Origin of the sequence: Pseudomonas gingeri (assembly GCF_013385635.1) — a bacterium.
Taxonomy (GTDB): Bacteria; Pseudomonadota; Gammaproteobacteria; order Pseudomonadales; family Pseudomonadaceae; genus Aquipseudomonas; species Aquipseudomonas gingeri_A.
Map to the genome: position 1 here is coordinate 1 of NZ_JACAPR010000029.1, position 56966 is coordinate 56966.

Sequence of the window (56966 nt, forward strand, 5' to 3'; positions counted from 1 at the left end):
CTTTCATGGGGCTCGTTCAGTTAGCGTCAAACGGCAACAGCCCCTAGGATTGAGTCGCCCTAGTTGCGTAGACGCTTCCGGGCCTCATAGTGAGGCTATATGAGCGAGCTCCCTTGTCTGAGCAGGGCTTCCGCCAGCGGCTGCTTCTGGCCGATCACTGCCACTCACAAAGAGTAGCAACCGACCGGTAGCTTAGCTGTACCTCTTGCGCCTAGAGCGTGAAACATCACGATACGGTTTGAGTACCAAAATGTCGGCGACTGAAGACGCCTGAGCCAAGAGAGTGGACCTGGGCAGGCCCACCCTTCCCGGCAAATAGATCAATGCCAGTTCGCAGCAATCACCGTATTCAGTTGCTCACGCTGGCTTTGCGTGAGGTTGATTTCACCTCCTGCCGGCGCGCCGAACGTGGCCATTGCGTTGACCAGGTTGTCCACGGCGTTCGCGTACAGCGATGCCCCTCCCGCCTGGATGACGTCGATCTTCTGAGCTGAACCCAGGTACCAGTCCTTGACCGTTACCCGATCATCGGAGCCCGTCACATCGATGACCAGGTTATTGCCGTCGCGAGAGAGCCAGAGGTTGGTGGCCGAGATACCTTCAATGCTCAGGACGTCGGTGTCATCCGGTGTCGCTGAGAAGTTGTTGATGGTGTCCTGCCCGTCGCCCGCGGCGAAAACGTAAATATCAGCACCGTCCCCACCCTGGAGCAGGTCATTGCCTTTGCCCCCTTGCAGCCGGTCGTTGGTACTGGAGCCTGTAAGGGTGTCATTGCCCGCCGTACTGGCCCTGGCCGTCATCTGGTCGCTGGTGAGCAGCGAGCCGTCAGCGAACTCGAATCGCTCGATCCGGTAGCGACCGCCGGTGGTGTAGAACCAGTTGTTGAGGGTCACCTGATCCTGGCCGTTGCGATGGTTCAAGACCAGGCTGTTGCCGACCCGGGAGACGGAGAAGTCGGAGGTCAGAATCCCCTCGCCGAATTTCAGGATGTCGGTTTCCGAGCCATAGACGTTGTCGTCGTTGATGGTGTCTCGGCCATCGCCCAGCTTGAAGAGGTAAGTGTCGCCACCGGCACCACCGTTCAGCACGTCGTTACCCGTCCCTCCTTCCAGGACGTCCGCGCCGGCGCCACCGGTCAGGGTGTCGTTCCCCGCGCCGCCCACCAGTGACTGGTTGAAGGCCGCACTGACACCGGTCAGCACATCGTCCCCGTCGCCTCCGACCAATTTCAAGAGCGGAGCGGCGACCGTTGCGCTGGTCCAGACAGTACCGTCCGCAAACTCGAACCGGTCGACCTGGTAACGACCGCTGTTGGCATAGAACCAGTTGTTGAGGGTCACCTGATCCTGGCCGTTGCGATGGCTCAGCACCAGGTTGACGCCAACACGCGTTACCGTGATATCAGAGGCCAGAATGCCTTCACCAAATTTCAGGATATCGGTTTCAGAGCCGTAGACGTTGTCTTCGTTGATGGTGTCCCGGCCGTCGCCCAGCTTGAAGAGGTAGGTGTCACCACCGGCACCGCCGTTGAGGACATCGTTGCCGGCGCCCCCCTCCAGCACGTCGAATCCAGTGCCGCCGTTCAGGGTGTCGTTTCCGGCACCTCCGGACAAGGACTGGTTAAACGCGGCACTGACGCCCGTCAGGACGTCATCGCCCTCGCCTCCCACTTGCGTGAGCAGCGAGGTGGCCAACGCGGCACTGGTCCAGACAGTACCGTCCGCGAATTCGAACCGGTCGACCTGGTAGCGGCCGCTGTTGACCGAAAACCAGCTGTTGAGGGTCACCTGATCCTGGCCGTTGCGATGGCTCAGTACCAGGTTGACGCCGACGCGCGTGGCCGTGATATCGGAGGCTAGAATGCCTTCCCCGAACCTGAGGATATCGGTTTCAGAACCGTAGACGTTGTCTTCGTTGATGGTGTCGCGACCGTCGCCCAGCTTGAAGAGGTAGATATCGCCGCCAGCACCGCCGTTGAGCACATCGTTACCGGTACCGCCTTCCAACACATCGGTACCGGAACCACCATTGAGGGTGTCGTTCCCGGCGCCGCCGGACAGTGACTGGTTGAACGCTGCACTGACGCCCGTCAGGACGTCATCGCCGTCACCACCCACCTGCTTGAGCAGCGAGGCGGCCAACGCGGCACTGGTCCAGACAGTACCGTCCGCGAATTCGAACCGGTCGACCTGGTAGCGGCCGCTGTTGACGGAGAACCAGCTGTTGAGGGTCACCTGGTCCTGGCCATTGCGATGGCTCAGCACCAGGTTGACGCCGACGCGCGTGGCCGTGATATCAGAGGCCAGGATACCTTCCCCGAACTTCAGCACATCGGTTTCCGAGCCGTAGACGTTGTCTTCGTTGATGGTGTCGCGACCATCGCCCAACTTGAAGAGGTAGATATCGCCGCCAGCACCGCCATTAAGCACATCGTTGTCCGTACCGCCGTCCAACACATCGGTACCGGAACCGCCATTGAGGGTATCGTTCCCGGCGCCGCCGGACAGGGACTGGTTGAACGCGGCGCTGACACCTGTCAAAACGTCGTCACCGTCACCGCCCACCTGCTTGAGTAACGTGGTGGCCAAGGCCGCACTGGTCCAGACTGTGCCGTCGGCGAATTCGAACCGGTCAACCTGATAGCGACCGCTGTTCACAGAAAACCAACTGTTGAGGGTGACTTGATCCAGGCCGTTGCGATGGCTGAGCACCAGGTTGACGCCCACGCGCGTGGCGATGATGTCGGACGCCAGAATGCCTTCCCCGAACTTCAGCACATCGGTTTCCGAGCCGTAGACGTTGTCTTCGTTGATGGTGTCGCGGCCATCGCCCAGATTGAACAGGTAGGTGTCGCCGCCCGCGCCGCCGTTGAGTACGTCATTGCCGGTGCCACCCTCCAGTAGATCGGCACCCGCGCCCGCGGTGATGATGTCATTGCCCGCACCGCCACGAATGACTTGCGACTGCGCACTGCTGACGCCCGTCAGCACGTCATCGCCGTCTCCGCCCACCAGCTCCAGCAGTTGCTTGGACACCTCGGCGCTGGTCCAAACAGTGCCGTTACTGAACTCAAACCGCTCGATCTGGTAGCGCCCGCTGTTGGTTGCAAACCAGTTGCTGAGGGTGATCTGGTCCTGGCCATTGCGGTGGCTCAGCACCAGGCTGGTGCCCACCCGAGTGGCCGTGATGTCGGAGGCCAGAATGCCCGCGCCGAACCTCAGGATGTCGGTTTCAGAACCGTAGACATTGTCTTCGTTGATGGTGTCGCGGCCATCGCCCAATTTGAAGAGGTAGGTGTCCCCGCCGGCGCCGCCGTTCAGGATATCGTTGCCGGTACCGCCCTCCAGGACATCGGCTCCCGAACCGCCGTTGAGGGTGTCGTTACCGGCGCCTCCCGACAACGACTGGTTGAATGCAGCACTGACGCCGGTCAGCACATCATCACCGGCCCCACCGACTTGCGTCAGCGTGAGGGTCGTCAAGGCAGCACTGGTCCACACGGTCCCGTCGATGAACTCAAAGCGCTCCACCTGGTAGCGACCGCCGGTGGTGGCAAACCAATTGTTGAGGGTCACCTGGTCCTGGCCATTGCGGTGACTCAATACCAGGTTGATGCCCACTCGCGTGGCCGTGATATCGGAGGCCAGAATACCTTCCCCGAACTTCACAACATCGGTTTCGGAGCCGTAGCCGTTGTCCTCGTTGATGATGTCCCGGCCATCGCCCAGCTTGAAGAAATAGATGTCCCCGCCAGCGCCGCCGTTGAGCACATCGTTGCCCGTGCCGCCGTCCAGCACATCGCTACCGGAACCACCATTGAGGGTATCGTTCCCGGCGCCTCCAGACAGGGACTGGTTGAACGCAGCACTGACCCCCGTCAGGACATCGTCGCCCTCTGTGCCCACCTGTGTCAGTAGCGAGGCAGCCAGTGCCGCGCTGGTCCAGACTGTGCCGTCGGCGAACTCGAACCGATCGACCTGATAGCGGCCGCTGTTGGCCGCGAACCAGTTGTTGAGGGTGATCTGGTCCTGACCGTTGCGATGGCTCAGTACCAGGTTGATGCCCACGCGGCTGGCGATGAGATCCGATGCCTGAATACCTTCGCCAAACCTCAGGACATCGATTTCGGAGCCATAACCATTGTCTTCGTTGATAACGTCTTGCCCGTCGCCCAGATCAAACAAGTAGAGGTCAGCGCCCGCACCGCCATTCAAGACATCGTTGCCGGTGCCGCCCTCCAGCAAATCGGCCCCTGCCCCTGCGGTAATGACATCGTTGCCTGCCCCTCCTCGAATGACTTGCGACTGTGCACTGCTGACACCGGTCAGCACGTCGTCACCGTCTCCCCCCTGCAGGTCGAGCAAGCGCGTGGAGAGTGCTGAGCTGGTCCAGACCGTGCCGTCGGCGAACTCAAACCGCTCGATCTGGTAGCGCCCGCTGTTGGTTGCAAACCAGTTGCTGAGGGTGATCTGGTCCTGGCCATTGCGGTGGCTCAGCACCAGGCTGGTGCCCACCCGAGTGGCCGTGATGTCGGAGGCCAGAATGCCCGCGCCGAACCTCAGGATGTCGGTTTCAGAACCGTAGCCGTTGTCTTCGTTGATGGTGTCGCGGCCGTCGCCCAGCTTGAACAGGTAAATGTCCCCGCCAGCGCCACCGTTCAGGATATCGTTGCCGGTACCACCCTCCAGGACATCAGCTCCCGAGCCGCCGTTGAGGGTGTCGTTACCGGCACCTCCCGACAGCGACTGGTTGAACGCGGCACTGACGCCGGTCAGCACATCGTCCCCGTCACCACCCACTTGCGTCAGTATCAGGGTACTCAAGGCGGCGCTGGTCCATACGGTGCCGTCCGCAAACTCGAACCGCTCGACCTGATAACGACCGCCGTTGGCATAAAACCAGTTGCTGATCGTGATCTGATCCTGGCCATTGCGATGACTCAGCACCAGGCTGGTGCCCACCCGGGTGGCCGTGATGTCGGAGGCCTGAATGCCTTCGCCGAACTTCACCACATCGGTTTCGGAACCGTAGCCGTTATCTTCGTTGAGGGTGTCGCGGCCATCGCCCAGCTTGAACAAGTAGATGTCCCCACCGGCACCACCGTTGAGCACATCGTTGCCGGTTCCGCCTTCCAGGGTATCGGCGCCAGCGCCGCCCATCAGCGTGTCGTTCCCTGCACCGCCAGACAGCGACTGGTTGAAGGCCGCGGTCAGCCCCGTCAGAACATCATCCCCCTCGCCGCCGACCTGAACCAGAAAGGGCGCGGTGACGGCAGCACTGGTCCAGACTGTACCGTCCGCAAACTCGAACCGCTCGACCTGATAGCGACCGCCGTTGGCATAGAACCAGTTGTTGAGGGTCACCTGATCCTGGCCATTGCGGTGGCTCAACACCAGGTGGACACCGACGCGGGTAGCGGTGATGTCCGAAGCCAGAATGCCTTCACCGAACTTCAGGACATCGGTTTCCGAACCGTAGCCGTTGTCTTCGTTGAGGGCGTCGCGGCCATCGCCCAACTTGAACAGGTAAATGTCCCCGCCGGCGCCACCGTTGAGCACATCGTTGCCCGTACCGCCCTCCAGCACATCAGTCCCCGAGCCACCGTTGAGGGTGTCATTGCCGGCACCTCCCGACAGCGACTGGTTGAACGCGGCACTGACGCCGCTCAGCACATCGTCCCCGTCACCGCCCACTTGCGTCAGTATCAGGGTACTCAAGGCGGCGCTGGTCCATACGGTGCCGTCTGCGAACTCAAAGCGCTCAACCTGATAGCGGCCGCCGGTGGCGTAGAACCAGTTGCTGAGGGTGATCTGATCCTGGCCATTGCGGTGGCTCAGCACCAGGCTGGTGCCCACCCGGGTGGCCGTGATGTCGGAGGCCAGGATGCCCGCGCCGAACTTGACGATATCGGTTTCCGAACCGTAGCCGTTGTCTTCGTTGATCGTGTCGCGGCCATCGCCCAGCTTGAACAAGTAGATGTCCCCGCCGGCACCACCGTTGAGCACATCGTTGCCGGTTCCGCCTTCCAGGGTATCGGCACCAGCACCGCCCATCAGCGTGTCGTTCCCTGCACCGCCAGACAGCGACTGGTTGAAGGCCGCGGTCAGCCCCGTCAGAACATCATCCCCCTCGCCGCCGACCTGAACCAGAAAGGGCGCGGTGACGGCAGCACTGGTCCAGACTGTACCGTCCGCAAACTCGAACCGCTCCACCTGATAACGACCGCTGTTGGCATAAAACCAGTTGCTAAGGGTGATCTGATCCTGGCCATTGCGGTGGCTCAGCACCAGATTGACACCGACGCGAGTGGCCGTGATATCGGACGCCAGAATGCCCTCACCAAACTTCACGACGTCGGTTTCAGAGCCGTAGCTATTGTCTTCGTTGATCGTGTCGCGACCATCGCCCAGCTTGAACAGGTAGGTGTCGGCGCCTGTGCCACCGTTGAGGATATCGTTGCCAGTCCCGCCATCGAGTAGGTCGTTCCCGGCCCCGCCGCTCAGGGTGTCGTTGCCGGAGCCACCTTCGAGCCGATCATGCAGGTTGCCGCCCAGGAGTTCATCATTGCCGGCGCCGGCAATCAGCACGTAGCTCTTGTCGTTCAGGGCTGTCAATCGCTCATCACCGGATGATCCGACGATCAGATTCGGTACGCGGGTGAACAGATCCGAACGCTCAGCGCTCGACAGGCGGCTGACCAGGTCAGCCAGCAAATCAGAGGAGGCGAACCTGTCCTTCACATCCTGAATATCCCTGAAGTGAAACAAGTCGATCACAACCAGTTCCCGAGAGGTGCCCTGTGCCTGCTCAAACGCGAGACTGAAGGCTGTCGTGACCGCCGCGAAGTCGAATGAAAACCCAGACGGTGTCAGCGTCAAATTCATCGCCTGAAAATAGGGCTTCAGGCGGATCTCAAACACGAACGACTCCACGATGTGGCTTCTGAGTTTTTCATAAGCCTGCATCAAGACTTCAGCAGAGTTGGGCCCCGGGTTAGGCAACCCTTCATTGGTCCCACTGCCCTGGATAAAGGACTTCGCGAGAAAGGCTTCGAGCGCATAGAGTTTTCGGCCATCGGCGAGGTACTCCCCCCGACTGTTGGCGGCGTAGGCATCGGCCCCCGTCCATTTGAAAATCAACTGATCGATCAGGTCACCGCTTTGCGCTGAATAGACGTCCTGCTTCAAGGCCTGGACCAGGCTGACTAAGGCACCCGAGCCGTCTTTGGCCATGGCCTGATGCAGGCTTTTCACGTTACCCAGGCCCGCAAAGTTCGGCAGGCTGGCAATCTCCCCGGACACCGCCACGGGCGCCGCGTCGACGGTATTGAGACGATCGGCGTTGAACCAGATGTCATTCATGCTGCGAATGACCCCGTTCGCATCCGTGTACTGCCCGACCTGAAGCGCCTTGTTCCCCTGCGGGTCGATGGCTGAGCCATTGCTGTAGGCGGTGTTCAAACTCGCGATATTCGCCGCGCTCAGGCTAAGCAGTTCACCGGCGTCGACCTTCGCATCACTGTTGAGGTCTCGCCAGATCTGCAGGGTGGAAAAGGCGCTGTCGTTAGCGTCGATTTTCCCATCATGATTGCTGTCCAGCTCAGCCAGCGCTGCAAAACCGTTAGTGGCCCGCTGCCCGTTCGACAGGATGGAATTATTGCCAAAGAGTTCACTGCCATTGTCTATCTGCCCGTTACCATTTCGGTCCCAGACCAGCAGGCCATCATCCTTCCCAACCCAGCCTGTGGTTTCTGAAGTGCCGTTACCATCATGATCAAAATGGATGCCGGCGTTCACACTGATGGTTTCAACGCCATCGCCATCCAGGTCCAGTATCAGGGGCGACACGGTGCCTTCGGCCTGGCCAAACAGTGCCGATAACAGCGAGGCCAGGCCCGCCCCAATACTCGCGCCGCTAAAATCATCACCCCGTTTAACGCCCAGGGACTCAGCTCCACCGTTGTCCCACAGCCAGCCCCAGAACTTGCTGGCTGCGAACCCGGCCACGATTGAGGCCGCAGTCGCAAGCAATACGGGAGCCCCTACGGCGGCCATGGCGCCGGCGGCAAGCGAACCAATGGCCATGCCGGCCAATACGGTGACTGCCGTCTTGCCTACCTCATACGCGTCCCCGGTGCTCATCGCCGTGCCCAGTTGGGCAATGTTGATGGCGGGCCCCAGCACGGACGCCAGGCGACTGAGATTGGTTGCCAACGCACTACCGGCATTGGCATTGCTCATGATCTGATTCGCTTCGCCCATGGCACTTTTTGCAATCGACTCATAGGCCTTGGCCGTTGCCGTCGCATTTTTATACAACGGGGAGTCAGGCAGGTCGGCATACTGCAACGCTTCCTTGGCAGCCGCAGCCGAAGCCTTCATGGCGTTCTGTGCCAGATGGTGCTGATAAGCGGCGTCTGCGAGCGCTTTTTTGTTCGCCTCAGAGAGCGTTCCGCCATAGGCTTCTTGAATCGCTTTTTCAATCCCACCTTTCACTGCTTCGGCAGAAACGCCAACGCCGTCCCACCAGTCAGGTTCAAACGTGGAATAATTGATTTGCGAATCGGCCATGGCACACCTCTCTTATTTTTTAGAAATGAATCTTTGAGAAATTCCTGATCCACCAGTACAGCGAGGCCAAGCCAAAGCCCAGCCAAAAAGACAATAAGAATGCGTAGATAAGTTGCAAAAGCCTTGATGCGTGAATGCACAAGTTCAAGCACTTCTCTTCAGCGGGAAGGGCCACACTGAATAGCAATAATGGCGGCAAGAGATACAGCGCAACGATCAGGGGCTTGAGATGCCGTTTAGGGGAGTTGCGCGACCCTATAAAGGCCAGCTTGTATTTGTCCCAGCCAGCAACAAGCACGGCATAGTAGATCGACGCATAGGCGAAAAAAGAAAACAGCACCCTTGTATTTTCAGGAAACGAGGACCTGCTGGCCCAAACGTCTATTGATGGAAAAACAAGCACGGGCAGCCACGTGAACAACTTCAATGCACCACTTAAAGACACATACTCATCAGGACTTAAATAAACCAGAAGAGCCGCTATAACCAGTGGTAGCCAAAAGGCCCAACGCCGCACAAACCCATCTTCGGCGACAGCTTGTATAACTTTTGGGTCAGAGGGTATGTACATAATTCATCCTGATTGCCTTGCATTGTTAAGGGGTGAGACAACAGCAAAGCCTGGCGAGAAGCCTCCAGCTCCAGGGGGAAACCAGTGTTTGAGAGGATTAGATCGCGAACGATCGCAGGTGCCGCCTGCGCACACGAAGGCTCGCCAGCGGGCAAAAATCGGGGTGAATACATTCGGCAGGAACGCCCGCGTGAACGGAGCACACTGATTGACCGTAGCATCCATGCGACTGCAGCTCCGTACCATCACCAACATGGGAATTGTGCTGCGAGCATAGTCAACGGAAAATCGACTTGCCTGTGGCGACTTAGAACAAAAAGCTATAGCCAAAGCATCCGGCAGAGAGATCGAAAACTACATTCCCGAAGACACCCTGACCGGTGCCTTGAGCGCGGCCTACAAACACTTCGCAAAACGGCTGGAGACGGGGCCGTTCGACCCTGTCCTGCCCTTCGAGACGAAAGCACAGAAAGTCTTCAAGGACGTCGACAAAGTCAAAGTAGCGAAGCTCATCAGCCAAAGCCCCACCCGTGAATCCCCTCTCGACCTGGAGGAGCGGATTCAGGCGTTCATCCAGATGATCAGGAAGGCCAATCGATAAGGACCAGACGCCTCCACATATCAGCATTCGTACTGTTCGTACCTTTCATCGACACAGGCACTGCGTACCGGAAAAAATCTGTAGCAGTTGGGCTTTTGACAGCTCCACTCGGTGTTATTCATTGTGTCGGGGCATACCGCTGGCATTGCCAGCCCCCTGCCGACGTAGCACGGATCTGGAAGCTACGATGCGCCATTGCGCATGATCCTCCCAAGTCGCAGCGCTTCCGGTAGTGCGACTGATCGACTGCTATTGCAGTCGATGGAAGCACCGCTGTCGCTTCACCGTTCCCCCCTACGGGCCTCGCCCGTAGAGGGCAGGCCCTCCCCGAAAATCTGGAGGTCTGATGAAAACGGAAATGACGATGTACAAGGTGTTGCTCGATACCGGCGTCTCAGAAGAAATCGCTACTGCGATCCTGGGCGAGTTGAGCATTGAAAAGCATAGGGTTCTGCCCTTCGAACCCGGCCGCGTGCTGGCCACTCAAGGCGTCAAAAAGCTTGAAAAACAAGGGGTCAACACCCTTCCCTTCCTGATGCTCCATCTGGTCAGTGATGTGAGCAAATTAAGTGAGCAAGACCAACAGGCTCATGCCCACGCACTGCAAAGTGGCGGTCGGATCATCTCAATCTTCAATGATATCGAAGCCGAGAATGAGACCACGCTGTACATCTACACCGCAGGGGACAGAAGCTACACGCTCCTGCTTCTGTCCCAGGACCGTTGGATCATGGACTCAGTCTGACTGAGGCCCATCAACCGCCGACTCACCTTCACAGGTGAGTCGGCGGTTTTCGTTCTGAGGAAGGTAGTACCGAGCAGCTTGGCTCGATGCGCTACCGGCCAGCAGCAGGCCTCTCTGAGGCCCAATAAAACAAGGGGAGCAACGCTCCCCCTCCTGATCCTCGTCGTATCAGCAACGCCTCACACCAGCCCCTCGGCGATCCAGCTCTGGACAAGGCTCCAGACCATCGCTAGGTTCAGCCTCGGTACGCACTCGGTCATCTGCATCGCGACCTTCAGTACGGAGCGTGAATCCTTCAGGTCCGTGTCCAGCTCCTGTGTCAGGCGCACCCAGTGCTCCCAGAGGCTGATCTCCTCCTGGGAGCCCACCAGGGGCCAGCGGCCCTTGCGATGGGGGATGCCCAACATCGTGCGGCGGATGGCGACTTCCTTGGCCGACAGGCCGAAAAGCTCCAGAATCATCGGAGAACTGGCGCCCAGGGTGATCGCGCGGCTGATCAGATACTCCTCCTCGCTGTCCTTGACGTGGCTCAGCAGCCGGTGGACGACCGGACCATTGACCACCACCTTGAACCAGGGCACCGGCGAGTTCACCAGGGCCCCCATGCAATGGGGATCGATCAGGGTCTGCAGGTCTTTCTCTTCAATGCCCATGGCCAGGCAATTGCGCAACTGGCCGTTCTTGATGTTGTTCATGATCTGAAAGGCGACTGCCAGATTCAACGGGTGCATATAAACCTCCACCACTGCGTGATTTGATAAGGGCCGCCGTCAGCGACCGATGGCTTTCCAATCCCAGCACTCCACGCAGTCAGCGTCCTCTGTGCAATGCCGTCCTCGTTGTACCCTCAGTATCTCGACGCCCGCCCAATCATCCAGGCGACAGGCCAGCTCATACAGAAATCCGCGGTTCTTCAGTTGCTCGGTACTGAGCCTGAGCAGAACCGTGCAGGTGTCTTCGCCCGTGACATCGAAACTCAAATCCATTTGTGGTTCTCCCTGTGGTGGCTATCGCTTCCGGCGCCAGTGCCGGTGATAACTGAACGGCTAGCGTGAACATTCCTGGGCAGGCTGATGAAACCACTCCTGTGTTTCACCGCCCTCTCCTGCTGCACCGCCGCTGAATTCCGTGATGCCTATACATATGTAGTGCTTCAGCCTGGAGATAGCCGTCAGAAAAAGCGCTTCACCAGCAGGAAAAATCAGGCACTGACTGTGAGACGCAGGATTGCGCCGGGCATTAGGGGGTTTCGATCAGCCTGCCAGCAGATGCCCCATCCAAAGCAATCGCCGTACCTTACGCAGGGCGCCAGCGCCGAGAAGCGCAGGCCATGAATACGGCACCCAGGACATGGGCTAGTACAGAGTAAGGGACCAAAACCACACCATGCCGGCACAACTTCGTACACGCTTTTCGGAGGGGTCTGGTTGGCCCATCCGCCTCATGCCTACGTAGATCAGGGAACCGATGCGGTCGTCATCTTCGCGGTTTCAGACAAACGCAGCAGGCTGGCAAAAGCTTGTTGCAGATGGAGTTTTGACAGGCGTCGGCGGCGGTATTCATTGTGCAGGGGCATACCGCTGGCATTGTCAGCACCCTGCTTACGCAGCCTGGATCTGAGAGCTGCGATGCGCCATTGCGCATGATCCACGACCCAAGTCGCAGCGCTTCCGGTAGTGCGACTGATCGACTGCCATTGCAGCCGATGGAAGCACTGCTGTCGCTTCACTGTTTCCCCCCTACGGGCCTCGCCCGTAGGGCCAGGCCCTCCCAAAAATCTGGAGGTCTGATGAAATTGGAAACGGCTTTGTACAAGGCGTTGGTCTCGGCCAACGTTTCGGAAGACAACGCTACCGCCGTCTTAAATGCGCTGGAGGAAGAGATGAGTACAACCCTCGCAACCAAAAATGATATGGCTTTGCTTCGTACGGAAATCGTCGCTCTGGAGCTCAAGCTCACCATACGCATGGGTCTCATGCTGTCTGCCTTTGCAGGCATCGTGTTGGGTGGCATGAAGTACCTCATCTAAAAATGCGTTGGAGGAAGAGATGAGTACAACCCTCGCAACCAAAAATGATGTGGCCTTACTTCGTACGGAGATGAAGGCAGTGCGCGCCGAAATGGTCGCGGCTTGCTCTCAACTGGAGGTCAAGCTCACCGTGCGCATGGGCATCATGCTGTCTGCCTTTGCAGGCATCGTGTTGGGTGGCATGAAGTACCTGATCTAAACCGTCATCGCTGTACCTACCCACGCGGGGAACTCATCCCCGCCGGGCGAAGTGTTCTCCGCGTTCCGCTTTGTGAACCAGGAGAATCGCCATGGAAAAAATACTGGGCCTTTTGCGTCAATTTCCCTTTGTCCGCAACCCCTACTCGCCTCATTCGTTTGTGCGTCTGGATGCGTTCCAAAAGCAGTTCACCATCGTCTGTTCGGGCGTGATGAATGTGCCGAATAAAGCGCCAGGTATCGGATACCGCCAGACCACGAGTGAATACATCGTGGGCTACTGTAGCCTGATCGAGGATGCCATCCGGCTCTGCACGTCACGGTTCTACGACCTGTATGCCTACTCACAGATCGAGACAGCGGCTTCCTTTGAACCGCGCATGATTGAGATCTACTACACCGGCGCCCACGCCTACCCGCTGGGTGCACCGCCCTCAACCATCAGTGCTGAACGCGTACTGAAGGGCTTTATCGGCGAGCACGAAGTTGTCTGGTATCGCCCCTCTGCCGTGGTAGATGAAATTTCTGCACTCGCAGAATGGATGGAGAACTTTCACAACCAGGTGTGCGAGCAGATGACCTCGGGCGATGTGGATGTCGCCCGGGATGCTCGTAGAGAAGCGCGAGAGCTGAACGACTTTTTCATTTCGCTGAAATGGAGGCCATTCGTGCTCAAGGCGCTCAATCAAACCGGTGCCACCTGCTCGGCAGGCCCGCGCCCCGCCTTCGGTGGTGATTGAATAATCGCTGCCGCAAAGAAACTCGTTCGGGCCACATACCTGACCTACTGCAACACCTCACCTCAGCCCGACTCTGTCGGGCTTTTTCTTGGGCTCTCTCTTCCTGCCCCCCTCATCGCATCGATGATCCCACTCCATGGAGGCTGCGCTTCACTCGCCTCGGGATCCAGGAACACACCCCACGCAGCCATCGCGAGCCGTAGGGACTCACGGTGTGACATGGTGAGTAATTGCATGGACTTGACCAGTCGTTTGCATCGGGCGTGCCCCGTGCACTCGATCTCCATGGTTTGCTGGACTCGACCCAAAGCAAACGGTGGCGAGACGACGCTCAACCGGCCGCAGTCGCCATACCATGTGGAAGCATTTATAGAGTTCTTATTGAAGGTTACCCGGACAGCGCCAACGTCCAAACGGCGTTGGCTACTTTTGATCATCCAAAGCTCTGAGCGAAGAAAGGGGGCGTGCCCAAAGTAAGAAGAGTATCTGCTAGTGGTAGGGGTTTCCGGGCGACGACAGGGGATACGTGGGCTATACGTCGAGCTAACGAAAGCGAGCGTGCGCCTAGGGCCGCTCACGCAACTGCATCCAGTCGAAGAAATCCTCACTAGCGAAGCCAATCCCACAGTTGGCGTCAAACCGCTCGTCTATTCTTACCAGAATCATCTTGCTGGCCTGCTCTGGGGACACCGGAACGAAAGCCCCTCCTGGCTCAGCGTGCATAAAGTAATCTCCCAGCTTCGCCCCACAATGCTCACAGTGATTCATGAAGTACCGGTGACCAGCAGCTTTACTGTATGCCAGCTTGAAGTTGCCTGTGAAGCGGCAGATCTGTTTTGAGACAGCTGGGGACATGCTATGGACACTGCCCACCGTGCCGCGATATTCGTTGCATCGCCACTCACCCAGGTTGCTTGTCAGTTCAAACTCTACTTCCTCATCGTACACGTACTCAAATTCCTCGTGCGCCTCTGGAAGCATGAATGCGAATACACGAGTTATATTGGAACATCCCCAGCATCCCGAGGTCGACTCAACCACGTAGTAGTAGGGCGATCTGACTTCAAATTCAGGTTTGTGCTCCAGATCGGACTTGTCTGGTTTCGGCAGCCAACGGACGAGAGCACCCACTGCCACGCCCTCTGGAACGTACCAGGTCTTCAAGCTCGGGTCCCATTTAGCGCCTAGGGATTTCGCTTCGTCTTTCTCTGAAAAGGGTACAACCAAATCAATCCTTGCCATTCTTCTTCCATTTTCTTTAATCACTCTGCCTGCTAAGCAAGCATTATCTGCAATATCCGACTAAATAGTCTCCAGGGAGCGCTTAAGCAGGATCGCGCTTATCAATAAAAATATTAGGCAGCACACGCGAGTCAGGACACCAAGCCTGGACTTAGCCGATTTAGAGGACGTTGAAAGCTTTTTGCGAGACTCCTCGATTTTCTCCTGAATCTCTTCGACACCTACAACGATATGATCGTACTTTTTGGTGGAGCGTTCGAACTCTTCTGTTAGCAGGTTGATATGGCTGACGACATTGTTGTTCAAAGAAACAATCATCCAGGTCGAGATGAACAGACCTACCAGTATGACCAGGTAATCCCACGCAGTCGTAGCTGGTCTTAAAATGGCCCCAGCTGCCACGATACCACCTGGCACGGCAAACGCTTTTGTTTGCTGTGCCATGATAGCTTCTTGCACTTTTCCTAAAAAATTAACGCAATCGCTTTCGATTTCAGTCAAGATTTTATTAACTGAAAACTTGCTGACGTAAACCTTGTAGCGCTCGTTGTACTTTTTGTAAAATTTAGAGACGGACTCCATTATCAAGCGGATGTTGCAGTCCTTCTCATCCTTCAAGAAATCCGTCAGCGTCTCACGCATGACGTGACGACGCTCTTCGCAATGAACATCTTCATCGGCCATCACCGCCGAACGCATTGTTTGAGCGTCTTTTAAATTTTTCTCGCTCACATCGATAGCCAACAACTCATCACTGGTCATCAGGTAAGAAATTTCAAGCTTTGTAAGGAGTGATTCTTTCGAGCTGAAGAAAATATACTTGTGGACTTGCCGGTCATCACCTTCGCTATGGCAGAGCGTTCTGAGGGTTTCTCTAAGCAAAAAATACAGGTCTAGCGACCGGGAAACAGATGCCTGCTGATCGTCATCCATGCCGATAATATAGACATGTTCAGGCCTTTTGCTGCGCGTCCGTATTGCGTGCCACATGGCCTCGGAGCTAGCAAAGAAAGGCACGTAGCCATCATCCCAAAGTGAGGATTCCCAGAGATAAAGATCGGTGCCAATCAGCTCCAAATTTTCGGGGGTATGGCAGCCGTAGGCTTTGAGGAACGCATGCACCTCTTCCATATCGAGCGACTGCGCGTTTAGGATGAGCTCGTCATCATCCAGCGATATGCGATCAAACATCTTCGGAGGCCGAGGACGGATTGTCAGCGTTGATACTTCTCAACTGGTTCGATACCTCAATTGGAAGCTTGACCTTCAGATATACGAAATCCTTGTCGACGCTTAGGTCTGCGTCACTCTTGTCGACGGCCACGGCATCCAGCTTGAAACGCCCCGAAAACTCCCCTGATGGGAGCTTGAGATCGACATAAGCGATGCTTTTGGCGGTGACACCGGAGGGCTGGAACTCTTCGCTCACTTTGAAACGATCAGAGTTTTCTGAGATGAATTTGATGAGGCCGCCATGGTGAGACGAGTCTTCTTTCAGGCACTTGTTGATGACGTGCTGAACTTCTGACAGGTGTATGCGTTCGCCTGCTTTATTTTCAATGTAATCAACGACGCGCTTATGGATTGTGCGTCGTTCTGATGCCGTCAGGGAGTTCGCCTCTTCTTGGAAATACGCAACTAGGGCATTTTTTAAGTTGTCGACACACACCTTTCCGGGAATGGAGTCTGAGCAACCCAAAGCAGCGGTGAAGAACTCGCTCTTTGAATTCCCTTTAATAAAATAAAGGTAGGAATCACCCGTATTCTGCGGGAAGCCTTTTCTGAACTCTGTCAAATCCATGCACGCAGCTTGGCGGAAGTCCTGAAGGTTCAGGCTTTCTGTGTCCTTCGGGTTGAGGTTGCTGTCATTGTCGAAGTCATAACCAGCTTTTTTACCCAACATAACAATTAAGAGATGGTCCACCTGACGGTGGTCTTGGTAGTGTGAAAATACTACATAACCTTCACTTAGTGAGCGACGGGCCGGGTCGTTTGCCTCGTCGCACAGTTGCGTCATGATACCATTAACGAAAGCATCGAATTTCAAATCGCTGGCATATTTTGAAAAGTTAGCAGCAGCCGAGAGCATATTCGGGTCCACGTATCCGTAGATCCTCCCGCTCTTGGAAAATTTCTTACCGATAAAATTGACGAAATCAACGCACACGGGGGATTTCAGGTCCCAGTTGCTTCCCTTATTGCTATCGTAGAACGTCAGGCCGCCAAGCGTTTTCTTGAAAAACTTCGCGGCACACGCGTTCAGCACAACGAGCGGTTTCACCTCAGGTTTCGGGGCCTCTGCTTCAGGGGGCGTTTGAGGTAAAGTTGATACGCGATCGTCCATGATAGTTTCGTCCGTAGTGACTAGAAATACTGACCGCTTTGACGTCAGCTGCAAACCTTGGATGATAGCATAATGAAGGCACTCCAAGTAAGTAACCCTACCTCTCAAGACTAGCAGGTCAGAGCGCCCACTTTTGGGCACTCCAGAAAGTCCATACTCAACCCTTATCGCATACGGCCGCTTCGCTTTCGAACGAACTCGACTCGTTGTTCTAGGCCTGCAATCGCGTATTTTCTGATCTCTATTTCAGTACTACCTGATAAACGAACCTGTACGAATCCTACGCTAAACATGGGACTGGATTAGTAGTCGCACTCCAGGTTTCAGACAGATGCGGCAGGTCAGCAAAAGCTTGTTGCAGATGGGGCTTTGACAGGCGCCGGCGACGTTATTCATTGTGCAGGGGCATACCGCTGGCATTGTCAGCACCCTGCCATGCAGCCTGGATCTGAGAGCTGCGATGCGCCATTGCGCATGATCCACAACCTCAGGTCGCAGCGCTTCCGGTAGTGCGACTGATCGACTGCCATTGCAGCCGATGGAAGCACTGCTGTTGCACCACCTTTTCCCCCTACGGGCCTTGCCCGTAGGGCCAGGCCCTCCACAAAACTCGGAGGTCTGATGAAATTGGAAATGGCTTTATACAAGGCGTTGGTCGCGGCCAACGTCAAAGAAGAACACGCGACTGCAGTCATTGACGCACTGGAGAAAGAAATGAGTTCAGTTCTTGCTACCAAAGCTGATGTCCTGGCACTGCGCACCGAATTGAAAGCCGATGTCTCCGAGCTTCGTATCGAGCTGAAGGCCGAGATCAAAACGCTTCACACTGAAATGGGTGCCATGGGTCACAAGCTTCAGCTACGGCTCTTCCAAGCGGTCGGTGCCATGGGGACGGCAATCGTCGGAATGATGTTTGCCGGATTTAGGTACCTCACCTAATACCCTCTGCTGTACCTACCCACGCGGGGAACTCCCCCGCCGGGCGAAGTGTTCTCCGCGTTCCGCTTCATGAACCAGGAGAGTCACCATGCCCCATCCTTGTTGCATAGAGCCTCACCGGCTCCTTCTTCACGCCGTCAGTGCTCATGCTGAACTGCTGACTCGAACGCCTGCATCCTGTGATGCTCGCTGTTCATCAGCCCTCATTCCCAGGTCGAGGTTTTCCTCTGCCAACACCCTGCCGCGGCTTGTGCAGCACGACTGTGCTGAGCGTCGTCCAGCGGTGTCATTGACGCTCTTGGGTGCCCTGCGCGTCGCCTGAACCCCGTTTCAACCTGACATCCATCCCTAGGGATTCCTTGCCCTACGGGTGAGGTTTATCCCGCCCCAAGGAGTGCTTCATGGGAAAACCTGCGAATGTTTTGCTTCTACCGTTTCCGTTCATTCGGAACCCCTACATCCCGAACTCGTATCTGCGCCTGGACGCGTATGAGCGTCAGTTCACGATTGTTTGCACAGGCGTGTTGAGCTTGCCGGAAGAGGCGCCACACGTGGGTTACTACCAGCTTGCGAGCGAGTACGTGATCGGCCACGGAGGGCTGATCGAGGACGCGATTGTGCTGTGTGCCTCACGCTTCTACGAGCTGCACATGTTTCCAAGGCTGGGGCCGGTGGGTTCGTTCGATCCGCGCACCGTCGAGATTTATTACACCGGGGCTAGGGCCTACAAACGAGGCTCTGCAACGCACGACAGGGCAAATGCCGAGCGAGTGCTCTCCGGGGTTGTTGAGACCTCTGAGATCGTCTGGCGGCGTCCCTGTCGCACGGCTGAAGAAGTGTCGGCTGTTGAACATCGGATAGCGGCACTGCTTGAGCAGGCCAACGAGGACATACGTGGGGAAGCCTACGATTCGGCAAGGATTGCCAGGCGAGAAGCCAGGGAATTGAAAGGTTTCTTGATATCACCTAGATGGCGAGCGTTTGCCTTGCAGGCGCTCATCAATACCGGCGTCACCTGCTGCACCGCTTAACACGTAGACGCATCAATAACCGCAACCGGGAAATCACCTCCCGGTCGGGACAGGTGATTTCTCTACACAGGAGAAGTCAAATGTTCCACCCCAAGCAAAAACAAACGGTCGACCTACTGCCGTACGCCATGACAGTCACGCCGCAGGCATGGGAGCAAGCGGTGTCGTGCCACAAGCACCGTCGGCGCTCGACCTTCGAAAGCCGGCTGTATGAGCTGTTGAGTGCGGCAGCCAAGGCGTACAAGCAACACCGTGAAGCCCCGCAGGTGCATTTCAGCCTGTACCCGTTTCTTAGGAAGAAACAGCCACGGCTGGAGCTGACATTGAGCCTTATGGCCCCCATCCAGGGAAAGCCGTATCTGCTCCTCTCGCTCAGGGATGAGCTGGTGGAGTCATGATCTGACGGTACCCATTGCAATACCCACTCAAGCCCGACTCTGTCGGGCTTTTTTCTGCAGTTGCTCGAGGAGTATTTCGCGATGTCGAGCGTTTTTACGAGACTTGATATGTATATGGAGTCTCTATTCCGCGGGACACATGCCAAGAATTCACTTCGGTATAGATTTTTGATCTAGCGAACTCTGCATCGCTTAACGATTGCCTCAATAGGGGTTCGATTGCATTAGCACCTACTGAACGACCATCACCGAAAATCGACTTTAGCCCCCCGCACAGAATATCAATTGCATCATGTCCACGCACATAGTACCAATCATTAACATCTGGAAGCCTCTGCATTTCACTGCGTAAAAAATCGACTGATTCACCTACCCCGAGCTGAACAGCTCGTGCTAAAGCGGACTCCTGATCGTAACTCCAGTCCGCCCCAAAAAAACTTATAGGTTTAAATTTTTTTAAGCAGACTCGTTTATGAATATTATTAACCGCCCTAATTTTTCCAAAAAACAGAGCGCGCTGTACAACCGCATCAACTATTGATGTGCCATTTGCCTCAAATCGCTCAACCAGTGCAGGCTGTGCGTACTCTGCCAATACACATGCAATACTATTAGCCCTTAGCATCAGCCCCTCAAGGTCTCGCGGTTCGGTTGAGATAACATTTTTTGGAAGCTGATATTTAGTTAGCCAATCATAGTCATTATCCACAATTCCGAGCATGTTCAGATCAGAGAACCGCGGATCCGAATTAAACACATCCATGGCACGGATAAGCTTATATTTCCCAGTCGAATCAATAAGGCAGAGCCCTGGCTTAACTCTAGGCCTAAAGAATTTTAGATCTGTTACGCCCTCAAGCAACCAGAAAACGGCCTCAGGGTCTACTGATATAGTCATCAACACTTCAGCAACTATGTCCCCAGGCTCTCTATCAGTAATCATCCTGTTCACCAATTTCGTCCAGAGATTCCATCAACTCGTAGAAGTCACCAACGATAAACGGTGAGTGAGTTGCAATCAACGCATCAAAACCAACTAAATCTCGGATCCGCTTTAGATCCTGAATGAAGCTTTTTTGCCACTTAACATGAAGCGAAATTTCAGGCTCATCTATGAGCAAAAGTGAATTAGAAGGAGTTTTAAATAATAGCTCATACATCAAAACGATTTCGTGCTGCTCACCTGAAGACAAGGACGAAAGTGGAATATCGCCCCCTGCCTCACCTACAACTGAAAGCCCACGCTCTTTATTTATTATAATTCGCTTGTGAGCCAGCTTTACTCTTAGAAGATCCGAAAGTACAAAACACTTCTCTGCCAAATTACCAAAAACACTCAACTTCGACTCGCTATCCTGAACAAACAAACTCATTGTTTCTATTTTTCCAGGCGACAGAGACTTTACGTCAGAGGGGAAGGATGGGCCTTCAATCGTTGCTAGCAAACCCATTGCACTCAACCAAGTCTGATACGCCTCAAGGTTTTTCAATCGTTCGCTTACCAAGTCCGGACTTAGGAACTCATGATCTCCTGCAATCAGTCTATGCGGGAAAGATTGATCAAGGGTTTGGGATCTCTGGGCATATTCAGCACTAACAGCTTCGATTTGCCCAATCATATCCGCAGCACAAAGATCAACGGTCGGCCTTGAATTTTCCCCGCCACGAACTGCCAATCGATAGGTATCAATCAGCTTTACGTTTAGTTCTCGGCGTATTTTCTCAAAAAAAGCTGATCTGGTTTTTCGTTTACGATTTTTGCCATGAATAAATTTATGAGCAAGATCCCACACATCTACTGGCTCGCCGGTATTCTCATCGAACCATAAACCTTGCCTAACCTCTTTAAGCCACGGCCTAGATTCTGCCATCGCCTTAGCAATAGAAAGTAATTCAGGATCCATCGATGAGATAGTCTCTATATGAGAGCTACCAGATTTAAAAAATGAAATCTCTAGCGGACCACTGAGATAGGAACGATCATTTTTCTCTAGAGGCTTACCACTTGGCTCTCGAGAAATAGATATTTTAACTTCATCAGTAAGCCCGACATGTATAGTCCTAAAAGGAATGCTACCTAACGCATCAATATTCCATTCAAAGAGGTACTTCAGGCACTTAAGAACTGCGGTCTTACCAACTCCGTTAGCCCCATGGATGATAGTAACGCCACCATCCCTGAGTGAAACTTTGTGATTGTAAATACCATAAAGCTTAGAAATGAAAATCTCTTCGATCTTGACAAATTTACTCATGACTACTCCCTTAGTAATGCAGCAATCATGACACAACCAATGGCCATGAGCCATCGTCCTCACCGACTCTTCGTCGACTCTTTCCACCAGCCGAGCCATCGCCTTTTCTTCGACGATAGCATTCCTTGATGATAGGTCGCGTTCAGCCAAGAGCGGACACTAACCAAGATCCGCTTCAGCTTATGGAGTTTGAGCTAGGCGACCTGCAAGCTCTCGATGGGCTGATGCTATTCCATTGATACATCGGGTGACCTCGACGGCAGCAAAGGTGGCGTAACAACCAAAGCAGGCATCGGTACTGCTGCGTTCGATTTCCGCCTGATTGTTCTTGGCGTGTTCGTAGGCGGTGTAGGTGTCACTCATTCAAGAATATCCCTGGGCCAAACAGCGAGCGGTTTCAGTCCTGGAGGTTTTCAGCCAGGAAGGCCACCAGTTCCATGGGGCTGCGACTGTTGATCACGTTGTAGATCAGGTCGCGCTTGCCCCGCGGCAGTTTCTTCACGCAGCTTTTGGCGGAGGCCCGCACGGCTTCGTCCGTACCATGTATACGGGCGGCCAGTAGCAGGATGAGAACAGCGTCGGAGAGGGTCATAAATCAGTGGCTCGGTCGATCTGGACGAGAGGCTATCGGCGCCTTCAGGGTTTTCTCCAGAGGCCGGGCGGGTCGCCGCTCGGCCGGCAGGCTGGGTCAACGCAGAAGCTAAACCAACTCTTGGGCAATCACCATAAGCAAAGGCTCCACGTGCGGACCAGTTTTCCGGCTGTGATCCTGCGCCGTCTTGAGGAGGATTCAAGGCTTCTCTCTCAGGAGCCTCACCATGCCTCATCTTCACCACACGCCATCTGCGATCTCAACGGTTGCCGCAATGAAGAAAACACGCCTGCTGGCAGCCGCTGTCAGGTCTCTCTATGCCCTCCTCCTGCGTGCCGCCTCAGCCCTACCCAACAGCGTAGGGCAACGCCGTGGGCAACTGCTGGCCGTTGAGTATTGTCACGTCTCTGCACGGCGTACGCAGGCAGTGAAGCCATGAACATGAGCACGCACAAATCCCTCAAGCTCCTGGGCCTCGTTGTCGTCGTGCCGTTGGCTTTGGCTCTACTGAGCCTGCTCATCGTGAGCTTCGTGACAATCGGTGGCCTTTCCCTCATGCGCCTCGCAACCTGGCAAGAGTGGCAGATTCATAACTACTGGTACTTCCTGATCGCCCGGCTCACCTTATTCAGCCTCGCCGCATGGGGATGGGTATGGTTCCGCCGAAGGACGCTCCGAGCTCAGCCGGTCTTTCTCAAAAGCCTGAAAAGGGCCGAAGTCACCGCTGTCCTCGGCATCCTGCTGATCGAACTGGTGCGGGCCTTGGCATTGTGGGGGGAGTTGGTATGACGCTTTATACCAACGATTACCTGGAGTACTACCTGACGTTGGTAGGTTGGCTGGTCAGCAATGGAGTTTGGAACGTGCTGATGGACTCCGGTTTTTTCGCGCTGCCCTTTCTGGTCATCATACTTCAGGAGTGGTTCAACGCTCGGGAAGACGGGGGTGGCAGCGATCTGGCGTTCGCCGCCAGCGCCAGAATTGAACACCGTCTGTGGTTGGCCGCTGCGGTCATCCTGTTCGCCGGAGTGCCCTTCATCACCCTGAATCTGACTACCCTGGAGTTCGACAAGAGCCGCTCGCAACAGTGTCAGTACCTGCAGCCCGATCCTCAGGACACCGGGTGGGGAAAGTCCTTTACCGCCCTGAACGACCAAAGCGCCAAGGTCCCGCTCTGGTGGTTCTTCGTGCATTCGATATCGAAGGCCGTGAGTGGTGCCGCAGTGGCTGCCATTCCCTGTGGAACCGATCTGCGGCAGATGCGCATGGAGGTGAACAATAGTCGGCTGAAGAACCCGCTGCTGGGTCAGGAGGTCGCCGACTTCACCAACGATTGCTACGGCTACTCCCGGGCCAAGCTGTTCATGAGCCGCCCGCCCCTCACCGAGGAGCAAACCAACGACATCAATTGGATTGGTTCCAGGTACTTTCTGGAGAAACCGGGTTACTACGACACCTATCACTCCAAGACCCCACGAACCGAATGGCCCTACGATCCGGACCGGGATGCGGGCCTAGCACAAGTGAGTGGCGGGGGTGGCTACCCGACATGTAATCAGTGGTGGAATGATGAAGAAAAGGGATTGAGAGACCGAGTACTTAGCGAGGTAGACAGCACCCTGCTGGAGCGCTTCGAAAAGTGGGCTAGTTTTGCCAGCAAAGATGAGGTGAACGACGCGCTCATTCGGCAGGTGGTGTCACCCCGGAATCAGAAAATGACCCAAGGCCAAGTCTATACGGACTATGGTGGGCGGATCGGCACCTCGATACCTGACTTTGCTGCTCGGGTGACGGGGGCCGTCGGGACGACCATGGGGACCTTGACGAACCTGCCGGCGATGGACGTGGTGCGCCAGGCGCTACCGATGGTAATGGCCTTCCTGAAGATGGCACTGGTGATCTGCATTCCACTGGTGCTTGTGCTCGGTAGCTACGACCTGAAAGCAGTGATCACCGTGTCGGTGGTGCAGTTCGCGATGATCTTCGTCGACTTCTGGTTCCAACTTGCACGCTGGATCGACAGCACCATCTTCGATGCCCTCTACGGGCTCGGTTCGCCCCATGCAAACTTAAACCCGCTGATGGGATTGAACAATGAGCAGGCTGACTTTCTGTTGGGCTTAGTGATGGGAGCTATGTTCATCATTATGCCATCGTTTTGGATGTCGGCACTGACATGGGTGGGGATCCGATCAGGTCAAATTTTAAGAGGATTGACAGATGGAACTAGCAGCGCCCATCAATTCGGAGGAGCGGGCAAAAGCATCCTAGAGAACACCATAAAAAAATCGCTTAATAGGATCAAGAAAAGTTGACTCTAATCAAACTTATGAAATGCTGGATCATTAATATTTTCTGGGGAGTAAGGATCGGGAAATAGCTGTTCTCCATCCATCCATACAGCATCCTCTTCCTCTTCCTCTTTTCCTATTTCTGAACTACTAAGCAAGATCTCCTTGCACACAATAACTCCGATAACCGCGACCACAACCCAGAACACGGCAAACAGGAATACACCAATCAGCGATAACCTGATCAGCGCACCCAGCAAGCTCGCCAACGTGGCGGGCATACCCTTCTTCATCGCCCAGCGAATCACCGGCGCTTCGAGCCTACGGTAGCGGGCCGAGAACCACCCAAATACGAAGCCAATGCGGTAGGTAAATCCTTTTTTCTTCGTTTCAGCAGCCATACTTCTGACCTCGCGATTGAGATTTCTCTCGCCGTACAACTTATCGGTACGACGCACAATTCAGCTTGGCAGAGGACACAAATAAGAGCCCGTAAGAATTTTCTCAAATGACGGTAGATTTGACGGAAAACGTGAAAAATTAGGGGCATTCAATCCAGCGGCAAGACAACTCTCTTTCCCTTGAGTGAAATTTCCTAGAAAATCCCGACCGCTTGCGTCTGCCAATTCCAGTGCACTAGTCTCCCCTCGTCACCGCATATTCGGTGACTCGGTTTTGACAGACTGAAACTCACAGGCGCAAACAGCCCCCGACCACTATTGCAGGCATTTTTTTGATGCTTGTCGTTGAGTGTTATGGCGGCTGTGCGCAGGGCACCCTCGGGTGCGCCGGGTATCCTGTGTCCGGTCTGTCAACCTACGTACAGCTGCCACCCTTACTGTTTGACAGCAGTGGGTGGTAGTCCTTCATCACAGGAGCCACGCCATGTTCAAACCTACCCCCAATCCGCCTGCATCACCCAACGCCGTAAACATCGACTCGCGTATTGCCGACCGGGCCTTGTCTCACTATGACCTTGGGCCCAAGGCAGGTTCGAAGCCCCTCCCTGTCTCCGTGCTGCTGGAGAACTTGCCTCTGTCCAGGGATCGGGAAACCATCCTGCTCGACGTCTACTCGATTCTGCAATCCGCGGCGGCCACTGCCTATGAAAACGCCGACAACCAGACCGGCACGAATCGCAAGGTCGCGATGGGTGTGGTGCACCTGATCGAGTTGGCGCAGCAGAAGATAGATTCAGTGCTGGATATGCAGGAAGCCCGCGTCAGAGGTTGATGCGCCAGAAGCACAAACGGGAAGCCTCGCTTCCCGTTTTGCTTTCACCGCTCACGCCTTTCGCTGCACGATGACTTTTGAGGTCAGCGCCAAGCCTTCCTCCGTTGGATCCGGGCGACTCCAACTGACCACTGCGGCCCCCTTAAGCCTGGGTCCAGAGGTTATCCGGCCCTAAGCTGAATGTCAGGTCATAGTGTAGTGGTCAACTAATCCCGGACACGACGTTAAGTTTTTTCTCGGCCTGAGTAACCCAGCGACGCCACACGGACTCGACCACCCCAAGCGAGCGGCTGGCTTCGATATGGCTATAGCCTTGATCGAGCACGAGGCCTGCGGCCTCGCGTTTGAATTCAGCGGAAAAGGAACGAGGTTGCTTGGTCATCAGACACCTCTATCTGGCGAGTATTCTCGCCTAAATGGGTGTCCGGTATCATTAGACCACTACACTTCACCGTGGACGCGGATCCGAGGCAAATCCCATTGAAAGCTATGAGGCGCGCGTTGAGTGAGGTCTCTTCTCGACGAATCTCCTCAATGGCCTGATCGATCGACTCGCTTGTGTTACGGATAGGCGACTCAGAAGCAGTGATCTGATTCAGAAGAGTATTCGCTTGTAATCCTCGCACCTCATTGTCACCACCTGACGTGATACGCTGAACGTATTGCAATCTCTCGCTAACCTCCTTGTTGGCTCGAGAAAAGTAAGACATGAAGCTTGGTGTCTTGTCGATTTGTTGTTCCGCCCTCGCCACATAAGCATTCAGTGACCGTTCCAACGCCAGCGCCGAGCGATTCAACGCCTCAACCTGATCGACTCGGGCACTCTCCGATTTGATCGACTGGCCGGCCTGCGTCAATCGACCTACAGCAGCATTGAACTCCTCGATGTTGCTGCGAGCAAAACGCGCCTGGAGTGCAGCACCGGAGTTATCAACCATGTTGAGTTCCAGGCCTGAGTCCGTCACTGCGCCGCTGAAATTCTGGGTAATGGGGATGCCCACCCTAGCCATCGTCAACGTCAGACTCTCACCGTCAACGGCTCCTATGACGTTGAGCTGAAGCTTTTCCAATGCACCTTGAGTATTGAGGGCTACACGCTGAAGGCTGCCAACGAGCTTTCCATCAGACGTCTGTGTGAGTTGCATCAATTCGGCGCCAGACTCCCGCTTGGCTACATAAGTGCCTGATACAGAACGCTCAAAACACCCCACCAGCATCAGCACTATTGGCACCAACAGCATCATGCGTGTTTGGCTTTCCATGCCATCCCCTCCTCCAAGACACTCCCAGTATAGAACGTCCTTAACTCTCTATCGCCAAACCAATGCAACGAGTGAAATTTTGGAGCCTGATCTGATGCTCGTTTGGAGTAGTTAACTAATCCCGGCCTGCGTACTCATCGCAGATGATCGTTATTACTCGAAGTTAACCACTTGCGCCCCCGTAAACTCTTTAGGAAGCAGTACGAGCAGAGAAGCTAGTAGCGCCTCAGCCTTTGAAAAAACTTTAAAGGTCAGAGGCCCCTTCTTGCCTTCCTTGCTCTTCACTCGGGCATCAGGGAGAAACCAACCTATCTGGATCTGTGCGGCATCAATAGCGAAGCTCAAGAGCAACTGACCATCAGCGTTCTTGATAGCCCATTTTTCAATATTTTCCATTTAAAGTAATCTCGTCTTTTTAATACTGGGTGCAGTCCTGAAAATAGCCCCCTCACACCTAAGATAGAGAGTAATACTTGCGAATAGCAAGTATCACAGACCGGCTTCCACATCTTGGCGCGTAACTGCACGCCCCATTGAGACTGTTGGTACCATGCCTTGACACCAATAGATAAGACATCAGCTCAATCGTTTCATTGCTCGCGCAAGCACATCGTCAGCAATTTCCGCATCATGCTGTGCAAGCGTTAAAGCGGCTTCGCTGGCTCGCAACTTGTTACGCGACTTTTGAGCCTCGAGCACACGCGTCAGAGATCCAAGGGTGTCTTGATAGCCCTGCTCGATCCAAGAGGGTATTTTCTCTGGATGAAAACCCAGTAAATCCCGGGGACCTGAGAACCATCCCTTTGTTCGTTCAAGACTACGGCTGGGACGTATCTCCAGCACTGTGGCGTCCGGGAATCGTTGCCGGCTCCATGCCGACCCTTCACTGAGATGAGTAACAATGACCAGGTTGCAACCAGCCTCGAGCAATGGTGCAATCGGAGTATTACCCTGTACCGTCTGCCAACCGCCCTGCCCACCATCGGAGTAACGCTTCCCGTCATGTAAACGAGAGGCAAACAGCAACGGAATAGCCGCCGAGGCAAGCAACGCCTGCTTGCGTTCGCCCTCAGCGAGCGACTGGATGAGAACAACTTCTGAGTCGGGCGTGTCGGCGAGCCCTAACTCAGCAGCGGCCACACGCAGCAAATCGTTGATTCCACCTTGCGACTGATACAGCGACACATAAAGTGGTAACCCCTTGTCAAGGCCTTCACTCTCTAGAAAAACATCCATCAGTTGCTTGAGCGGGGCATCATCCAGCAAACCATCATTCAGGCTCGCGAGTGATTCCGGCCAAGGCAAATCGAAATAATCGGCAGCCTTGCGGCCCATATCCAATGCCGCCAGTAGCGCTGCTCCACCCTGGGCACGCAAGCCTGCTGCTGCCAGCAAGGTCAGGTATATCGGTATATTGGCCGCCAATGGTGACTCCATGGCAAGCCGGTCCCACAACAACGTCAATCGCTCTATACCCACTCGCAGAGAGGGGGCCCCGGCTAGAACGCCCCCGTTCAGCGCGCCGATGCTAGCACCCGAGATCATATCAATACGTGCCCCTGCTTCATGCAGTGCCTTCAGCACGCCGACTTGATAAGCCCCCTTGGCACCACCACCAGACAACACCAGGCCAGTTTTGAAGGTTTCGCTCATTGCCCGTGCCCCATAAACACCTCACCAATCATGCCCTCTGCCACACGCTGAGCAGACCCCAGACGCGGCAAATGCAACGGTAGCGTCTCAGACTGACCTGAAATCGCGTAGACAAAGGGACTCAACAGGGGATCAGCCCAATCTCCTAGGTAACGAATCGCGTCACCAGTATCGCCTGCAATACCAACGCCGGCTGGAGTTGACTGAAGCATCCAGTAACGCACCGTAGACCGGCGCTCGGTACGAGCAACTTGTGCATCCCGCGCCAGCTGAATAATGGCGCGATCAGCCAGCATCTCAAGCAATTGCTGACGCTCACTCCCATCCTGCACGGCGCAGCAGCTTCCAAACGGCCCCCAACGCAGCTCCTCCAGCGCCGCATAGCAGCGCCCTGACAAACTCAGTGCGTCAAGTCGACCAGCCCCCCACTTTCCGAATACCTGATCAAGATGCAGATGGGCTTGCTGTAGACGGTCGATGCGTTCCACCTGGCTTTCAAGTGCATGGCAGCGATCACTCAACTCTTCGCTGAGAGTATCAAGTGCGAGCCGGGTCTGAACTGAATAGTCAGCCAAACGGGCTGTATTGCGTTTCAGATCACTCACCCTTTTCTGCAGCTGAGCAATCGTATGATTACTTAATGTCAACGAAGTGCTGAGATCTGTGAGCCAATGTAGAGCCCCTTCAATACCATCAAACAGGCTGGCATTAATCTCAGCCTGTCGCTTGGAGCCTTGCCCGGTAAAACCATCATAGAGTCTTAAGAAAAAATCAGTGCGCTTGGTGCTAACACGCAAGTGTTCACGACCAACATCAATGCCGTTGGCAAAGTCCACCACAAATTTCTCGGGCAGGCTGGTCAGCAATTGACATAACTCGGAAGACTGCGGCAGTGGCTCTGCACGGTTCATCAAGCTACCTCCTGAACTTGCACACAGGTATCCATCGCCAGTGCCTCACAATCGCCACGCAAGCTCGGCACATGGTGCTTGAAACGTACCAGTATTTGGGCCAAAGCCAACTGCTGCTCCTGACTACTTTGTTTGTCACGAATGCTTTGCGAGAGATCGCTGGAAAGCTGATTAATAAGATCGTGTAGTTGCTCAAAAAACACATCGACCGCTGCTTCCAAGGGGCGCTCGACCAGCTTGACAACTGCGTCTTTCAGCTCGCTGAAACTTTTATTCACAACGTGATTGATCGAATTGGCAACCAGGTTGATATCAATCTGGTAGTAACCCTCGGTTGTCGTGTAGCTCTCCCATCCCCAGTCCTCGCTGTCAAACCAACCACATATCGTTCCCCATACCCCACTGCTGCGCCGACGATACGGGACATTGCGTTGCTTCTTTTCTATTGCGTCGGCAAGTAACTCCTGACTGGAGAGCGGCAACGACAATGAGGGTAGTGTCGGCAATTGGATATCAATGGAGAAACCTTGCCGGCCGAAGCGTTCACTTAGTGCATTGATTAGCTGGACGGCCTGCCGGGAGACACTCCGATCAAACTCACGCTTAAATCGCTCCAGTTCCTTATTCACGTACTTATGCAAACTTCTCTCGTTGTGTTTGATAATATCTCGAACTCCATCCTCAATACCCTGGATCACCTCTTTTGCATCACGCTCAGTATCTAGCTGGATAATAGGGTTTTGGGGATCAAATTCGCGTCCAAACTTGAATTTTTTTTTACGCCGTCGTTCAGCTCTCGTATCAGTATTGCCGAAAATTTTTTTGGCCAAACCAAGAAAGGTAAAACCGACGATGCTGGTATGCTCTGCTACAACTTGCTTCTGCTCCGTATGTTTGGCTGCACTAAAACCCTTTTTTACCTCCTGCCCAATCGCTTCTCGGACCGTCAGAAAAGTCTGATCGATTGAAGTCTTGATCTCCTGGAACACCTCGTTAGAACGCTCACGAGAATCAGAGCGCAGGGTAATGACCTGATGGATATCGCTCTCAAGTGCCTTGATTTCATCGGTCAACTCATCGACGCTCTTTCCCAGCGCCACCTCACGAACATTCAGGAAATTGTTTAGGCTCTTGGCGATATCCTTGACTTTTGAAGCCGAGGAACTGATTGCAAATATCGCAGCTTGAGCATGAGCCCTGAGTAAAACCTTTTCCAGCGGCTCGGAAAACCGCGAATTTCGCCAGAGCTTGCCTGCACGCTTGCGCACATCATCATGATCTTGCAGATCTTCCGCTTCCCAGGATGCCCCGAATGCCAAGTTTGCAAAGTCCATGACCCAGTCATCCTCTGCACCGGTAGGCAGCGGCAATGCTCCACTCTCGTCCAGTGCACGTAGGGCACGGTTGGATAGATCACCCAGCTTGGAGGCTACCGGGAAAACATTGGACCGTTCGAATGGCTTGAGCATCGCTGCCACCTGATTGCAGGTCTCATCAAGACTGTCACTGTTTCTGTTTTTCTCATCAATCTTGTTGACCAGAGCATACATCCGCCCCTGAGCCACCTCGTTCAACTCAGCCAATTCGTATCTGATCTGGTCACTCGCATCCGAGCCCAACTGGGTGTAATCAAGCACGGCCATCACGGCAGACGCGCGCCTAAGTTGATCGCGCAGCATATGTCGCAAATGCTGTTGACCTGCTTCATTGGGCCCTGGAGTATCGAGCAGGGTGAAACTTCCAGCACCAGGTGGCAAGTCCGCAAAATGTGCGAACTCGATCTCGATCAAAGGAATGTTGTCGATATCCCTGTAGGCGTCAAAGGGGAATTTGACGTCAAGCGCAAAACACATCCGCACCAGATCGTTGAGATCACGTAAAAACTCATAGATCTGCTCGGGCCCCTCGTAACGTTGCTGGACCGTCTGACTTGCCTGGACCTTAGCAATCAGCTCCGACATATCCTTACCGAAGGGCATCTCTTCAATAAACTCACGACCCTGTGGGGTGGTAAGAGCAGACTTGAGTTCAGCCATCACCTGGTTGAGGAGCTTCGCCTTGTCCACTGTCAATGTGGGACTCTGCTGACCTGGAAGATGACGGATCCGCGTAGGTAAAGCTGTCATCGGCCGGTTACGATTAGGAAGAACCTCAGCCCCGACAATTGCATTGATGGTGGTGGACTTACCAGCCTTCATGGTCCCAACCACGGCTAGAACCATCTCCAGGCGCTGCAGTTTGCTTTGCTCGTCAGCCAGCATACGCAACTGCTCTTCAAGGCTTTTGGGGGTAAAAGTGGGATGTTCATTATCCACTTCATCAACCACCACGCCCGGAGCGTCTTTCATGCGCTGCAACATATCTATTACAACATCCAGCAAGCGCAGAGCTTCCTCACGTAGCAGTTCGATATGCTCCTGATCCATCCCTTCTCCTTGACGAGGCCTTTGCCTCAAACATCTTCATTGAGCGCTTGCGGCGTGCAAACACTTTCCAAAAGAGGGTCCATGCCTATCAGAACACTCAATCCTCACCAAATAATGGCACAAGGACACCACTCACATCAAACACGACACAAACTCCAGCCTATCTCGGTAGAGAGGTAACTCCTCCCTAATCCAACGTCTAGCTGCCCCAACGCCGGCCCAGTACCCACTCGATTCTCATACTCACCATTCTTCTTGGTAGTGGGGGTTGTTGAAATAGATATTCAATCGCAGCAACCGACACGGCGCATTGTTGCCGCTGGGAAACTCCTTGAACTCAGGCTTCGTACCGATATTCCCCTCTCCCCAAAAATGGGTGGACATGATCAGTTCCTCACCGGATGGCTGTTGGCGTGTTGGAGCATCCGTCGCTGATAAGCCCGCTCGGCCAGATCCACTTTGCCCGCACAAAGAAAAGCTTGCCGACTGATACTGTGCGTCAGGCTGATCTGCATATTGATGATGATCCGCTGTATCTCCAACGCATAAAGATCAGAAATGAGGCTGAACGGCGTGCGTTCGTCACTCATCAACTCCGCCCACAGATCCACCCCCATCTTGCTGCGATCCATTCGGCTCCAACGCAAAAACACCGTCCCTGCCCCCGTGGATTGTCGAACCAAACGAATGGGCAACAACGTGAACGGATACCGCTCAGCCTGAGCCAGCACATTCTGCATCGCCAACTCTACGAGGCCTTCCGTCAACGCGCAGCACCAATCCCCCATTTCAATCAGCTCCCCCTTACCCTTAAAAGGCTTTAAAAGCCCTTTAAGGAAGGCACCGTGTTCCAGCGCAGAGAAGGCACTCTGTTGCAAGGGCTGGAAGGCAACCTGTTTGGGACCATCCTCCGCATTTCTCGGATCGGCACCGCTGTCATTCCCTTGTGAATTGACCATCGAATCAATCCTCCTGGCTCTCAGACACCCTCGGCACTGCCCCAGCAGAGACCGGCGCAGAAGAGGCCCCCACCCCCTCGCCAATGCCCTCCCTGCCTTGCACCTGACTCCGCATGATCGCCGGCGCAAACTCCGAACGTCGCGTCCCCTCCAGCACATCCAACGGTAAGGTTCCAAACCTCTCCTGAGCCTGCCGAGCCACGTCATTGCCAGCAGCGAAATCAGCACGCGTCGCACCCGAAAACTTGTACTGCTGAGCGAACCCGAACAGGCTGCGCAGCACACGGCCACCGGAGTTTATCCAGTGCTCCATGTCCCGCCGACTCATCAATGCAACGTAATGACACTGCTGCGCCTGACGAACAAAGTTGTCGTAGGCAACGATCAGGTACAGCGCCAAAAAACCGAAGGGTGAGTTGATGAATACCGGTACTTTGACAGGCTCGGTATTCAACGTCTTACTCACGCTAAGCGCCTCGGGAATCAAGCTCATGAGCTGATCCAGGTTTCGCCGGACCATGGTCAAATCAGCCTTTGAGCTTTCCAGTTTCTCCTGCATCCGGATCATCCAAAAGTCCGAATAAGGATCATCCTGTGCCGCCCCGAGCTTCATTCTGTTCATCAAACGGACGAATCCGGCAAACCCAATAATCGCGGGTTTATTTTCGTCAGCAGGTCTGCCCTGCCAGACACGCACAGCGTGATGGGTATGAAGTGTCAGCTTGATTGAACTGCGCAGGGGACCTAGGCTTTTTAAAAGATGCTCAGACATCGATTGCTCCTGGTGGTGGGCGGTCAAGGCAGCAGTGTTATCAGGAACAAAACGATCATCAGCCGAAAAACAGAATCGAGCGTGCCGAGTTTTAAAACACCCCGATAGCGGCGCCCAACTTATTTGCTGCCCACCACAGCCACCCTCACAACACCCACCAAATCTGAAGCCACCCATTCCAGTTTTCTTGCAGCCCTCTTCTCCCATATTTGCAACCGTGTCCGCCCCACTGATGAGGACACAGCCATGCCCCAATCCCCCTTTCGCCTTATTGCTTCAACCCGTACTTTCAACACCGAGCAAAGACCATGACCCAGTCCCATACCATCGAAGCACTGCTACGTCCCGCCGTGGAGTTGTATACCGTGGCGGTGTGCATCATCGGGGCAGGCCTGAGTCTGTTCGCGCCCTGGTCACTCGCCCTCACCCCTTTGTTCGGCGCAGTGACGGCGCTGGTCTTTCTGGTGTTCGGGGGCATTCGTCTTCGCCAGGCGCTTATGGTCTTGCGGTACAGGCGAAACATCCGCCGGCTACCGCGCTACGTGATCACCAGCAAACACGTCCCCGTGAGTAACCAACGGCTGTTTATCGGCATCGGCTTCAAGTGGGAGCAGCGACACACCCAGCGCCTGATGCAAACCTACCGCCCCGAGTTTCGCCGCTATGTGGAACAGACACCGCTGTTTCAGCAGGCCCGCCGGCTTGAACAACGCCTGGAAAAGGCGTCCTTTCCGTTGAGCGTGATTCCTGCAATCACCAGTTGGGACAACCCGCTCAACCCCGTACGCCCGCTCCCACCCGTAGGCGGCTCTCCCCGCCTCCACGGCGTTGAACCCAACGAAGTCGAAGTGTCACTGCCCCTCGGCGAACGCGTCGGTCACAGCCTGGTTCTGGGCACCACCCGAGTAGGCAAAACCCGGCTGGCCGAACTGTTCATCACCCAGGACATTCGCCGGGTCAAACACCTCAACGGGAAAGCCCTCTTCGAACCGGTGATCGTGTTCGACCCCAAAGGCGATGCCGACCTGCTCAAACGCATGTACGTCGAAACCCAACGCGCCGGACGCGAAGACGAGTTCTATGTCTTTCACCTGGGCTGGCCGGACTTCTCGGCCCGCTACAACGCCGTAGGCCGTTTCGGGCGGATCTCCGAAGTCGCCAGCCGGATCTCCGGGCAACTCTCGGGCGAAGGCAACAGCGCGGCCTTTCGTGAGTTCGCCTGGCGCTTCGTCAACATCATTGCCCGCGCATTGGTGGAACTGGGCAACCGTCCGGATTACCTGAAGATCCAGCAACACGTGATCAACATCGATGCCCTGTTCATCGAGTACAGCGGCCATTACTTCACCCAGCACGACCCAGGCGCCTGGGACATCATCGTCTCCATCGAAGGTGCCCTGACCGAGAAGAACACCCCCCACAACATGCGAGGCCGCCAACCCCGCGTCACGGCAATCGATCAGTACCTGTCCCAAACTCGAGTCGCCGATCCGGTCATGGACGGCCTGCGCTCCGCCGTACGCTACGACAAAACCTACTTCGACAAGATCGTGGCCTCCCTCCTGCCCCTGCTGGAGAAACTCACCACAGGGCGCATGGCAGAGCTGATCTCACCCGACTACACCGACATGGATGACCCTCGGCCGATTTTCGACTGGATGCAGGTCATTCGGAAGCGCGCGGTCGTGTATGTCGGCCTCGACGCCCTGTCCGACCCGGAGGTGGCCGCCGCGGTGGGCAACTCGATGTTCGCCGACCTGGTGTCTGTGGCCGGCCATATCTACAAACTCGGCATCGATGACGGACTGCCCGATACCGCCCAGGACCAGAAGATTCCGATCAATCTCCATGCTGACGAATTCAACGAACTGATGGGCGACGAGTTCATTCCGATGATCAACAAGGGCGGCGGCGCAGGCATCCAGGTCACCGCCTACACCCAGACCATCAGCGACATCGAGGCGAAGATCGGCAACCGCGCCAAGGCAGGCCAGGTGGTGGGCAACTTCAACAACCTCTTCATGCTGCGGGTACGCGAAACCGCCACCGCCGAATTGCTGACCAAACAACTGCCCAAGGTCGACGTCTACTCCACCACCTTGGTCAGCGGCGCCACTGACAGCTCGGATCCTTCAGGCGGCACCGACTTCACCAGCAACACCCAGGACCGGGTCAGTTCCACCAGCGTGCCACTGATCGAACCCGCCCACGTGGTCAGCCTCCCCAAAGGCCAGGCCTTCGCCCTGATCGAAGGCGCCAACCTCTGGAAAATCCGCATGCCTCTACCCGCCCCAGACCCCGACGAATGCATGCCCAAAGACCTGCAAACCCTGGCCGACAGCATGCGCAGACGCTACATCGATGGAGGCGGCGAATGGTGGACCGGTAGCGGAACATCAGCGCTCGATGACCTCGCACCCTGAGCGGTTTCAGAACCCGCTGAGCACAATGACGGGTGGTTTCTCTGGTAGTGTGAGCGCACACAGCACTCCACTGATAAAACCAAGACACGGCTCATGGGCGCTCCAATCATCATCGGCAACAGCTATGACCTTTGGGTCAGCAACAGCATGAAAGATACGTTCTGCGAGGTCCTCACAGCTGTTGCGGCCCTGGAAGGCCATGACATCACGGCCATATACGAGGAAGCGCCCGGTGTGGCCGGCACGTACGGTGTCTCAGGCATCGGCATCCACCTCGACGAATTTCATCACTACCTCGGCGGACGGGCCGGCGTTCGACACCACCTCGATCTGTGCCGTACCCGGCTGGACGAAGTCGCCGAATCCTGCGGTCTGTCACCAGCAGGCTCAGAGCGCATGGCACACCTGCTTGCCTGGGCAGCCCATCAAATGGACGGTCACCCGATCCCTGAAGGCTGCAACCTCTACGAGGACTGGCCGCCCGGCTCGACCGATATGCGATAACTACATTCAGGAGCTCTTGAAGAATGTTCTTCTGACTGTTTTCTATCGGTCGTGACCGGCAGCAACCGGCCAAAAGCGGGCATCGCACTTCATTAGCACTTGTATCCGATCTCCATTGGCTATGGGCTTAGAAAAATAGGGTCAATAATAGGGGCTACGAAAATTGCCGATATGGCAGCAACAACAACCCATAGGAACGAGTCCCAATACTTTACGAGAGCCACCAGCCCAGCACCGACCGCAGGCAATAGCGCCAGTACCTGCAATAGATGAAAGGTACGCCGCAAAGTACGCCCCTGTTTTTCGACTTGCTCAATTGTAATCCTGAGCAGGCCCTGAAGCTTGGGGGGATAGGTTTTTATTTTGTCTTTGAAGTCGTCGAAAACAACATTGAAGCTGTGTAACAAGCGGTCCGTCTGAAGCATTTGATTGTGCAATATCGCGAGTAAGACCAGCGAAACAACGATCAAACCAAGTACCAGAACGAATCCTTCAAATGAAGAAGTACTGTTGTTCAGAACAACCCATCCAGCAAAAGAGACCGGGAGCGCCAGCATTTTTCCAGCAATGTCACCCAGCACGCCGCTGAGCTTGGTCCCGTAGTCGATTTCCGCCTGTGCCAATTCGCGCCGAGCCTTCTCGAATGAAAAGCTATAGACGTAAGTTTGTAAATTTGCGCGATAGGTAGCGAGGACCTCCTTCCATTCGCGAACCACTACGAGGAAGTGATTTGGCTCACTTTCAAACTTCTCAATTACACTGGCGATCGCCATCCGAATCATCAGCTTGCGTTCTGAAAGATGAGCTTTATTCTCGTTTTTGCGGTTAAGAATCTCCTCAAGCAAACTCATATGCCTGAGTTCATGGCCAAGAACATGTTCATCAACCTGAGTCGGCAGCAAAAACGTCCTAGGCGGTTTTGCGCCGTCGGGAGGCAAAGCGAAGAACAAGTTATAGGTATCTGGACTGCTGTCCTTGTCAACCCCGATTGCCAGCAATGCCAGAAGCTCGATTAGCCTACAAACTCGTCTAAGCTCTTTAATTTGTGTTGGTTCACTAGCGTCAAAATCTGCCCACCCCAAGTCAACGACGTACACGTTCTGCGGAAACTGCCCTTTGCCCAGTGACCCGTTACGGGCCAAGTCGCTAACGTTCGCGTAAAACCGACCAGATTCATTCGTAGGTAGGCGGAGCTCGATCTCCACCGCACCACCGTCAACAAATTCATGATGTTGGATTTTGCCAAATTCGGGCTGCAGATCCTTGCATGCCTGCAGCGCGGCAGTGATGTCGGTAGTGGGCAGTCCGTCATAGGAGACCACACCTCCTTCAATGGCTGGCGCTCCCATTGCCCGGTACAGGGCTACAACATCGGAAAACATGGCTTACCCAACCCTGGCCTGCAGCTCTTTCTCTATCAAATCGACCAGTTCCTGGGTCATGTTTGACAAGGTCAGCTTCTTGCGACCCTCATCGTAATAAACATCGGACGTTGCCTCCTTACCCAAGGCACCACGTTCAAATTGAAGCGACCAGCTCGCAGCTTCGCCTTTGATCCTGGTCTTCTCCTTCAGCGATTTGGCATTGACAGTAAAGTCCTCAGGGACTCGATGTTTTTCGTCGTTGAGATAGTCTTTCAGTCCTGCAATTTCATCGACTAGGTCAGGCGGAACGTGCTGAATTGCCGCATGGCAGATCGCATCTAACCGAGCGGATTTGCCATCCGCCAGTCGGTCCTGCAAGTACCGGACAACCGCCTCTTTCGCCTTGTAAGCAAAAGGCTTGAGCTCTTTATTGTTACGGAAGAAACGGCCAACGTAATCGATGGCATTTTTAGTTGCACGGCCGGACGCCACGCCTTTGGCGCATCCCAAAGCGGAGATGAAATAGTCAGAAGCCTGGCTGTCCCGACCGCGGCTGATAAAGCACAGATAGGTCGAATCAACCTCGTCTGCGTCCTCAGCATCTACAACTGTATTCCCCGCAGCAGCAGATACGGCGGCGGCAGTAACCGACGCGAACTTCAAAAAGTTGATCCTGGCCGCCTGCTGAACCGTCTTCAGGTCCACTTCCTGAATGGCTTTGGGTACGTAGTTCTCATCGAGCTGAATGCCGCCACGCTGTTTGATGCTGGCGACCAGAAAGAAGTCAGACGCACCCGAGGTGTATTGCGCGCAGAGAATATGGCCGCCAGTGGCCAAGGTTTGGTCCCTCGCCTGCTCGACAAGCTGATCCATGGCTAAGTGGGTTAACGCAATAAATTCAGCCTCATCACCACAGACATCCACGTAAGCGCTAAACCGATCAGGAAACGGACCTTGCCGACCGTCGTCAGCAAATTGTCCGTAGACAACACTGTTTCCTTCTTTACCAATCAGACCGTTGATGCCTTCGACCAGAGACTCTAAAGCTGGGTTTTGGGTATCCAGGACAACGTCCTTTTTCACCACGTCAGAAACAAGACCCGTATGAGCAATCTTTTTGAAACTGTGGATGATGGCGGTTTTCAGCGTGATCACAAGTCGACTTCCATTTCAGTAATATCAATGTGAGATTACGAGAGTCAGAGTTAACCTGCAAATGGCCATTGGTCTACTGCCCGTATTCTCTAGCGGTCCACAGAGCCAAATGTAGGTAATTGGCATCACAACTGTATATCCAACCAGCACCCATGTCGAGCTCTCTATGCCTGCATGATATTGACTGCTAAGGGCAAATCTCGGCCCCTGTCGACAGACTGCTATTGGCCGATTCTGTTGAAAAAGTCGGTTTTGGTTTTCACGACAGAAAAGTACGCGTCTGAGATTGAAATCCGCTTTTTGAGCAGAGGGTTCAGGTCCCAGATTTCACGCAGCAGTGTGCAAAAATGACGTTCTCACCGCTCAATGCACGGACCGCCAGTCCGGGTCGACTTTTTCAACAGAATCGGCCGAAAGCGGGCGCTTGAGAACGCCCATTCCTGCTCCCCAATTCGCGAAACCGCAAGACAACTCCCTTTCTATTGCCTGAAATTTCCTAGAAAATCCCGACCGCTTGTTTGTGTTTGATCACACCGCGAGGCTTCGACTCGTCACTGCACATCAGTGGCAGGGTTTGGTAGCCCTCGGTGTAACTAGGCGCAAAGCGCCACCTTGAGCAAGGCGCTTTTTTTCGGCCTCGGCCTTATGGTGGCCGTGCGCAGGGCGTCCTCGGACGCGCCGGGCTCCTAGTGCACCGGTCTACCAACCTGCGTACGGCCGCCACCCCTGAATCGTTTGGTAGCGATGGTGACGGCTCCTTAACTTGCACTATGGAGTATCGAAACCATGTTCAAACTCACTCCCAACCCGCCTAATGGCGATGGGTGTGGGCATCTGATCGAGATGGCACATGTGTGGATCGACGCCGTGCTGGATAAGCCGCCCGCCAGCATCGGCAGCTGACAGCGCTCAGGGATGAATGGGAAGCAAGGCTTCCCGTTTCTTTTGCCGACATGTGTGATGTGGAGCAGAGCGTCACGGGCTGCGTTCCCACGCGGAGCGTGGGAACGATCAGCGCAGCAAGCCAGGACTCAGTTGCTGGGCCGTTGCTTGGTCGCATCCAGCTCGGCCTTTTTGGCCGTGCTGAGTTCGGTGATCTTCGCCGACTTGGCGATTGCCATGTCGAAGGTGTCCTGCATTTTGGCAATGGCGTCGGTCGCCGTGCCTTTCAGCCCACCGTTGGCGGCCCAGTCGAAGTTCCAGACGCCGGACAGGTTGTCGGCACCCGCCACATCATGGGTTTCGATGGCGGTGAAGACATCGGGGTGGCGCTCCATGTACTTGGCCGCCTCGGAGACGCTGGCGGGAACCTTGCCCGAGGTGTCGTTGGCCAGTTGAGAAAGCTCCTGCTTGGTGATCGCCGACTTGCCCGTTTTGCGCATGTAATCGGCAATGACCTGGCTGGACTTGGCCGTGTCCAGCGTGCTGTCAAACGCAGAACTCTTCGCTTTTGAACTGCTCGGCCCGCTACCAGCGGGTGATACGGTAGTAGACATCGGCGCTGCTCCCTCGATGGAATGACTGACATCGTCGCACTGACGATAACGAGTCACGGACGGTAGCATGGGCCAATGGCCACTCTTCTGTACCTTCACAACAATTCACAACGTTTCTCATCCGCAGCCCCTGGCTCGTCGCCAGACACAAAAAAAGCACCCGCAGGTGCTTTTTTGTCAGCGCTATCAGCTCACCAAACCCGCCGCCCGGGCCCGCGCCGTGTGCAGTTTCTTGTAGCTGTCGATCAACCGCAGGTGCCGGTCGAGCCCTTCCAGTTTCATACTGGTCGGCGTCAGGCCATGGAAGCGCACACTGCCGTTCACCGAGCCGATCACCGCGTCCATCCGCTCGTTGCCGAACATGCGACGGAAGTTGGCTTCGTAGTCTTCCAACTGCAGATCCTCGTCCAGGTGCATTTCCAGCACCGCGTTCACGGCCTGGTAAAACAGCCCGCGCTCGACGGTGTTGTCGTTGTACTGCAGGAAGGTTTCCACCAGTTCCTTTGCCTCGTCGTAATGCTGCAAGGCGAGACGGATCAGCAGCTTCAACTCCAGGATGGTCAATTGGCCCCAGGCGGTGTTGTCGTCGAACTCGATGCCGATCAGGGTGGTGATGTCGGTGTAATCGTCCAGCTCGCTCTCGTCCAGCAGACCGACCAACGCTTGCAGACCGGCATCGTCGAGGCTGTGCAGGTTGAGGATATCTTCGCGGAAGAACAGGGCCTTGTTGGTGTTGTCCCAGATCAGGTCGTCGACCGGATAGATCTCCGAATAGTCCGGTACCAGGATGCGGCAGGCCGTTGCGCCGAGGTCGTCGTACACCGCCATGTACGCTTCCTTGCCCATCGCTTCGAGGATACCGAACAGCGTTGCGGCCTCCTCGGCATTGGAGTCTTCACCCTGGCCGGAGAAGTCCCATTCGACAAATTCGTAATCGGACCTGGCACTGAAGAAGCGCCACGACACCACGCCACTGGAGTCGATAAAGTGCTCGACGAAGTTGTTCGGCTCGGTCACCGCGTGGCCTTCGAAGGTCGGCTGCGGCAGATCGTTCAGGCCTTCGAAACTGCGGCCCTGGAGCAGTTCCGTCAGGCTGCGCTCCAGCGCCACCTCAAAGCTCGGGTGCGCGCCGAACGAGGCAAATACACCGCCGGTACGCGGGTTCATCAAGGTCACGCACATCACCGGGAACTCGCCGCCCAGCGACGCATCCTTGACCAGTACCGGGAAACCCTGCTCTTCCAGGCCCTGGATGCCGGCCAGGATGCCGGGGTACTTCGCCAGCACGTCCTGCGGCACATCCGGCAGGGCCATTTCGCCTTCGAGGATTTCGCGCTTCACCGCGCGCTCGAAGATTTCCGACAGACACTGCACCTGCGCTTCGGCCAGGGTATTGCCGGCACTCATGCCATTGCTGAGAAACAGGTTCTCGATCAGGTTGGACGGGAAGTACACCACTTCGCCGTCCGACTGGCGCACATACGGCAGCGAGCAGATGCCGCGTTCGGTATTGCCGGAGTTGGTGTCGTACAGGTGCGAGCCGCGCAGTTCGCCATCGGGGTTGTAGATCTTCAGGCAGTACTCGTCGAGGATCTCGGTCGGCAGCGCGTCTTTACGACCCGGCTTGAACCAGCGCTCGTTCGGGTAATGCACAAACGCCGCGTTGGCGATGTCTTCGCCCCAGAACTGATCGTTGTAGAAGAAGTTGCAGTTGAGCCGCTCGATAAACTCGCCCAGCGCCGACGCCAGCGCGCCTTCCTTGGTCGAGCCCTTGCCATTGGTGAAGCACATCGGCGAGTGGGCATCGCGAATATGCAGCGACCAGACGTTGGGCACGATATTGCGCCACGAAGCGATCTCGATCTTCATACCCAGGTCCGCCAGGATGCCGGACATGTTGGCGATGGTCTGTTCCAGCGGCAGATCCTTGCCGGCGATAAAGGTCAGCGCTTCGGAATCGGAGTTGAGCATCAGCAACGCCTGGGCATCGGCGTCGAGGTTGTCCACTTCCTCGATCACGAACTCGGGACCGGTCTGCACCACCTTTTTCACCGTGCAGCGGTCGATGGAACGCAGGATGCCCTGGCGATCCTTGGCCGAGATATCCGCCGGCAACTCGACCTGGATCTTGAAGATCTGGTTGTAGCGGTTTTCCGGATCGACGATGTTGTTCTGCGAGAGGCGGATGTTCTCGGTGGGAATATTGCGCGTCTGGCAGTACAGCTTGACGAAATAGGCGGCGCACAACGCCGAAGAAGCCAGGAAATAATCGAACGGACCCGGGGCCGAGCCGTCGCCCTTATAGCGGATAGGTTGATCGGCCACCACCGTGAAGTCATCGAACTTGGCTTCAAGTCGAAGGTTGTCGAGAAAATTAACCTTGATTTCCATGCGGGAATTACCACTATAACGAGCAAAATAATGGCCGGCATTATCCGGTTTTTCCGCCAGAAGAGCACGCGGTCACGGTATCTCGCACGCGTTTGCCGGCCATGGCCGCTGTTTGCCCCTCAATACCCGGTCATTTCCAGATAACCCACGCCCTTCTGGCTGCCGGTAAAACTGATCGGTCCTTCCCAGTAGGGAAACGCGGTGCCCATCCAGGCATCGTCCCGCAACGGACGGGTGTCGATGCGCAGCTGTTTGCTCGGGATCTGCAGTTGCCACTCCACCGGCAAACGCCGTCCGGCGACATCGGCCTGTCGTCCCGGTGTCAGCACGATCTCATCGCCCCTGAGCGCTTGGACCTCGCCATCGGCGCTGATCCAGGTGCCGGCGCGATAGCGCTGGCCGTCCGTCTGCCGGACCTGGAACAGCATGACTTTGGCGCCATCGGCCAGGTGCAGGGAGAACCAGTCCCAGCCCGACTGGTCGGCGGCCAGCGGTTGGCTGCTCCACTCGCGGTCGAGCCACGCCTGCCCCGTTACCCGGACCTCACGACCGTCGACCTGCAGGCTGCCGCTCACTTGGAAATACGGCTGGCTGTAGTACCACGACGCCTGTCCCTTGCCGGACTTCAGGCTGTAGCCGTGGTCGCCCTGTAACACCAGCGGGCGCTCGCTGCGCAGGTTCAGCCGGTAGGCGAAGTCACTGCCGTGGGCCGCCAGTTGCATATCGCCCAGGCCCTGGTTGAGCGATGACCGGGCGTGAAACTGCCAGTCGTCGATCCAGGCCTTCAAGGGCTCGGCCTCCACCCCGGCTGTGCCTACCCCGCCGCGAGCGAGGGCCTGGGCGTAGTGATGGCCGTGCTCGCTGGTCAAAGCCGCATGGCCCATCCATAAGGTCGGCTCGCTCCAGCCGGTCAACTTGCCGGGCACCTGCAAGGCATTGCGGAACAGGGTCCATTGCACGCCGTAGGAATGGCCCTCGGCATCCTTGAGGTTGGCGGTGACATACCACCACTCGATGCGGTAGTCGCCGTGCGCACCGTGATCACGAGGAAACACCAGGGGTTGGCCGGGCAACACCTGGGCGTACCCGGCGGCGTTCGAACCGAGCCCGGCAAAACCTTCGGGCTCGGCCTGCTGTTGATCGCAACCAAGCAACAGCAGGCCGAGCCACACCAGCAACAGCCTCCTAGCGTTCATTGGCAAAGGTCCTCAACAGTTCCACCGGCCGCACCCGCAGCAGTTTCCACAACGGCCAGGCGGCAGCGACCAGGGTCACCACCAGCGCCAGCACCGACAGTTGCAGCAACTGCCAGGGAAAGACCTGCATCGGCAGGCGCCAGCCGAAGGCCTGGACATTCACCACCGCCACCAGGCACCAGGCCAGCGCCAACCCCAGGGGAATCGCCAGCAGCAAGGTGATCGAGGCCAGCAGCAGGGTCTGCCCCAGGCTCAGCAACAATAGTTGCCGGCGGGCGACACCCAACGCCCACAGCGGCGCCAGTTGCCCCAGGCGACTTTCGCTCAAGCTCAGCAGGCTGATGAACAACGCCACGCCGGCCACGCCCAGGGTCAGGCTGTTGAGGGCCGCGGTCGCCGCGAAGGTGCGTTCGAAGACCTTGCCGGCGGCGTCCTTGAGTTCGCTCTGGTCGATCAGATGGGCCTCGTCGAAGTGGAAGGCCTGCTGCAACTCGCGCTTGAGCGGCGCCACGGCCTCGGGCTCTGCCAGCAAGCTGTAGCGACTCGGCCGCAGGCCCGGCCAATGGGCTTGCAGGGCCAGGCCTTCGAGCAACAGATGGCCCTTGGGATTGCCATAGTCGGCGTACACCGCCAGCACCGGCAGCGACCAGTCGCCGCTGGGTGTCGGCAACACCAGGCGCTGGCCGAGGGCAAGCTTGAGGTGGTGTGCCAGTTGCTCACTGATCATTACGCCCTCACCCGCCGCCCAACGCGGCCAGGCATCGTCACGTGCTTCCAGCAACGGCCAGTGCTGGCGATAGGTGGGCACATCGGGTATCCCGCGCACCTGGATCGGCCAGCCTTGCAGGCTGATCTCGGCGTCCCAGCCGGGCAGTACCGCCTGTATATCGGTACGCTCGGCCAGCCAGTGCTCCAACTGCGCGTCCTGCTCGGGGCCTTGCGGTGTGATGTACAGCTGGGCAGCCAAGCGCTGGTCAAGCCAGTTGGTAAAGGTCTGGCGAAAACCCGAAGTCATACTGCCCACGCCGATATTCGCGGCCAAGGCCAGCAGCAGCGCCATCAGCGCCAGGCTCAAGGCCGGCAGTTGCTGGCGGCTGTCGGCGATAAACCATTGGCTCAAGGGCCGGCGACAGGCCGGCAACACGCCGCTGAGGATGGCGTTCAGGCACACCGGCAGCAGCAAGGCCGCGGCCATCAACAGCGCGGCCATCAGGGCAAAACCACTGGTCAGGCTGTCGCCCCAGAAAATACAGGTCAGCACCACCAGGGCCAGCAATCCGGCCAGCCGGGCCTGCTGGCGCAAGCGCCGGGCCTGTGCCGAACGCCAGGCTTCAGCCTGGGCCAGCGCCAGCAACGGCAGGCGCGCGGCCCGCCAGACACTGCCGGCCCCCGCGAGCAAGGCACCGCCCAGGGACAGGCCGAGACCCGCCAGCCAGTCGCCCGGTGGCAGGTTCAGGCTGCCGGCCACTTCGGCGCCATACAGACCGCGCAGGCTGGCCGCCACATCCGGCAGCAGCAGGCTCGCCAGGCCATAGCCGCTGACCACGCCGAGCACGCCGCCCACCAGGGCAAACCCCAGCAGTTCCACGGTCAAGGCACTGAGCAGGCAACGGGCGCTGACGCCGCAGGAACGCAGGGTCCGCAGCAGGCCACGACGCTGTTCCAGGGCCAGGCCGATAGCGCCGTGGACGATAAACAGCCCGACGATAAACGCCAGGAATCCCAGCGCGCTGAGATTGAGGTGAAAGCTCTCGGTCAGGCGCGCCAGGTCACTTTCATCACCCGGAGCCTGCAAGCGCAAACGGCTCACCAGGTCCGCCGGCAAACTCGGGTTGCCGCGAGCAAAGTCCGTCGCCAGCAACAACTGCGAAAGCTGTCCCGGCCTATTCAGTACCCGTTGCGCGGCCCCGATATCCATCAGCAGCAGGCCCGGCGGCAGTTGCGCACGCAGGGCCAGTGGCGGCAATAACTCCCCTTCAGGGCCCCGGGGACGATCGCCGACCTTCAAGCCCAAACGTTGCAAGGTGTCGAGTGCCACCCAGGTCTGTCCCGGTACGCCGATAAACGCCAGTAACTGCGCGCTGTCCACGGCCTCACCGGCCAGACTGCTGCCCTGGGGCAGGCTGACCGGGTCGATGCCCAGTACCTGCAAGCGCTGCACATGTCCCGGATGCCGGGGATCGTCCAGCTCCAGCCGGCCTTGCAACAGCGGTGAAACCGGCCAGCCCGCCAAGCGCAACTGGACAAACAGTTGCTGCTCGAAGCGCTCGCCGTCGCGGCTGACCAGTCGATAAGGCGCCGCCCCGCCGATCAACTGGCTGGCCCGCGCGTAACTCTCCCGCGCCTGACTGTTGAGGGCCTGCACGCCGGTCAACAAGGCAGTCGCCAACCACAGGCCGGCCAGCACGCTGCACAACTGCACGCGATGACGCCACCAGTGGCTGAGCAGCGCGCGCAAGGCCCAGTAGAAAGTCCTCATGCCCCCGACAGCTCGCTCAGACGGCCATTGTGCAAGCGCACCCGACGTTGCAATTGGGCAGCCATGCGCTCGCTGTGGGTGACCATCAGCAGGCTGGTGCCGTGGTCGACCAGCAGGTCCAGCAGCAACCCCAGCACTTCGTCGCTGGTGCTCTCGTCGAGGCTGCCGGTGGGTTCGTCGGCGAGCAGCAACGGCGGTTTTGCGGCCAGGGCCCGGCCCAGGGCCACACGCTGCTGCTGGCCGCCGGACAGTTGCTCGGGATAGCGCGACAGTGTCTGCGTCAGGCCGAGGCGCTCCACCAGTTCATCCTGCCAGCGCGGGTCATGCCGACCGGCCAGGCGGGCCTGGAAGGCCAGGTTGTCGGCCACGGTCAGGCTGGGAATCAGGTTGAACTGCTGGAAGATCAGGCCGATATCGTGGCGCCGCCAGCTCGCCAATTGGGCTTCGTTCAATTGGCACAGATCACGCCCGGCGATTTCTATCGCCCCGGCATCGGCCCGATCCAGCCCGGCCACCAGATGCAGCAAGGTGCTCTTGCCACTGCCGGATTCGCCCATCAGCGCCAGGCTCGCCCCCTGCTCCAGTTCCAGGTCGACGCCCTGCAACACCGCCAGCGGCCCCTGGGCGGTGGCGTAGGCTTTGCTCAGCCCGCGAATACGCAACATCGATAACCTCACTCAAGACAAAGCCCGACCGACGAATCGCCGGGGCGGGCTTCACGATGACTGCTGTTATAGGCTAGCGCGGGTGTTTTTGCACCGTCGATCAATCGGGGAAGTTGGCTTTCAGTGCCGCCAGGCCACCGCTGTAGATGCCGTGGAACAGCGCCACCACTTCCTCTTCGCTGACGCCAACCGGGGTGAAAATCCCGGCCCATTCGACAATCGCCGTCTGCGGAGTGCTGCCCTCGCGTACCTGCAGGGTCGCCAGGTAGTCGGTAGCGGGAAACGGTGCCTGCTCGATGGAATAGCTATAACGCCGGGCGCGGTTATCGAAGGCCTCCAGGCGCTCGACCACGGTGCCGCCATCGGCGGTGTGCAGCGTACGCACCCGCCCGCCTTCGCTCAGGCTGCTCCGGGGAATGAACGGCAGCCAGTCGGGCAGCGAATCGAAGCCGCCCATCAATTGCCAGACCTGCTCGGGTGTCGCGGGGATTTCAATCGTAACGGATGTTGCAGCCATGAAAACTCTCCGGAAAATGCCTAGATAGCCAGGCTATCGACAACACCGCCATCGACCCGCAGGGCGGCACCGGTGGTGGCGGAAGACAGCGGTGAAGCGAGGTACACCGCCAGGTTGGCCACCTCCTCCACATCCGCTGCCCGCTGGATGATCGAGGTCGGCCGCGCGGCCTTGACGAACACATCGGCCTCGTCCCGGGCACTGCGTCCCGAGGCGGCGGTGGCGTCCTTGAGCATCTCTTCCAGGCCGTCGGTAAAGGTCGGCCCGGGGAGGATCGCGTTGACCGTCACGCCACTGCCCGCCAGGCGCTTGGCCAGGCCATGGGAGACGGCCAGGTTGGCGCTTTTGGTGACACCGTAGTTGATCATATCGGCGGGAGTGGCGATACCCGATTCGGAGGAGACGAACAGCACCCGTCCCCAGCCGCGCTTGACCATCGCCGGGGTATAGTGCCGCGACAGGCGCACGCCCGAGATCACATTGACCTCGTAGAAACGCGTCCATTCTTCATCCGGAGTGTCGAAGAAATCGACATCGTTGAAGATCCCCAGGTTGTTGACCAGGATATCGGCGTCCGGCTCGGCCTTGAACAGCGCCTCGGCACCCGCGGCCGTGCCGAGGTCGGCAGCCAGGCCGCGGACCTCGGCCTCGGGATGGGCGGCGAGAATGACCGCGATGGCCTCGTCGACCTTGGCCTGCTGGCGGCCGACGATCACCACTGTTGCGCCGGCGCCCGCCAGGCCCTTGCCGATCCCCAGGCCGATACCGGCGGTGGAGCCACTGACAATGGCGACCTTGTTGGAAAGATTGATCTGCATATGAACCTCGATTGAATGAATAAAGCGATATCAAGCCGAACACCGACCCTGTAGGAGCCCGGCTTGCCGGCGAAGAGGCCCGTGAAGCCGCTGGAAGCTTCACAGGTTACCGATCGTTCCCACGCTCCGCGTGGGCATGCCTCTAGGGACGCTCCGCGTCCGTTCTTGTGACGCAGAGCGTCACGGGCTGCATTCCCACGCGGAGCGTGGGAACGATCATCGGGGCTTTCCCGTTCTGTCAGCTCAGCGGCAACGGCGCGTTACCCGCCACCAGTCCGGCGCTGCGCAAGGCCTGCCAGAATTCGGCCGGGATCTTGGCCTGCAACGCCGCCACATCCTCGGCAATCCGCCCTGGCCGGCTCGACCCCGGAATCACCGCTGCCACTGCCGGGTTGGCCAGGGAGAACTGCAACGCCGCAGCCTTGATGTCCACGCCGAAGTCCCGGGCAATCGCCTTGATCCGTTCAACTTTAGCCAGAATCTGCGGCGACGCCGGCTGGTATTCGAAATTCGTGCCTCCGGCCAGCACACCGGAGCTGTAGGGACCGCCGACGACGATATCGACGTTCTGCGCCGCCGCCTCCGGCATCAGCCGCTGCAAGGCACGCTCATGGTCCAGCAGGGTGTAGCGGCCAGCCAGGAGGAAACCGTCCGGCTGTGCCTCGGTCAGTTGCAGGGTCAGTTCGCACGGCTCGACCTTGTTCACCCCCAGGCCCCAGGCCTTGATCACGCCTTCTTCACGCAGGCGGGTCAGCACCCGGAACGCCCCCTTGCGGGCCACATTGAAGTACTCCAGCCACTCGTCGCCATAGAAGTCCTGGGCGATATCGTGGACCCAGACGATATCCAGCCGGTCGGTGCCCAGGCGCTTGAGGCTGTCCTCGATGGAGCGCAGCGTGGCATCGGCGGAGTAGTCGTTGACGATCTTGTTCGGCCGACCATGGGCGAACACCCCGGCCTTCTCGCCCAGGTCACGGGCGGCGACGTCTTCGACTTCGTCGAGGATCACCCGACCGACCTTGCTGCTCAGTACGTACTGGTCCCGTGGATATCTGGCCAGCGCTTCGCCGAGGCGGATCTCCGACAGCCCGGAGCCGTAGAACGGCGCGGTGTCGAAGTAACGCACGCCCTGGGCCCAGACCGCATCGACGGTGGCCTGCGCTTCGTCTTCGGGGATCGCGCGGAACATGTTGCCCAGGGGGGCGGTGCCAAAACCGAGGACGCCCGGCAGCAGATTTTTCAGACTCATGATGGATTCCTTCGAATTCAGGTGGGTGGATCGCGGCGGCCTGCCAGCAGCGACGTCGATCGCGGTGTCGGGGCAAATACTAGGTTGCGGAGTTTTGACCGTCCAAGACATAATTTGTGCAACTTGAGTCCTCTGAGGTCTGACATGATCGATCTACGCCAGCTCCGCTACTTCGTCGTGGTTGCCGAGGAAGAGCACGTCGGCCGTGCGGCCGAACGCCTGCACATATCGCAATCGCCCCTCAGCCGGCAGATCGCCCAGTTGGAAGAGCGCCTCGGGTTGACGCTGTTCGAGCGCAGCCAGCAGCGCATTCGCCTGACCGTCGACGGCCAGACCTTCCTCGCCGAGACCCGCGCCTTCCTGACCCACGCCAATCGCCTGGAGTCCCTGGGGCGGCGTCTGGGCCGGGGAGAAGAAGGCGGCCTGTGCATCGGCTATATCGAGAACGCCATGCACTCGGGAGTTCTGCCGGATGCCTTGCGGACCCTGCGCACGGCCCGGCCGGGGGTGCATATCGCGCTGTACAGCCTGAACTCGGCGGAACAATTGGAGGGTCTGCGCCAGCGCAGCCTGGATATTGCCCTGGTCAGCGAACCGCCGGTGGCGGACGACCCCGACCTGGACAGCGCCCGGGTGCTGGACGACCCGATGCTGCTGGCCCTGCCCGAACAGCATCCATTGGCCGTGCTCGACGAGCTGCGCCCGGAGCATTTCCCCGGCCAGGAATGGATTGCCGTGCAACATCGGCAAAATGCAGGCAAGCAGGATGACTTCGTCTCGGCCTGCATCAAGGCCGGCTTCAACCCGGATATCCGCCTGGAAGCCAGCGAACCGCTGACCGCCCTCGGCCTGGTGGCGGCGGGCCTGGGCCTGACGATGATCCAGCGCAGCCTGCGGCACAACGCCCCGCAAGGCGTGGTGCTGCGGGAACTGCCGTGGTTGTTCTACACCACTCCGCTGTGGGCCGCCTGGCATCGGATCAACCTGCGACCGCTGGTGGCGACCTTTCGCGAAGTCCTGGTCAACGACACCTACAGCGTCATGCCATCCCTGGCGACCAGCACCGAGGCCGGCAACGTCCCGGCGTGATCCAGCAACCAGGCATCCAGCGTGTGGCCGACATGGGTCAGCACCGCCTGCAGCGGGTTCAACGCGGCAATCGTCGCCAGCGCCAGGTTCAGGTCGTTGTGATTGCGCGGAGCCTGGGGCTGCGGCGGCATGGAGCAATCCAGCACCAGCAGATCCAGCGGCTGCCGTAGCAGGAAGGCCTCGGTCTCGGCGGGCAGGCCAACGGTATCGGTGAGATAGGCAACGCGGCGACCCGCGCCTTCCAGCAGATAACCCAGGGTCGGTTTGGAATGCACCAGTGGCAGGGCCGTGACGCTCAAAGCCCCCCACTGACGGGTTTCAAAGGCCGCGAACGGCTGGCTGAAATCGAGAATCCCCGGATGCTTGTAGAGGTCCGACAGCCCTTCCGGATCGGCCGGCCCGTGCACCGGGATCACCAGGCCCTGGCCCCAGCGCAGATGCAGCAAACCCTGGGCGTGATCGGCGTGGTAATGGGTCTGCAGGATGCCGCTGAAACTGCGCGGCGGAAAACGTTCGGTGAGGTCCGGCAGGCCGCTGTCGATCAGCCAGCGCTGGTCGCCGCACTCCACCAGGGCACTGCACGGCAGGCGCCGCAGCGCCGGCTGCCGGCGGGCCGCGGTGCAGGCTCGGCAGTCGCAGCCATACACCGGCACCTGGCGTGCATCGCCGGTGCCGAGCAAGGTCAGGCGCATGTTCACTCCTTGCCGATCAGGGCAAACAACCGGGTCACGGTCTGGCGGATCGGCCCGGAGTTATCGAGCAGCACCAGCGACGGATCATCCGCCGCCAGCACGCCGGCCCCCAGGGTGAAATCGGCGTTGCGCGCCAGTCGCGCCTCGATCTCCGGCAACGACTCGCGGCCCCGGGCCAGCAAGCGCTCGCGCAATACCACCTGGTCCACGGTCAGCAAGACCACCAACAGGTCGGGATAACGCTCGCGGGCCTGGGGCAGATAGCCACGCGAGCCGTTGACCAACACATCCTGCCCTTCCTCCAGCCACTGGTCGATCTCCCGGGGAATCCCGTAGAACAGCCCGTTGGCCTTCCAGCTCAAGGCAAAGGCGCCCTGCACCTGCATCGCCGCGAACTGCTCGGCGCTGACGCCATGGGCGGCCTCGCCGACCGCCTCGGCGGAACGGGTGATGACCCGCCGCACGATACGGCAGCCCCGTTGCGCCAGAGGTTCACGGGCGGCATCGAGCAGGCTGTCCTTGCCGGAGCCCGAAGGCCCGATGAGATAGATCAACCTGCCCGCCATCAGAACACCCTCTTCGCTTGTCGCCATACTTGCTGGATCACCGGCAGGCCGCCCTGGTTGCGTGCGTGGATCAGGTCGGCACGCAGGCCGACACGGATTTCCCCACGGTCGTCGAGCCCCGCCGCCCGGGCCGGGGCCCGGCTGACCATGGCAACCGTACGTGGTAAATCGCAGTCGTTGTCCTGGGCGGCCAGCAGAAAGGCCGCCTGCAACAGGCTGGCCGGATAATAATCGCTGGACAGGATATCCAATAACCCGTCTTTTGCCAGTGCCGCCGCTGCCACGTTGCCCGAATGCGAGCCGCCACGCACCACGTTCGGTGCGCCCATCAGCACCGCCATGCCCAACCGGTGGCAGGCATTGGCCGCTTCCATGGTAGTGGGGAACTCGGCGATGCTCATGCCGAAGGCCGCCGATTCCTCGACGTGGGCCAGGGTCGCGTCGTCATGACTGGCCACCGACAGCCCGCGAGCCAGGCAATCCTCGACAATCGCCCCGCGATAGCGGTTGCTGTACTGCGCCGAGTTGGCGATCTGCAGCACGATGAATTCATCCATCTGCTCGTCGCTCAGGTGGTACTTGCCCATGTAGTACTCGCGGTACTTGGACTCCAGGGCGAACTGGCGCTGGCCCGGTGAATGGTCCATGACCGAGACCAGTTGCACCAGCGGGTTTTCCACCAGGTCGCGAAACACATTCAGGGTCTGCGGGTGGCAGACCTCGCAGCGCAGGTGCAGGCGGTGCTCGGCGCGGGTCAGGCCGGCGGCGCTGGCGGTGGCGATGGCATCGAGCATGCCCGGCAGTTGCTGCATGCGCTTGCCCTTGGGATTGACGTCGCCGATGGACAAGGCGTCGAACACCGTGGTGATCCCCGCCGCGATGATCTGCGCGTCATGGCTGAGCACCGCCGACACCGAGGGCCAGTCCACGCCGGGACGCGGGGTCATGTGCTTTTCCAGGTTGTCGGTGTGCAGCTCGATCAACCCCGGCAGCAGGTAGTCGCCTTGCAGGTCCTGGGCCTGGGGCAACTGGCTGCAACCCTCGCCGATCTCGGCGATCAGACCGTCGCGCAGGACCAGGGTGCCGGTGAATTCCTGGTCGGCGAGGACCAGTCGGGCGTTGCTGAGAATCTGTTCGTTCAGCATGGCGTGGTTTCCTTGGGCATCGAGGCAGTCGGGGTCATGTCGAGATGGCGATCGGCGACCGCTTCACGGGCGGCGCGGTCATGGAAAATGCCGATCAAGGCGGTGCCGGCGGCTTTCGCTTCGCCGATCAGTTCCAGCACCACCTGGCGGTTGGCGTCGTCGAGGGACGCCGTGGGTTCGTCGAGCAGCATCAGCGGCCAGTCCACCATGAAGCCACGGGCGATGTTCACCCGCTGTTGCTCGCCGCCGGAGAAAGTCCCCGGCGCCAGTTGCCAGAGCCGTTGCGGGATATTCAGGCGGCTCAGCAAGGCTTCGGCGCGGGCCTGGGCGACGCTGCGTTCCCAGCCGCGAGCCAGGGCCGGCTCCATGACCACGTCCAGGCAGGCGACCCGCGGGATCACCCGCAGGAACTGGCTGACATAGCCCAGGGTACGCTGGCGCACGTCCAGCAGCTCCCGCGGTTCGGCACCGACCAGTTCCAGCCAGTCGCCGCCGTGGCGGACGCGGATGCTGCCGCCGGCCGGCAGGTAGTTGCCATACAGGGTGCGCAGCAAGGTACTTTTGCCGGCACCGGACTGACCGTGGAGCACCAGGCATTCACCGGCATCGACGCTGAACGCCAGGCCGTCCAGCACATTGAGCACCACACCGTGTTGCTGGTGCAGGGTGAAGGTTTTCGAGAGGTCGCGGACCTCGAGCAGCGTTGTCATGGGAGACACCTCAAGCGGAACGCGAATCAGGGTTGCAGGACGGAAGACACCAGCAGTTGCGAGTAGGCATCCTGGGGGTCGTCGAGGATCTGGTCGGTGAGCCCCGACTCCACCACGCGCGAGCGGCGCATGACCATCAGCCGGTCCGCCAGCAGGCGCGCTACCGCCAGGTCGTGGGTGACGATCACCACCGCCAGGTCCAGCTCGCGCACCAGGCCGCGCAGCAGGTCGAGCAGACGTGCCTGCACCGACACGTCGAGGCCGCCGGTGGGCTCGTCCATGAACACCAGGCGCGGCCCGGAAACCAGGTTGCGGGCGATCTGCAGGCGCTGTTGCATGCCGCCGGAAAAGGTCCGTGGCAGGTCGTCGATACGCAGCGGATCGATCTCTACCTGGCTCAGCCAGTCAAGCCCGGCGGCACGCAGTTGCCCATAGTTGCGGATGCCCTGGGCCATCAGCCGTTCGCCGATATTGGCGCCGGCGGAGACCCCCATGCGCAGTCCGTCACGCGGGTTCTGTTCGACAAACCCCCATTCGGTGCGCAACAGCGTGCGCCGCTCGGCTTCGCTGGCGCTGTAGAGATCAATCCAGTTGTCGGACTTGTCGCGGTAGACAATCGCCCCGCTGTCCGGCGGGCAACGGCCGCTGAGCAGCGACAGCAGGGTCGACTTGCCCGAGCCGGACTCGCCGACGATGCCCAGCACTTCACCAGGATAGAGGTCGAAGCTGACGTCCTGGCAACCCTTCTCCGGGCCATACAACTTGCCCAGGCCACGCACCTCCAGCAAGGGCTTGGCGCGTTCGTTGCGGCGCGCCTGGACGGCCGGGTTCAGTAAGGCGGCATTCATTGGCCTTGCTCCTGTTCGCTGACGCGCTGGGCGCAGTAATCGGTGTCCGAGCAGACAAACTGCTGGGTGCCGGCGTCGTCGACGATCAACTCGTCGAGGAACGAATCGTGGCTGCCGCAGATCGCGCAGCTCTGTTCCCAACGCTGGATCTCGAAAGGGTGGTCCTCGAAGTCGAGGCTGGTGACCCGGGTATAGGGCGGCACCGCATACAGGCGTTTCTCACGCCCGGCGCCGAACAGCATCAGGGCCGGGCTCATGTCGAGCTTCGGGTTGTCGAACTTGGGAATCGGCGACGGATCCATCACGTAGCGGTCGTCGACCGTCACCGGATAGGCGTAGCTGGTTTCGATATGCCCGTAGGTGGCAATGTCCTCGTACAACTTGACGTGCATTACCCCGTAGTCGTTGAGGGCGTGCATGGTCCGGGTCTCGGTTTCCGACGGTTCGATAAACCGCAGCGGCTCGGGATTGGGCACCTGGTAGACCATGATCTGGCCTTCGCGCAGCGCTATTTCCGGAATCCGGTGGCGGGTCTGGATCAATGTCGCCTCGGGCGTACGCTCGGTGGTGGCGACACCGGCGGTACGGGCGAAGAAACGGCGGATCGACACCGCGTTGGTGGTGTCGTCGGCGCCCTGGTCGATGACCTTGAGCACATCATCGGCACCGAGGATCGCCGCCGTCAGTTGCATGCCGCCGGTGCCCCAGCCATAGGGCAGCGGCATCTCGCGGCCACCGAACGGCACCTGGTAACCGGGAATCGCCACGGCCTTGAGCAGGCCACGGCGGATCATGCGTTTGGTCTGTTCGTCGAGGTAGGCGAAGTTGTAGGCCTCGTCGCGAATCGGGGTCTGGCCGTTCATCAACGGTTCTCCTCGGGGTTGCGCAGTTTGCGAATCAGTTCCAGTTCGGACTGGAAGTCGACGTAGTGCGGCAGCTTGAGGTGCGAGACGAAGCCGGCGGCCTCGACGTTGTCACAGTGGGCCAGCACGAACTCTTCCTGCTGGGCCGGTGACACCACCTCTTCATTGAATTCCTCGGCCCGCAGCGAGCGATCTATCAGGGCCATGCCCATGGCCTTGCGCTCGGCATGCCCGAAGGCCAGGCCGTAGCCGCGGGTGAACTGCGCCGGCTCGGTTTTCGAACCGACGAACTGGTTGACCATCTCGCACTCGGTGACTTCGATGCTGCCGATGGCGATGGGGAAACCCAGCTCCGCCGGCTCGATCCAGACTTCCACCGCACCGATGCGGATCTCCCCGGCGAAGGGGTGATTGCGCCCGTAGCCGCGCTGGGTCGAATACCCCAGGGCCAGCAGGAAACCTTCATCGCCACGGGCCAGTGCCTGTAGGCGCTCGGCACGCGTGGCCGGGTACTCCAGGGGTTTGCGGGTAATATCGTCGACGGCCGCGCCCTGGTCGCTTTCGGTCTTGATCAGTCCTTCCCTGGCCAGTAACTCCAGGACTCGCGGACACGGCGCCAGGCCGGCGCCCTCTTCTGCCTGCGGTCCCGGATGCTCGCCCTCGGCCAGCAGCGCGAAGTCCAGCAGGCGGTGGGTGTAGTCGAAAGTCGGACCGAGCAACTGACCGCCCGGCACGTCCTTGAAGGTCGCCGACAGACGCCGATCGAGCTGCATGTCCGAGGTATCGATGGGCAGGCTGTCATTGAAACGCGGCAGCGTCGTTCGATAAGCCCGCAGCAGGAAGATCGCTTCCACCAGATCACCGGCCGCCTGTTTGATCGCCAGCGCGGCCAGTTGTTCGTCGTACAGCGAGCCCTCGGTCATCACCCGGGCCACCGCCAGCGGCAACTGCTGGCGGACCTGCTCGACCTCGAGTTCGGCGATGGCGGTGTCGCCACGGCGTTTTTTCGCCAGCAGGCGGTGGGCATTGTCGAT

52 protein-coding genes and 1 pseudogene (1 of these 53 running past the window's edge) are annotated in these 56966 nt (G+C 57.8%); 14 read left to right on the top strand and 39 right to left on the bottom strand.

Annotated features, from left to right (window positions below; translation table 11 throughout):
- Positions 1-320 precede the first annotated feature (320 nt).
- Both HX851_RS45225 and HX851_RS29755 read right to left on the bottom strand, forming a co-directional pair.
- Positions 321-8570 (bottom strand): calcium-binding protein, encoded by an 8250-nt coding sequence (locus tag HX851_RS45225; RefSeq protein WP_256262844.1) that lies wholly within the window; start codon positions 8568-8570, stop codon positions 321-323.
- A 19-nt stretch (positions 8571-8589) separates the two neighbouring features.
- The gene (locus HX851_RS29755) at positions 8590-9141 is read right to left on the bottom strand and encodes a hypothetical protein (protein ID WP_177066365.1); all 552 of its coding nucleotides are present in this window, start codon (positions 9139-9141) and stop codon (positions 8590-8592) included.
- A gap of 385 nt (positions 9142-9526) precedes the next feature.
- On the opposite strand from HX851_RS29755, the gene HX851_RS29760 reads away from it, so the two are divergent.
- Together HX851_RS29760 and HX851_RS29765 are read left to right on the top strand one after the other, a co-directional pair.
- A complete protein-coding gene (locus HX851_RS29760; RefSeq protein ID WP_177066366.1) occupies positions 9527-9742 on the top strand; it encodes a hypothetical protein in 216 nt (71 codons plus the stop codon).
- Between the two features lie 346 nt (positions 9743-10088).
- Complete coding sequence (locus HX851_RS29765) at positions 10089-10487, top strand: hypothetical protein (RefSeq protein WP_177066367.1); 399 nt, start codon at positions 10089-10091, stop codon at positions 10485-10487.
- Positions 10488-10666: 179 nt separating this feature from the next.
- Here HX851_RS29765 and HX851_RS29770 read toward each other — a convergent pair whose 3' ends face one another.
- The 3 genes from HX851_RS29770 to HX851_RS29780 all read right to left on the bottom strand — a co-directional run bounded on the left by HX851_RS29770 (position 10667) and on the right by HX851_RS29780 (position 12216).
- On the bottom strand, positions 10667-11218 hold the full coding sequence (locus tag HX851_RS29770; protein WP_177058584.1) for a DUF2857 domain-containing protein: 552 nt from the start codon (positions 11216-11218) through the stop codon (positions 10667-10669).
- A gap of 39 nt (positions 11219-11257) precedes the next feature.
- The gene (locus HX851_RS29775) at positions 11258-11473 is read right to left on the bottom strand and encodes a hypothetical protein (protein WP_177066368.1); all 216 of its coding nucleotides are present in this window, start codon (positions 11471-11473) and stop codon (positions 11258-11260) included.
- Positions 11474-11943: 470 nt separating this feature from the next.
- Positions 11944-12216 carry a hypothetical protein gene (locus HX851_RS29780; RefSeq protein WP_177066369.1) on the bottom strand — a complete coding sequence of 91 codons (273 nt, stop codon included), beginning with the start codon at positions 12214-12216 and terminating at the stop codon, positions 11944-11946.
- A gap of 60 nt (positions 12217-12276) precedes the next feature.
- On the opposite strand from HX851_RS29780, the gene HX851_RS29785 reads away from it, so the two are divergent.
- The 3 genes from HX851_RS29785 (at position 12277) to HX851_RS29795 (ending at position 13454) form a co-directional block, all read left to right on the top strand.
- Entirely contained in the window at positions 12277-12516 is a 240-nt protein-coding gene (locus HX851_RS29785; protein WP_177066370.1) for a hypothetical protein, read from the top strand.
- A gap of 19 nt (positions 12517-12535) precedes the next feature.
- A complete protein-coding gene (locus HX851_RS29790; protein WP_177066371.1) occupies positions 12536-12715 on the top strand; it encodes a hypothetical protein in 180 nt (59 codons plus the stop codon).
- A 91-nt stretch (positions 12716-12806) separates the two neighbouring features.
- Entirely contained in the window at positions 12807-13454 is a 648-nt protein-coding gene (locus HX851_RS29795) for a hypothetical protein (protein WP_177066372.1), read from the top strand.
- A gap of 564 nt (positions 13455-14018) precedes the next feature.
- Here the strand turns inward: HX851_RS29795 and HX851_RS29800 are convergent.
- Genes HX851_RS29800 through HX851_RS29810 form a run of 3 tightly spaced genes read right to left on the bottom strand, consistent with a single transcriptional unit; the run spans position 14019 to position 17040 of the window.
- Positions 14019-14696 carry a DUF5710 domain-containing protein gene (locus tag HX851_RS29800; RefSeq protein ID WP_177066373.1) on the bottom strand — a complete coding sequence of 226 codons (678 nt, stop codon included), beginning with the start codon at positions 14694-14696 and terminating at the stop codon, positions 14019-14021.
- A gap of 60 nt (positions 14697-14756) precedes the next feature.
- A complete protein-coding gene (locus HX851_RS29805) occupies positions 14757-15887 on the bottom strand; it encodes an anti-phage protein (protein ID WP_177066374.1) in 1131 nt (376 codons plus the stop codon).
- Positions 15880-17040 (bottom strand): nucleoid-associated anti-phage protein, encoded by a 1161-nt coding sequence (locus HX851_RS29810; RefSeq protein WP_177066375.1) that lies wholly within the window; start codon positions 17038-17040, stop codon positions 15880-15882. Before HX851_RS29810 ends, HX851_RS29805 begins: the two co-directional genes overlap by 8 nt.
- Before the next feature lie 621 nt (positions 17041-17661).
- Between HX851_RS29810 and HX851_RS29815 the strand changes: the two genes are divergently transcribed.
- The 3 genes from HX851_RS29815 (at position 17662) to HX851_RS29825 (ending at position 19408) form a co-directional block, all read left to right on the top strand.
- Positions 17662-17979 carry a hypothetical protein gene (locus HX851_RS29815; protein ID WP_177066376.1) on the top strand — a complete coding sequence of 106 codons (318 nt, stop codon included), beginning with the start codon at positions 17662-17664 and terminating at the stop codon, positions 17977-17979.
- 401 nt (positions 17980-18380) lie between these two features.
- Positions 18381-19010, top strand: coding sequence for a hypothetical protein (locus tag HX851_RS29820; protein WP_177066377.1), 630 nt, complete (start codon positions 18381-18383; stop codon positions 19008-19010).
- 80 nt (positions 19011-19090) lie between these two features.
- Positions 19091-19408 (top strand): hypothetical protein, encoded by a 318-nt coding sequence (locus HX851_RS29825; protein WP_177066378.1) that lies wholly within the window; start codon positions 19091-19093, stop codon positions 19406-19408.
- A gap of 94 nt (positions 19409-19502) precedes the next feature.
- Here HX851_RS29825 and HX851_RS29830 read toward each other — a convergent pair whose 3' ends face one another.
- The 4 genes from HX851_RS29830 to HX851_RS29845 all read right to left on the bottom strand — a co-directional run bounded on the left by HX851_RS29830 (position 19503) and on the right by HX851_RS29845 (position 22255).
- On the bottom strand, positions 19503-20351 hold the full coding sequence (locus HX851_RS29830) for a DUF4435 domain-containing protein (protein ID WP_256262845.1): 849 nt from the start codon (positions 20349-20351) through the stop codon (positions 19503-19505).
- Entirely contained in the window at positions 20341-21663 is a 1323-nt protein-coding gene (locus HX851_RS29835; RefSeq protein WP_177066380.1) for an AAA family ATPase, read from the bottom strand. Before HX851_RS29835 ends, HX851_RS29830 begins: the two co-directional genes overlap by 11 nt.
- 180 nt (positions 21664-21843) lie before the next feature.
- Entirely contained in the window at positions 21844-22026 is a 183-nt protein-coding gene (locus HX851_RS29840) for a hypothetical protein (RefSeq protein ID WP_177066381.1), read from the bottom strand.
- Positions 22027-22060: 34 nt separating this feature from the next.
- Entirely contained in the window at positions 22061-22255 is a 195-nt protein-coding gene (locus HX851_RS29845; RefSeq protein ID WP_177066382.1) for a DUF7740 domain-containing protein, read from the bottom strand.
- Positions 22256-22690: 435 nt separating this feature from the next.
- Here HX851_RS29845 and HX851_RS29850 point away from each other — a divergent pair, with 435 nt between their 5' ends.
- Positions 22691-23044 (top strand): hypothetical protein, encoded by a 354-nt coding sequence (locus HX851_RS29850; RefSeq protein ID WP_177063811.1) that lies wholly within the window; start codon positions 22691-22693, stop codon positions 23042-23044.
- On the top strand, positions 23041-24570 hold the full coding sequence (locus HX851_RS29855) for a conjugal transfer protein TraG N-terminal domain-containing protein (RefSeq protein ID WP_177066383.1): 1530 nt from the start codon (positions 23041-23043) through the stop codon (positions 24568-24570). Before HX851_RS29850 ends, HX851_RS29855 begins: the two co-directional genes overlap by 4 nt.
- 2 nt (positions 24571-24572) lie before the next feature.
- Here the strand turns inward: HX851_RS29855 and HX851_RS29860 are convergent, their stop codons facing one another.
- Entirely contained in the window at positions 24573-24947 is a 375-nt protein-coding gene (locus HX851_RS29860; protein ID WP_177066384.1) for a DUF3742 family protein, read from the bottom strand.
- Positions 24948-25431: 484 nt separating this feature from the next.
- On the opposite strand from HX851_RS29860, the gene HX851_RS29865 reads away from it, so the two are divergent.
- The gene (locus tag HX851_RS29865; protein WP_177066385.1) at positions 25432-25779 is read left to right on the top strand and encodes a DUF6124 family protein; all 348 of its coding nucleotides are present in this window, start codon (positions 25432-25434) and stop codon (positions 25777-25779) included.
- 214 nt (positions 25780-25993) lie between these two features.
- Here the strand turns inward: HX851_RS29865 and HX851_RS29870 are convergent.
- From HX851_RS29870 to HX851_RS29910, 9 genes and pseudogenes are all read right to left on the bottom strand, one after another.
- Positions 25994-26161, bottom strand: a pseudogene (locus tag HX851_RS29870) (transposase); the annotation flags it as partial.
- The gene (locus tag HX851_RS29875; RefSeq protein ID WP_177066386.1) at positions 26130-27041 is read right to left on the bottom strand and encodes a hypothetical protein; all 912 of its coding nucleotides are present in this window, start codon (positions 27039-27041) and stop codon (positions 26130-26132) included. The pseudogene HX851_RS29870 and the gene HX851_RS29875, both read right to left, overlap by 32 nt.
- A gap of 153 nt (positions 27042-27194) precedes the next feature.
- Complete coding sequence (locus tag HX851_RS29880; RefSeq protein ID WP_177066387.1) at positions 27195-27437, bottom strand: hypothetical protein; 243 nt, start codon at positions 27435-27437, stop codon at positions 27195-27197.
- 180 nt (positions 27438-27617) lie between these two features.
- A complete protein-coding gene (locus tag HX851_RS29885; RefSeq protein WP_177066388.1) occupies positions 27618-28694 on the bottom strand; it encodes a patatin-like phospholipase family protein in 1077 nt (358 codons plus the stop codon).
- Complete coding sequence (locus HX851_RS29890) at positions 28691-29605, bottom strand: diguanylate cyclase regulator RdcB family protein (protein ID WP_177066389.1); 915 nt, start codon at positions 29603-29605, stop codon at positions 28691-28693. The genes HX851_RS29885 and HX851_RS29890 overlap by 4 nt, the downstream gene beginning before the upstream one ends.
- Complete coding sequence (locus HX851_RS29895; RefSeq protein ID WP_177066390.1) at positions 29605-32031, bottom strand: dynamin family protein; 2427 nt, start codon at positions 32029-32031, stop codon at positions 29605-29607. Before HX851_RS29895 ends, HX851_RS29890 begins: the two co-directional genes overlap by 1 nt.
- Before the next feature lie 243 nt (positions 32032-32274).
- The gene (locus HX851_RS29900) at positions 32275-32415 is read right to left on the bottom strand and encodes a single stranded DNA-binding domain-containing protein (RefSeq protein ID WP_439899241.1); all 141 of its coding nucleotides are present in this window, start codon (positions 32413-32415) and stop codon (positions 32275-32277) included.
- A gap of 2 nt (positions 32416-32417) precedes the next feature.
- A complete protein-coding gene (locus HX851_RS29905) occupies positions 32418-32990 on the bottom strand; it encodes a DUF3158 family protein (RefSeq protein WP_177066391.1) in 573 nt (190 codons plus the stop codon).
- Between the two features lie 4 nt (positions 32991-32994).
- Positions 32995-33762 (bottom strand): PFL_4669 family integrating conjugative element protein, encoded by a 768-nt coding sequence (locus HX851_RS29910; protein WP_177066392.1) that lies wholly within the window; start codon positions 33760-33762, stop codon positions 32995-32997.
- Between the two features lie 308 nt (positions 33763-34070).
- Between HX851_RS29910 and traD the strand changes: the two genes are divergently transcribed.
- Both traD and HX851_RS29920 read left to right on the top strand, forming a co-directional pair.
- Positions 34071-36185: a type IV conjugative transfer system coupling protein TraD gene (traD, locus tag HX851_RS29915; protein ID WP_177066393.1), complete on the top strand. Its 2115-nt coding sequence runs from the start codon at positions 34071-34073 to the stop codon at positions 36183-36185.
- A 93-nt stretch (positions 36186-36278) separates the two neighbouring features.
- Positions 36279-36689, top strand: coding sequence for a hypothetical protein (locus tag HX851_RS29920; RefSeq protein WP_177066394.1), 411 nt, complete (start codon positions 36279-36281; stop codon positions 36687-36689).
- Between the two features lie 119 nt (positions 36690-36808).
- Here the strand turns inward: HX851_RS29920 and HX851_RS29925 are convergent, their stop codons facing one another.
- The 10 genes from HX851_RS29925 to HX851_RS29970 form a co-directional block, all read right to left on the bottom strand.
- Positions 36809-38071 carry a hypothetical protein gene (locus HX851_RS29925; protein WP_177066395.1) on the bottom strand — a complete coding sequence of 421 codons (1263 nt, stop codon included), beginning with the start codon at positions 38069-38071 and terminating at the stop codon, positions 36809-36811.
- Positions 38072-38074: 3 nt separating this feature from the next.
- Positions 38075-39208 (bottom strand): nucleoid-associated protein, encoded by a 1134-nt coding sequence (locus HX851_RS29930; protein WP_177066397.1) that lies wholly within the window; start codon positions 39206-39208, stop codon positions 38075-38077.
- A gap of 1031 nt (positions 39209-40239) precedes the next feature.
- Positions 40240-40704 carry a hypothetical protein gene (locus tag HX851_RS29935; protein WP_177063588.1) on the bottom strand — a complete coding sequence of 155 codons (465 nt, stop codon included), beginning with the start codon at positions 40702-40704 and terminating at the stop codon, positions 40240-40242.
- A gap of 186 nt (positions 40705-40890) precedes the next feature.
- Positions 40891-43095, bottom strand: a complete 2205-nt coding sequence (locus HX851_RS29940) for an OsmC domain/YcaO domain-containing protein (RefSeq protein WP_177066400.1) — start codon at positions 43093-43095, stop codon at positions 40891-40893.
- Positions 43096-43214: 119 nt separating this feature from the next.
- Positions 43215-44291, bottom strand: coding sequence for a lipocalin-like domain-containing protein (locus HX851_RS29945; protein WP_177063590.1), 1077 nt, complete (start codon positions 44289-44291; stop codon positions 43215-43217).
- Positions 44281-46770: an ABC transporter permease gene (locus HX851_RS29950; RefSeq protein ID WP_177066402.1), complete on the bottom strand. Its 2490-nt coding sequence runs from the start codon at positions 46768-46770 to the stop codon at positions 44281-44283. The genes HX851_RS29945 and HX851_RS29950 overlap by 11 nt, the downstream gene beginning before the upstream one ends.
- On the bottom strand, positions 46767-47435 hold the full coding sequence (locus HX851_RS29955) for an ABC transporter ATP-binding protein (RefSeq protein WP_177063592.1): 669 nt from the start codon (positions 47433-47435) through the stop codon (positions 46767-46769). The genes HX851_RS29950 and HX851_RS29955 overlap by 4 nt, the downstream gene beginning before the upstream one ends.
- A gap of 100 nt (positions 47436-47535) precedes the next feature.
- Entirely contained in the window at positions 47536-47952 is a 417-nt protein-coding gene (locus HX851_RS29960) for an SRPBCC family protein (RefSeq protein ID WP_177063593.1), read from the bottom strand.
- Positions 47953-47972: 20 nt separating this feature from the next.
- Positions 47973-48770, bottom strand: a complete 798-nt coding sequence (locus tag HX851_RS29965) for an SDR family NAD(P)-dependent oxidoreductase (RefSeq protein WP_177063594.1) — start codon at positions 48768-48770, stop codon at positions 47973-47975.
- 238 nt (positions 48771-49008) lie between these two features.
- On the bottom strand, positions 49009-50019 hold the full coding sequence (locus HX851_RS29970) for an aldo/keto reductase (protein ID WP_177066404.1): 1011 nt from the start codon (positions 50017-50019) through the stop codon (positions 49009-49011).
- Between the two features lie 144 nt (positions 50020-50163).
- Between HX851_RS29970 and HX851_RS29975 the strand changes: the two genes are divergently transcribed.
- A complete protein-coding gene (locus HX851_RS29975; protein ID WP_177063596.1) occupies positions 50164-51108 on the top strand; it encodes a LysR substrate-binding domain-containing protein in 945 nt (314 codons plus the stop codon).
- On the opposite strand, the gene phnP is transcribed toward HX851_RS29975, so the two are convergent.
- The 7 genes in view from phnP to HX851_RS30010 are tightly spaced (at most 26 nt apart) and all read right to left on the bottom strand, a layout consistent with a single transcriptional unit that may run on beyond the window.
- A complete protein-coding gene (phnP, locus tag HX851_RS29980) occupies positions 51051-51800 on the bottom strand; it encodes a phosphonate metabolism protein PhnP (protein ID WP_177066406.1) in 750 nt (249 codons plus the stop codon). The two genes, HX851_RS29975 and phnP, sit on opposite strands and share 58 nt — an antisense overlap.
- A 2-nt stretch (positions 51801-51802) precedes the next feature.
- The gene (gene phnN / locus HX851_RS29985) at positions 51803-52366 is read right to left on the bottom strand and encodes a phosphonate metabolism protein/1,5-bisphosphokinase (PRPP-forming) PhnN (protein ID WP_177063598.1); all 564 of its coding nucleotides are present in this window, start codon (positions 52364-52366) and stop codon (positions 51803-51805) included.
- Entirely contained in the window at positions 52366-53511 is a 1146-nt protein-coding gene (locus HX851_RS29990; protein WP_177063599.1) for an alpha-D-ribose 1-methylphosphonate 5-triphosphate diphosphatase, read from the bottom strand. Before HX851_RS29990 ends, phnN begins: the two co-directional genes overlap by 1 nt.
- Positions 53505-54221 carry a phosphonate C-P lyase system protein PhnL gene (phnL, locus tag HX851_RS29995; RefSeq protein WP_177066407.1) on the bottom strand — a complete coding sequence of 239 codons (717 nt, stop codon included), beginning with the start codon at positions 54219-54221 and terminating at the stop codon, positions 53505-53507. Before phnL ends, HX851_RS29990 begins: the two co-directional genes overlap by 7 nt.
- 26 nt (positions 54222-54247) lie before the next feature.
- The gene (gene phnK, locus HX851_RS30000) at positions 54248-55069 is read right to left on the bottom strand and encodes a phosphonate C-P lyase system protein PhnK (RefSeq protein WP_177066408.1); all 822 of its coding nucleotides are present in this window, start codon (positions 55067-55069) and stop codon (positions 54248-54250) included.
- Positions 55066-55932: an alpha-D-ribose 1-methylphosphonate 5-phosphate C-P-lyase PhnJ gene (locus HX851_RS30005; protein ID WP_177066409.1), complete on the bottom strand. Its 867-nt coding sequence runs from the start codon at positions 55930-55932 to the stop codon at positions 55066-55068. The genes phnK and HX851_RS30005 overlap by 4 nt, the downstream gene beginning before the upstream one ends.
- A protein-coding gene (locus HX851_RS30010) for a carbon-phosphorus lyase complex subunit (protein ID WP_177063603.1) crosses the window boundary here: on the bottom strand, positions 55932-56966 show its 3' portion. 33 nt of this gene lie beyond the right edge of the window; the window shows 1035 of its 1068 coding nt (coding positions 34-1068); its start codon lies beyond the right edge, outside the window; its stop codon occupies positions 55932-55934. The genes HX851_RS30005 and HX851_RS30010 overlap by 1 nt, the downstream gene beginning before the upstream one ends.

Excerpts from the sequence above, each read along its gene's own strand:
- HX851_RS29960 (WP_177063593.1), bottom strand. The coding sequence starts at position 47,952 with ATGGCTGCAACATCCGTTACGATTGAAATCCCCGCGACACCCGAGCAG.
- HX851_RS29885 (WP_177066388.1), bottom strand. The coding sequence starts at position 28,694 with ATGAGCGAAACCTTCAAAACTGGCCTGGTGTTGTCTGGTGGTGGTGCC.
- HX851_RS29775 (WP_177066368.1), bottom strand. The coding sequence starts at position 11,473 with ATGGATTTGAGTTTCGATGTCACGGGCGAAGACACCTGCACGGTTCTG.
- HX851_RS29770 (WP_177058584.1), bottom strand. The coding sequence starts at position 11,218 with ATGCACCCGTTGAATCTGGCAGTCGCCTTTCAGATCATGAACAACATC.
- HX851_RS29790 (WP_177066371.1), top strand. The coding sequence starts at position 12,536 with ATGAGTACAACCCTCGCAACCAAAAATGATGTGGCCTTACTTCGTACG.
- HX851_RS29820 (WP_177066377.1), top strand. The coding sequence starts at position 18,381 with ATGGGAAAACCTGCGAATGTTTTGCTTCTACCGTTTCCGTTCATTCGG.
- HX851_RS29880 (WP_177066387.1), bottom strand. The coding sequence starts at position 27,437 with ATGGAAAATATTGAAAAATGGGCTATCAAGAACGCTGATGGTCAGTTG.
- phnK (WP_177066408.1), bottom strand. The coding sequence starts at position 55,069 with ATGAATGCCGCCTTACTGAACCCGGCCGTCCAGGCGCGCCGCAACGAA.
- HX851_RS29910 (WP_177066392.1), bottom strand. The coding sequence starts at position 33,762 with ATGTCTGAGCATCTTTTAAAAAGCCTAGGTCCCCTGCGCAGTTCAATC.
- HX851_RS29900 (WP_439899241.1), bottom strand. The coding sequence starts at position 32,415 with ATGTCCACCCATTTTTGGGGAGAGGGGAATATCGGTACGAAGCCTGAG.
- HX851_RS29815 (WP_177066376.1), top strand. The coding sequence starts at position 17,662 with ATGAAATTGGAAATGGCTTTATACAAGGCGTTGGTCGCGGCCAACGTC.
- HX851_RS29895 (WP_177066390.1), bottom strand. The coding sequence starts at position 32,031 with ATGGATCAGGAGCATATCGAACTGCTACGTGAGGAAGCTCTGCGCTTG.
- HX851_RS29990 (WP_177063599.1), bottom strand. The coding sequence starts at position 53,511 with ATGCTGAACGAACAGATTCTCAGCAACGCCCGACTGGTCCTCGCCGAC.
- HX851_RS29805 (WP_177066374.1), bottom strand. The coding sequence starts at position 15,887 with ATGTTTGATCGCATATCGCTGGATGATGACGAGCTCATCCTAAACGCG.
- HX851_RS29970 (WP_177066404.1), bottom strand. The coding sequence starts at position 50,019 with ATGAGTCTGAAAAATCTGCTGCCGGGCGTCCTCGGTTTTGGCACCGCC.
- HX851_RS29860 (WP_177066384.1), bottom strand. The coding sequence starts at position 24,947 with ATGGCTGCTGAAACGAAGAAAAAAGGATTTACCTACCGCATTGGCTTC.
- HX851_RS29865 (WP_177066385.1), top strand. The coding sequence starts at position 25,432 with ATGTTCAAACCTACCCCCAATCCGCCTGCATCACCCAACGCCGTAAAC.
- HX851_RS29825 (WP_177066378.1), top strand. The coding sequence starts at position 19,091 with ATGTTCCACCCCAAGCAAAAACAAACGGTCGACCTACTGCCGTACGCC.
- HX851_RS29945 (WP_177063590.1), bottom strand. The coding sequence starts at position 44,291 with ATGAACGCTAGGAGGCTGTTGCTGGTGTGGCTCGGCCTGCTGTTGCTT.
- HX851_RS30005 (WP_177066409.1), bottom strand. The coding sequence starts at position 55,932 with ATGAACGGCCAGACCCCGATTCGCGACGAGGCCTACAACTTCGCCTAC.
- HX851_RS29795 (WP_177066372.1), top strand. The coding sequence starts at position 12,807 with ATGGAAAAAATACTGGGCCTTTTGCGTCAATTTCCCTTTGTCCGCAAC.
- HX851_RS29845 (WP_177066382.1), bottom strand. The coding sequence starts at position 22,255 with ATGACCCTCTCCGACGCTGTTCTCATCCTGCTACTGGCCGCCCGTATA.
- HX851_RS29965 (WP_177063594.1), bottom strand. The coding sequence starts at position 48,770 with ATGCAGATCAATCTTTCCAACAAGGTCGCCATTGTCAGTGGCTCCACC.
- HX851_RS29935 (WP_177063588.1), bottom strand. The coding sequence starts at position 40,704 with ATGTCTACTACCGTATCACCCGCTGGTAGCGGGCCGAGCAGTTCAAAA.
- HX851_RS29940 (WP_177066400.1), bottom strand. The coding sequence starts at position 43,095 with ATGGAAATCAAGGTTAATTTTCTCGACAACCTTCGACTTGAAGCCAAG.
- HX851_RS29840 (WP_177066381.1), bottom strand. The coding sequence starts at position 22,026 with ATGAGTGACACCTACACCGCCTACGAACACGCCAAGAACAATCAGGCG.
- phnN (WP_177063598.1), bottom strand. The coding sequence starts at position 52,366 with ATGGCGGGCAGGTTGATCTATCTCATCGGGCCTTCGGGCTCCGGCAAG.
- HX851_RS29855 (WP_177066383.1), top strand. The coding sequence starts at position 23,041 with ATGACGCTTTATACCAACGATTACCTGGAGTACTACCTGACGTTGGTA.
- HX851_RS29810 (WP_177066375.1), bottom strand. The coding sequence starts at position 17,040 with ATGGACGATCGCGTATCAACTTTACCTCAAACGCCCCCTGAAGCAGAG.
- HX851_RS29765 (WP_177066367.1), top strand. The coding sequence starts at position 10,089 with ATGAAAACGGAAATGACGATGTACAAGGTGTTGCTCGATACCGGCGTC.
- HX851_RS29890 (WP_177066389.1), bottom strand. The coding sequence starts at position 29,605 with ATGAACCGTGCAGAGCCACTGCCGCAGTCTTCCGAGTTATGTCAATTG.
- HX851_RS29950 (WP_177066402.1), bottom strand. The coding sequence starts at position 46,770 with ATGAGGACTTTCTACTGGGCCTTGCGCGCGCTGCTCAGCCACTGGTGG.
- phnP (WP_177066406.1), bottom strand. The coding sequence starts at position 51,800 with ATGCGCCTGACCTTGCTCGGCACCGGCGATGCACGCCAGGTGCCGGTG.
- HX851_RS29875 (WP_177066386.1), bottom strand. The coding sequence starts at position 27,041 with ATGGAAAGCCAAACACGCATGATGCTGTTGGTGCCAATAGTGCTGATG.
- HX851_RS29925 (WP_177066395.1), bottom strand. The coding sequence starts at position 38,071 with ATGTTTTCCGATGTTGTAGCCCTGTACCGGGCAATGGGAGCGCCAGCC.
- traD (WP_177066393.1), top strand. The coding sequence starts at position 34,071 with ATGACCCAGTCCCATACCATCGAAGCACTGCTACGTCCCGCCGTGGAG.
- HX851_RS45225 (WP_256262844.1), bottom strand. The coding sequence starts at position 8,570 with ATGGCCGATTCGCAAATCAATTATTCCACGTTTGAACCTGACTGGTGG.
- HX851_RS29850 (WP_177063811.1), top strand. The coding sequence starts at position 22,691 with ATGAACATGAGCACGCACAAATCCCTCAAGCTCCTGGGCCTCGTTGTC.
- HX851_RS29955 (WP_177063592.1), bottom strand. The coding sequence starts at position 47,435 with ATGTTGCGTATTCGCGGGCTGAGCAAAGCCTACGCCACCGCCCAGGGG.
- HX851_RS29975 (WP_177063596.1), top strand. The coding sequence starts at position 50,164 with ATGATCGATCTACGCCAGCTCCGCTACTTCGTCGTGGTTGCCGAGGAA.
- phnL (WP_177066407.1), bottom strand. The coding sequence starts at position 54,221 with ATGACAACGCTGCTCGAGGTCCGCGACCTCTCGAAAACCTTCACCCTG.
- HX851_RS29785 (WP_177066370.1), top strand. The coding sequence starts at position 12,277 with ATGAAATTGGAAACGGCTTTGTACAAGGCGTTGGTCTCGGCCAACGTT.
- HX851_RS29920 (WP_177066394.1), top strand. The coding sequence starts at position 36,279 with ATGGGCGCTCCAATCATCATCGGCAACAGCTATGACCTTTGGGTCAGC.
- HX851_RS29755 (WP_177066365.1), bottom strand. The coding sequence starts at position 9,141 with ATGTACATACCCTCTGACCCAAAAGTTATACAAGCTGTCGCCGAAGAT.
- HX851_RS29905 (WP_177066391.1), bottom strand. The coding sequence starts at position 32,990 with ATGGTCAATTCACAAGGGAATGACAGCGGTGCCGATCCGAGAAATGCG.
- HX851_RS29830 (WP_256262845.1), bottom strand. The coding sequence starts at position 20,351 with ATGATTACTGATAGAGAGCCTGGGGACATAGTTGCTGAAGTGTTGATG.
- HX851_RS29835 (WP_177066380.1), bottom strand. The coding sequence starts at position 21,663 with ATGAGTAAATTTGTCAAGATCGAAGAGATTTTCATTTCTAAGCTTTAT.
- HX851_RS29800 (WP_177066373.1), bottom strand. The coding sequence starts at position 14,696 with ATGGCAAGGATTGATTTGGTTGTACCCTTTTCAGAGAAAGACGAAGCG.